The sequence below is a fragment of the Geomicrobium sp. JCM 19037 genome, from assembly GCF_000698105.1.
Classification (GTDB): Bacteria; Bacillota; Bacilli; order Bacillales; family Marinococcaceae; genus Geomicrobium_A.
This window is the reverse complement of record NZ_BAWZ01000036.1, coordinates 1-45,936: the sequence shown is the minus strand read 5'-3', so window position 1 is coordinate 45,936 and position 45,936 is coordinate 1. Positions and strand designations below refer to the sequence as shown.

Sequence of the window (45,936 nt, the reverse complement as noted above, 5' to 3'; positions counted from 1 at the left end):
CGGCCCCGCCGGCGGGGCCGACACAATTTAGGGGGTTCAGCATAGTCCAATCTGCGCGCAAATTTTTACAAAATGAGCGCTATAATCGTTAAATGAGCAAACTTGGTCGTAGAAAGTGACCACTAGCGCACAATACGAACCGTGCCTTGCCCCGCCCAGTATAAACACCAGTGGAGTGATTTCGCTTTTGTCATTACGATCTATTCGAATGAAATCACGATGGAATCTCTACATCCTAGCGTCCAATGAATTTCTTTCGTTCATCCTACATGGACTCTATGACCTACGAAGCTTCGTTCCCATGAATCGAATGACTTGCTCGTTAAAACGATATACAAAAATCTGTACTCCGATTTTGCTGTAAAAGCGTTTGAGACAGCCCCTGTCCTTTAAAGTTTATCGAATCATCGTGTTTTCGAGTGTTCCAATGGATGGCAGGTGAACACTTACGTGGTCGCCTTCTCCTAAAAATTTCGGGGGGTCATGCCCTTTCCAACGCCTGACGGTGTACCTGTAGCAATAATATCACCGGGCAGTAACGTCATTCCTTTAGTGATCACATGCAACAATTCAGGAATATCAAAAATCATATCCGTTAATGGGGCCTGTTGTCGAATTTCACCGTTTACCTTTGTCACGATGGTATCTTGTAGCAGCGCTTCCCGTTCACTGCTAAGTACACTGCTGCCCATTGGACAGAAACCGTCAAGACTTTTCCCTAAATAAAACTGTTTGTGTCGAGCTTGCAGATCACGAGCGGTGATGTCATTCAATAACGTAAATCCAAACACGTAGTCCCACGCTTCTTCCTTTTGAATAGCATGAGCTTTTTTGCCGATAATGACGGCAACTTCTCCTTCATAATCTACTTGATCGGTCACTTGCTCATGAAGGGGCACAGGTTGTTTGTGCGCGTTGATCGTATTTTCTGATTTTGTGAAGATCAATGGATGTTCAGGGATATCTTTAGCAGAACCCATTTCAATCGCATGAGCCGCATAATTCTTTCCTACACATAATATATTCTTGGGTGGTGATTGGATCGGCGCTAACCACTCAAATTCTTCGTTTATCCAAAAGTGACCGTCTAGTGTTTCATTTGCTTGTCGTAACACGTCAGCAGTACGATCAATAAGTGTCTCACTTTTATGAATGAACTGAATCAAATCATTTGGGCACTCTTCTTCAGGTGCAAATTGTTGGAACGCCGCTTTCAATCGCAACAAGCGATCTTCGTTCGCCACTTGAACGACAAGCTCACGCTCTCCTTTATACGAAACCATTGCATATTTCATTACACATCCCCCTTATCACGAAACTTCTCAACATATCGCCTGACGCTTTCGAGCATCTCCTCGTGTTCGTCTTGGTCGGCCTGGACAACATATCCTAAGTGTAAAGGCTCTACCATCTTAAATCCACAAAAATCAGCGATACTTGCTTTCACAATTCCTTCTACACATGCTTTTTCTTTTTTGGCCCATGATGATGTTGGTGAACCCGTCGTATAGATCATACCTAGTGGTTTTTCATTCATTTTTGGGATCGGCGTTTCTCCGTCAAGTTCATACGCAAATCCATAAGAGAGAACCCGGTCAAGATACCCTTTGCCGATTGCAGGAAAGCTGCCCCACCAGATTGGATAGATGAGTGTAACAGCGGTGGCGCTTCGCCACAGTGCGTGTTCTTCTTTCATCTCTGCCGGATAGGAAGAAGAAAGGGAGTTCGTGTACTCTTCAAGACCGAGAACGGGGTCGAACGATTGTGCATATAAATTACGTATGACGACGTCTTCACCCCGTTGTCTCCATTGTTCCTCGTACTTTTGTAGCACTTGCCCGTTAAAGCTGTCGGTTGTCGGGTGCATGTAGACAATGAGTTGCATCGCTCACTTCTCCTTTTCTTGATTTTTGTTTCAATTGCTTAAAAAGAGGTTATAGATATACTACCTAACTGCGGTATGTGGATAAGTAAACACAAAGAGGTGACTCCCATGCATAAGTTCTCAACTGCACTTGCGGTATGGGCCATTTTCATTTTCTTAACAGGACTGTTGTTCCCTTTAGAGATGACAAGTGGCGCGGGTCAAGTGACGCAAGTGTTACACAGCTATACAGTTTATGGGTTCTTTTCGATGATCCCAATTGTGTTTTACGGCGGTTTTTTGTCATTCATGGCCGACTGGATTGCCAAGCATTACAACCACTTCCAAGAAACCATTTCACTTAGCATTCATATGATGGGCGGTTTCTTTGTTTATGTATTTACCGTGAACATTGACATTACGATCCTCGCCGTAGTCGCGACAATTCTCTTTTTTATCGTTGACCGTGCTTTGCTTTTACTTGAGCACCGGAATGGGGGCGTACAACTCGCAAACGGATTATCCTTGTTTGTCGGTTGTAGTGGTGTAATGACGATGATAATTGCAAGCACTCTATAACGGCATATTTCCATAGTTCGTCGCTGGTCTTTTTTTATTGCGTAACACTCGAAGCGCCTGAGCGAGTGTGTCTGGTGTATCCATTGGATCAATAATGTCATCCACTTGACCTAAAAGGGCAGCATAGTAGGATCCATGTACTCCTCTTTGTACGCCTTTATCTTTTCTTCGCGTAATTGCTCTGGGTTTTCAGACTCACTCAACTCCCGGTGGTAAAGCACTTCTACGGCCCCTTCAGCACCCATTACAGCCACTTCTGCAATCGGCCAAGCGTATACAAGGTCCGCACCAATCGCTTTACTGTTCATGCTACATACGCACCTCCGTAAGCTTTTCTAATGATGACTGTCACTTTAGGCACACCACTCTCCGCATAAGCATACAGCAATTTCGCCCCGTGACGTATGATTCCAGATTCTTGTTGCTCAACACCTGGAATAAACCCTGTCACATCTTCAAACGTAACAATTGGGATTTGAAAACAATTGCAAAAGCGGATAAACCTTGCCGCTTTGTCCGACGCATTAATATCGATGGCCCCGGCTTTCACTTTTGGGTTGTTCGCAACAATACCAATGGTTTCCCCTTGCAATCTAGCAAAGCCAACGACCATGTTCATCGCGAACTCTCGTTGCACTTCCATAAATGAATTCGCATCAAACACCGCTTGGATGACAGATTTCATGTTATACACTTTTTTTTGATCCACAGGGACAATGTCACGCAACTGTTGCCGGACCCCCGTTTTTCTCTTAGCTGGAGCGCTCGGGCACGGTGAAGTGGCGTTTTGCGGTAAATATGCGAGTAACTTACGCACTTCTTGTAGACACTCTTCTTCATTATCAGCAATAAAGTGGACGTCGCCACTACGCTTCCCATGAAGCTCACTTCCACCAAGATCATGATGATTGACTTCTTTGCCTCCGACCGATTTCAGCACCTTCCCTCCAGTTAAAAACATATGGGAGGTTCGTTTCACCATAAAAACAAAATCTGTTAATGCTGGAGAATAAACAGCACCTCCGGCACAAGGGCCCATAATGACAGAGATTTGTGGGATTTTCCCAGAGTATTGAACATTTCTATAGAAGAGTTGCCCGTACCCTTCCAATGCACTAACGCCTTCTTGAATACGCGCTCCTGCAGAGTCACACAAGCCGATAATCGGACAGCTGACTTGCATCGCTAAATCCATGAGTTTCGTAATCTTTAAGCTATGCATCTTCCTAATGACCCACCGTTAACAGTAAAGTCTTGGGCAAACACGCACACATCTCTTCCGTGGATTTCTGCTGTACCCGTAACAACGCCTTCAACTCCGGAGTTTGATCAGAATGAAAACGATACAACTCATGAAACGTCCCCGTGTCAACCAGTTGATCGATGCGTTCTCGAGCCGTTTGCTTCCCGCGGTCTTTCTGGCTTTTGGCTCGGGACTCGCCACCCCCTGCTTCAATAAACTGTTTGCGATTATTTAATTTGTCTACCGCGTCATTCATCTCCATTGTACACATTCACCCCGTAATGTCGGATAGAAAAAAGAAGCGACAGTATGTCGCTCCTACGTATAGTGTACAAATTCTTCTATTTTTACCCATTTACGCTTTTACAAGAAATAGAGGTTGTCCGTAATCTACGAGTTCGCCGTTTTCAACGAGAACCTCAACGATTTCACCAGACACTTCTGCTTCCAATTCGTTCATGAGCTTCATCGCCTCAACGATACAAACAATCGATTCATTGTTTACTGAATCCCCAACTTTGACGTACGGTTCGGCATCAGGAGATGACGCTCGGTAAAACGTTCCAACCATTGGCGACGTAATTTGTTCGGTGTTTTCACTCACCGCTGGTTTCGTCGGCTCTTGTTTTTCCTGTTGGTCAGTACTCGGAGTCACAACTTGGTCACTGCCCCCGCCACTTTGCTGGACGCTCGGTACATGGGACACGACAGGTGCTTGTTCAACCACAGTCGTCTGTTTTCGCAGGGTAATAAACGTGTCATTATCAGACTTCAGCTCAAGCTCCGTTAAGCTCGACGTATCTACTGCCTCAATGAGTTCTTTAATTTCCTTGATCGTATACATGGTCGTGCTCCTTTTGTTAGACTGTATATTTTTCTAAGAAACTCGTATCAAATTCACCTGATTTAAATACTTCATGATCCATGAGATTCAAGTGGAATGGGATGGTTGTGTCGACTCCCTCAATAACAAATTCTGAAAGCGCACGCTTCATTCTCTGAATTGCTTCTTCCCTTGAATTGGCGCGTACAATCAGTTTGGCAATCATTGAATCATAGTGAGGAGTAATGGTGTAACCCGTGTACGCCGCACTATCTACTCGGACGCCAGGCCCTCCAGGTGGTACACACATGGAAATCTTTCCTGGTGAAGGTCTGAATCCTTTCTTCGCATTCTCTGCATTAATTCTACACTCAATTGAATGGCCTTGAACACGGATGTCAGCCTGCGATACCGAAATTGGCTGCTTATTCGCAACATGCAGCTGTTCTTTAATCAGGTCCACTCCGGTCACCTCTTCAGTGACTGGATGTTCCACTTGAATTCTCGTGTTCATTTCCATGAAGTAAAAGTTTTTATGTTTGTCCAACAAAAACTCAACCGTACCCGCACCACAATACGAGACCGCTTTAGCAGCAGACACGGCTGCTTGGCCCATTTTCTCCCGAATGTCTTCGTTTAATGCTGGGGAAGGAGCTTCTTCAATCAATTTCTGGTGCCTGCGCTGGATTGAGCAATCTCTTTCGCCGAAATGTACGGCATTGCCAAAACGGTCCCCTACAATTTGAATTTCAACGTGCCTTGGCTCTTCAATAAACTTCTCAATATAAATACCGCCGTTTCCGAAGTTCGCCAACGCTTCCCGTTTTGCCATCGCCAGTGAGCGCTCTAACTCTTCTTGATGATAGGCAACGCGCATCCCTTTGCCACCACCACCAGCGGTTGCTTTTATGATGACAGGATAGCCAATTTTCTCTGCAATCAAAACAGCTTCATCATCATCCTCAACAAGCCCATCACTACCTGGAACAATCGGGACACCTGCGTTTCTCATTGTATCCCTTGCCATTGCTTTGTCACCCATTTTATTGATGGCATTTGGAGACGGGCCAATGAACACGAGACCGTGATCTTCACAAATCTCGCAAACTCCGCATTCTCAGCGAGAAAGCCATAGCCAGGATGAATGGCATCACACCCTGTTTTCAGCGCCGTCGCAATAATATTCGTCTTTTTTAAATAACTTTCTGCTGCAGCATGTGGACCAATACAATACGCTTCATCCGCCATCACCGTATGTAACGATTCGCGATCGGCTTCCGAATACACCGCTACCGTTTCAATGTTCATTTCTCGGCAAGCACGAATAATTCGAACCGCAATCTCCCCGCGATTCGCTATTAAGACTTTATTCATCATACTCATGAAGCTCCCTTCTAGTATCGGACCGGGTTCAATTCGTCCGCTGCAAAAAGCTGAATAAAAGCTCTTTGCTTTTATGGCACCTGATCCTAATAACAACTGCCATTACTTAAAGTGTAAAAAAATCCGACACAAACGTCAATGTCATAATTTATTCCTTGATTTTCATTCATACATTGACTTTGTTCAGACGTTTACATAAAATAGATGAGTAATTGAAAATGATTATCAATTGATAAGGAGGCACTTATGCTTCGACGTTTTTTTACCTACTATCGGCCTTATAAGAAGTTATTCATGATTACCTTTATAAGCGCGATCTTCGTATCGTTGCTTGAGCTGGCATTTCCGATCATTGTCAATCAAGTCGTAGACCGACTTTTACCTCAAGGGAATATTACGGTCATTATTATTGCTTGCGCAGTTTTGTTCTTGATTTACATATTTAATTCGGGTGCTCATTACATCGTTACATACTGGGGACATATTCTCGGGATTAACATTGAAACAGACATGCGAAGAGATTTATTTCAACACGTTCAACAACTTTCATACAGTTATCATGATAACAATAAAACTGGACATTTATTGTCGAACCTTACGAATGATCTGTTTGAAATTGGTGAAGTTGCCCACCATGGCCCTGAAGATGTCTTCACCGCACTCATGACATTGTTTGGATCATTTGGGGTTATGCTCTACATCAATTGGCAATTGGCTGTCCTTACGTTTATTGTCGTACCGTTTCTCGCTTGGGTCGTCATTTTTTGTAATCGAAAGATGTCAGGAGCGATGCGCGTCATGTTCCACAGGATGGCTGCCTTTAACGCACGAGTTGAAGACACACTCGGCGGCATCCGACTCGTACAAGCTTTTGCGAATGAAAAACACGAACAAGATTTGTTTAAAGAAGATAATGAGAATTTCAAAGAAGCAAAGATTCGCTCCTACCGCATTATGGGTATTAATAATTCCTTAAGCTACATGATGATGAGAATTATGACCCTTTTTGTACTACTCGCAGGCGCTTACTTTATGCTACAAAACCAGCTATCTGTCGGTGATTTTATGGCATTTATTCTTCTTACGAACATCTTCTTTCGACCAATTGAGAAGATTAATGCATCATTGAAAGCTACCCGAAGGATACGCCGGATTTAAACGTTACATCGCCATTATGGACACAGAACCTGAGATTGACGATCACCCAGAAGCAAATGACCGGTTTGGGTTAAAAGGAAACATTGAATATAATGATGTGAGCTTCGGCTACACTAAAGAACAACCTGTTCTTGAAAATATAAACCTGACAATTTCTCAAGGAGAAACGATCGCCTTTGTTGGGCCATCCGGTGCAGGTAAAACAACGCTGTGCAGTCTGCTCCCTCGATTTTATGAAATTGATTCTGGTTCAATTTCGATTGACGGTCATGACTTGAGCGCCATTACGTTGGAATCACTTCGCCATCAAATTGGCGTGGTTCAACAAGATGTATTCATGTTTTCCGGCAGCCTTAGAGATAACATCCGATATGGAAACCTTGACGCATCTGATGAAGAAGTGATGGATGCTGCCCGTCTCGCAGAGCTTGAAGAGTTTGTCTACTCACAACCTGACGGATTAGATACGATCGTTGGTGAACGAGGGGTTAAATTATCTGGAGGACAAAAACAACGTCTTTCCATTGCTCGCATGTTTTTGAAAAACCCTCCTATTCTCATTCTTGATGAAGCAACTTCTGCCTTGATACAGAAACTGAAGCTGCCATTCAACGAGCACTACAACGACTTTCTACAGGTAGAACGACGCTAGTCATTGCGCATCGATTGGCAACCATTCGTCATGCTGATCGCATCGTTGTCGTCACAAAAGATGGGATTGCTGAAGAAGGCAGTCACGAACAGTTGTTGCAAAAAGGCGGTCACTACAGCCGCTTGTACCATGCACAACAAACCCTTATTTAAGAGGAGGTTTGTTCCCTCCAATGGATTGGGTATAGACAAGTAGTCAATCACTTGGAGGTGCTTTTTGTATGAGTACAGCAAAAGAACAAGTTGCCCAGTTAAATGGCTGGGAGTTACAAGAGGAGACGATCGAGAAAACGTACGGGTTTGACGCTTACTTGGTCGGCATCACGTTCGTATCGAACGTTGCCAGATATGCCGAAGCCGTTCAACATCACCCACATGTCACAATCGATCACACGAATGTAACCGTAAAATGGACAACCGTAGACCAGGGTCAACTTACTGAGAAAGACATCCATGCAGCCCAAGCGTCTGACAACTTGTACGCCAGTCAAAACGAGTAGGAGGACACTGAATGAAAAGGCTGCCAGATAAAGAACGTAATCAGCAAGAACAGGAAGAAAAAATCAAGAAACTTGAGCGATTAATTGATAAAATGGAAGAGATGACGACAAGCGCTCGCTTAAAAGATATCGCCTATCATTTAATGACAAAAAAGAAGTGATTAAGGTAAACATCATTGCAGGGGTAGCCAGAGGCGTCGGACTCACGCTTGGGACCGCCGCTGTCCTGGCCCTACTCGCCTACATAGCCACACAAGCAGCGAGTTGGCCTCTTGTCGGACAATTTATTGCTGATCTGATTAACGAAGTTCAGCGTCACATGCCAAGTACATGATGTGAGAAAGGAGAACAGAAATGGATTTACTAGGAATTGCAGCACTCGTTGCCGCTATCGCATTTGCCGTGTTGGTCATTTTTCTTGGAAAAGTATTATCCAACTTAAGTGTTGTGCTCCAAAAAACAGGAGAAACGGTCGGGAAGCTCCCAGACCAATTGGATGAAATTAGTAAAGAAACCGGCATTATTTTGCATAATACGAACGAAACCATTCTCGACCTAAACGAAAAGATTAAGACACTAAACCCAATCTTTGGTATGGTCCAAGATGCTGGTGAGGCGTCCCGCAAATTATCCTCCAGTCTTGTTGATATGACAGAGAGCATGAGATCACAAACGAACCAGGCAGCCAAAATGACAGACAACAAAGACTTACGAGGCATGTACGGCCTCGCGGCATTCGTCTACTACTTGAACCAGAAGCGTAAAGAACACAAAACGACCGACTTCAATTAAAAAATGAGAATGAGCGATGCCTATGGTTTCCATCCGTTGGAGACCGTAGGTTTTTTTGTGCTCCTCGTCCGTTCTCCTCTCCGCCCTTGTTCCTTTTCCCCATAAGACACGGACAACATTTCGCCTTCTCTCCACAAATGATGATGCACAGTTACATGTTTTGCATACACTGCTCTTAGAAAGCATAAATTGTAATCGCTTTCACTATTATCTTTTTGTTTATTTATCGTTTTTAATGGCGAGAATATATACGGCTTGTAAGTACGGAGGAGGGAGTTGTTCTTGTACTCATATATTGATATTGGTGAGCGTAACAACGATGTTCTTGTACTTGTTCACGGTCTTGGTAGCCGCAAGGAATCTTGGAAATACCAATTTGAACTATCGAAAAACTTTCGTGTAATCGCCCCTGACCTTCGCGGACATGGAGATTCATCATTTGATGATGACATTACGATAAAAACATTTGCACGAGACATCATTCATTTACTCGAACAACTGGACATATCCGCTGCACACTTTTGTGGATTATCACTCGGAGGCATTGTCATCCAAGAAATCGTCAAAACGAAGCCGGCGATCGTCCAGTCACTTATTCTTAGTAACACCTCTTCTTACATTCCGAGAATGACAGGCCTTTACGCGCTGTCAGAAGGAAAGAAAAACCTCGCCAAAATGAGCGATGATCTATATGAGCAGCATATGATTAAACAATGCATGTACGATGCCAAAAATGAGAAACTTTTCCACGATATTCACTCATTCTATTTTAAGCTTAACCGCAAAACGTATTTAAAAGCGGCGAAAAGCGGTGTAGGCATTAATTATCTCTCGACGTTAATGTTCTGTCCGAAGCCAATCATTATTATCGCATCGCTTAACGATCGCATTACCCCCTATTTAAATGCAACGACGATGAGTCTAGCCGCACCCTTTTCCAAAATGCATACGTTTGATCAATGTGGACATACGCCTAATGTAGAGTGTCCAGCTGAATACAACCGTGTTCTCCTTAACTTTCTCAACGAACATCGCAGCAATAAAGCGGCCTCTCAATAAGTGAAGACATCACCATTTTCACACGTTAACGCCGCGGCAGTTTGACTTGTGCAGAGAAATTATGAATTTTCTGTTGCAAATTGCAGCGTGCTCTATACTCGAGAATAAATTTAGTCTCTAACCTACACATCAATAAACCAGCCCCTTGTCTACCTAACAAGGGCTGGTTTATTCTTATTGTTTTAATTTGAGCGTTCTGCAAGCCAATCGCCTACAGTTGGATACGTCATATTTACCGCTTTAGGTCCAAAGATCACGCTCACATGCCCTGTTGGCATTTCTTCATAACGCTTATCTTTACTAGAGATCTTGTTCATTAACGCCTCTACTTGAGCAGGTTGGGCAATATGGTCTCTGCCCGCGGAAATGTTGAGCACATTTGCTTTAATGTTCGACAAGTCGACCGTACGGCCTCTTACTTTAAGTGTTCCTTGAATGAGCTTATTTTGTTGGTAAAATTCACGTATCCATTGCCGGTAAGCCTCTCCAGGGAAAGGAACCCCGTCAGCTACCCACTTTTGCATCAATTTCCAACTTTGGATGAACGTTTCATTGTCCGCACGATCAACGAGATTCACATACGGTCCGTAGAAGTTGGCGATTGGCTTCGTCATCTTATTGCCAAAGTCAATCATCTCGCCAGGCACTAAACCTAATGTTTCAACGACATGATCGACATCAAAATAGCGGTCATCTAAAAATGAACCGTACAACCCTGTATCAGAAAAATCAAATGGACTCGTCATAAAAATAAGGTTTCGAATCGGATAATCATCGTATAGAGAAGCAAAAATTGAGGTCATCGTTCCCCCCATACAATAACCGAGAATCGAGCACTCATCAGCCTGATTTTTGAAGCACTTTTCGGACAGCTCGCGGAATGTAGTCGACAATATAATCATCAAGCTTCATGTGTCGGTCTTCCATCCCTGGCGTTCCCCACTCCAGCAAATACACATCAAAACCTTTGTTTGTTAAATATTCAACGAGACTATTTCCTTCTGTAAGGTCTAAAATGTACGGTTTGTTAATCAACGCGTAAACGAGCAGCAACGGAACAGAATGCTCTCGCTCTACAGGGGGTACGTATCGATACAATGTCGCTTTGTTTTTTGTCCAAATGCTCTCCTTAGGAGTTGGACCGACTTGTGGATCCGCATCCGTTGTGAGGACTTCAAGGGCACGTTTAAATCGTGAAAATGATGCGGGCATTTGGTCCGTTAGCCATTGGTTATTCTCTATAGTCATTCGATCACCCTTTCCATAACAGCGTTTCTAGAACATTTACATGTACAAGCCACCATTAATGTTGAGTTGTTGACCTGTAATATACTCTCCGTCTTTGCAGAGGAATACTACACCTCTTGCGATCTCTTGCGCTTGGCCTAGTCGTTGTACTGGCACGCTAGAAACGATTTGATTGAGCACCTTTTCTGGCATTTCTTGCACCATTTCTGTCTCAATAAATCCTGGGCACACTGCATTTACTGTAATGTTTTTTCGGGCAAGTTCTAACGCAAGCGACTTCGTATAGCCAATCATACCTGCTTTTGCCGCTGCATAATTCGTCTGTCCAAACCCACCTTGTTGCCCGATAATCGAGGAGATGTTAATGATTCTTCCTGACTCAGATTCAAGTAAGTGAGGCAAGGATTTTGACACCGTATTGTACACACTGTTCAAGTTTACGTTAATAACTTCTGACCAATCTTCTTCAGAAAGTTTCTTAAACGTTGAATCACGGGTAATTCCGGCATTGTTAACAAGTATGTCTAGCTGACCGAACGTATTCACAGCCGCTTCGACAATTTTGCTGGCATCCTCTACGTTTGACACGTCGCCTTTGACGGCCAAAGCCTCTCCACCCGAATCATTAATTTCTTGCACAAGCTTCTCAGATGGGCCTTGGCTCGTATTGTAATTGATGACGACCCGAACACCGTTATCTGCTAATTCTCTCGTAATGGCTGCACCAATTCCTCTTGCACCGCCCGTTACAATGGCTACTTTATTTTTGAGGTCTGCCAAAGATCTTCATCTCCTTTAATTCAACTTGAACGTTGTTTAGGATTTGCCTGAAGTTGCTGCTGCTTCACTTGCACCGGACTGTACATGCTTTAAAATTGTGTCAATCTTTTCATCTAACCCTTTCATTTCTGTTTTAAGTTTCGTAATTTCCCTCTTTATGTCTGACTTTACTGCAGTCAGGTTCATATCTTGCAATTGATCATCCAGATGATCCACTTTTTCATCTACGTTAATAATCAGTTTAGAAACCTTGGATAAATCATCGACACTTGGGACATTCGCTTGTTCCAAGTAACGACTCATCGTTTCATCCATCATTTTCTTGTACAAAAGATTCATTTCAAGCGTTGTGCCCATCCATTCTGAAAATTGCTCTTCTCTCATCTTCTCATCCAGGATGCCACTCCAGTAGGATCATACTGTTGATACAGGTTCTTCCACATGTCAAAGGGATCAAATCCGTTTTTATCCGCCATTCTCCTGCCTCCTTAAATTCAATTCTTCGGTAAGGAAATCTCCCATCAATTTCTTTCTATTTATAATTGTAATTATTTTCGGATAATTTGTCGGATATTGTCACCTCCTGTAAACGGCGTCAGTATTTTCTATTCCTAAGGCATCCATACACCCTCTTGTACGTATAACTTTCGACACAAATCCTTCAATCCCTTTATAAAAAAATAAGAAATAAGCATTTTGCTTTTTCGAACGATTTCCTCAATTCTTCTTGACATACTTTTCATATAGGTGTAAATTACACTTAAGTGAAAAAGTTAATTGAGTAGGTGTTCACATGACGGAAAAAGACAAACGAGAAGACAAAGTAAAAACAAATGCACCTAAGAATTTAATGGTCCCCATGTTACTGCTAAGCCTTCGTGGCTGGGATTTACACGGCTACAAGCTTATTGAGCAACTCTCAGAGTTTGGTATGCGTTCTGTAGACCAAGGGAATGTGTATCGGACATTGCGACAACTAGAAAAAGACAACATGATCAAATCGGAATGGGACACGTCAGCGGGAGGCCCTGCCAAACGAATCTATTCTCTCACCGACGCGGGGGAAGAGTATTTATCATTATGGGCAGACTCATTGGAACAATATCAATCAATGCTCGATCGCTTCTTTTCAATGTATACAAATATGATTTTCCCCCCTAGACAAAAAAAACGACGACGATCAGTAGTGACCCTGCAGGATGACCTGCATCACAATACAGAGAAATTCTATAGGAGGAGTAAATAATGGCTACAACGGCTAAAAAGCAAACCGAGAAACCTGTTGCTACGTTCATTGATGCGACATGGGATGCATGGAAAAACAGCATGCACATGGTGTATTCAAGTCAAAAGGAAGCAGAGAACTTGACGCTTCGCGCAATGGAACAACAACAAGACTTGTGGAAGTCATTCCAAACGAACATGAATAAAGTGCATACAGAGCAAAAAGCGTGCTGACGAAGTGAACGACCAAGTAAAAGAAAACCTGGCTAATACGAGTGGCGATGAAGCAAAACGTGTGTACGAACAATGGAATGGACGTTTCGAAGAAGTTGCGAATCGTTTTGGGCAGTTAACGTATACGCCGTATCGTGAAATGTTCACATTGTTTACACGCTCACAAGAACAAATGCATGATGCAATGAAGAAAAGTGTGTCGCAACAACAGAAGAATCGTGAAGACCTTCAGCCTCTTTTTGATGATTTCACAGAGCAAATGAAAAAGACACAAAACGGCTTTTACGATGTATCAGAGAAGAATCACCAATTATTTGCCAACTATTACAAAGCATAAATAAATGAACGAGCATGAAGACCTCAGTTCTTCATGCTCGTTTTTCGTCACAAAAAACGGACAGCCATCCATTTATGTAAACGCTTACCATTTCATCGGACGATAGGAGGAGTACGATCCTTATGAAACTATTAAACAAAACAACGATTATTACGGGAGGCGCACGAGGTATTGGGAGAGCGACCGCTTTAAAGTTTGCCAATGAAGGGGCACGAGTAGTGATCGCCGACCTAAACGCCGCTGATGTGAAATCTGCTGTACTAGAACTTGAACAGACAGGCGCTGAAGTACTTGGTGTTCAAACCGATGTGTGCAAGTATGACAGTGTGAACAATCTTATGGAGCGTGTGCTCGAGCGGTTTGGCTCAGTTGACGTCGTTATTAATAATGCCGGTATTACTCAAGACGCCCTGCTCACTAAAATGACGGAAGACGAATGGGATCAGGTAATGAACGTGAACCTAAAAGGGGTGTTTATCGTTGCTCAAGCAGCGGCGAAGATCATGAAAGCTAAGCAGTCTGGCGTGATCTTAAATGCCTCTTCAGTCGTCGGTACATTTGGCAATTTCGGACAATCCAATTATGCTGCAAGTAAATGGGGTGTGAATGGGATGACGAAAACGTGGGCAAAGGAACTGGCGCGCTATAATGTTCGCGTAAACGCGATTGCTCCTGGGTTTATCTCAACACCTATGGTTGATAAGATGCCTGAAAAAGTGCTAACTAAAATGAAAGAAAACGCCTTGTTAAAACGACTAGGCAGTCCAGAAGACGTCGCAAACGGCTATGCTTTTCTTGCTTCTGATGACGCAAAGTTCATCACCGGCACAATTTTAAGTATTGATGGCGGCGTTACATTGTAAGATGTAACGACCGCCATGTGTCTTATTTCAATGTGAACCCTTGATCTTTTAGGAAGGTTGTCACTTGTTGACGTCGGGGCTTGTTTAGATAGTTCGCCATGTTCTCTCCCCAACCTTCGGTACGTTTGCCGTTGGTCCTATTTTTATAGTATTCGCTCGTCTCTTGCTCGTATTGGTCCAATCCTTCATGGATGCGGGATGCTTCATAACGATCTTCATGAAGTACGACTTCAACAGGAAACCTCGGTTTTTGCCCTGGATCCTGGTCTGGATAGCCGAGGCATAATCCCATGACTGGAAATGTGTACGATGGTAATTCCAGAATTCGCGCCACTTCATGAAGGTCATTTCTTATTCCGCCAATCATCACACCGCCGAGGCCATACGAACGTGCGGTGAGCAACACGTTTTGTGCAGCCAATGCGACGTCCACGGCTCCGACAATCACATTCTCGGTCTCTTCCATCTGCATCGGCGCTTCCCATTTTTCATTATTCATCTTATGTTTGTGCCAGTCTGCGGTAAAAACAAGAAATACCGGAGCCGCTTCCACCCACGGTTGTCCCCCTGCTACCTCTTTTAGTGCTTTTCTTTTCTCATGGTCCGTCACGCGAATGATTGTGTATGCCTGTACATGGTGAGAACTTGGTGCCCAGCGAGCGGACTCGATTAAGTCTTTAATGATGGCATCGTCTACACGTTTATCTTCATATTTACGGATCGATTGATGAGATTGGATCAGTGCTCTTGTATCTTTCATTTTGCATTCCTCCTCGGAGTTACGATCGTGCCGGCCGGTGTACTGTCTACAATTTCTCCATCTGCCATTACCGTTTTTCCGCCAATAATCGTGCGCACCGGCCAGCCCGTAATCTCACGGCCGTCGTAAGCAGATATCTTGCTTTTACTATGCAAGTGTTCCTTGCGGATAGTGTTCGTCTTCTTTAGATCAACAATGGTTACATCGGCATCCGTTCCTGGTTGAAGAGTGCCTTTTTGATGCGAAATGCCATACAGCCTTGCTGGATTTTCGCTCAAAAGCTGTACGATTTGGTTGATCGTCAACCGTCCAGTGTTTACTTCGTTTAGCATGAGTGGAGCTAACGTCTCCACTCCACACATCCCTGCAGGAATTTCACTCAGTTTCCCTGCGTACTTCTCTTCCGCTGTGTGCGGAGCATGGTCTGAACAGACGACTGTAATCGTTCCGTCCTGAATTCCTGCCCAAATGGCGTCTTGATCTTTCTTCTCTTTAACGAGTGGAAAGATTTTCATATCTCGTCCTACCGATTCATAATCTTCATTCGTTAAAAACAAATAATGAGGACATGTTTCTACAGTCACATGTTGCCCGTTTGCTTGTGCTCTTCGCACCGACTCGACACTTTCTTTCGCCGATACGTGCAAAACATGAAAATGAACCCGCTCTCCTTGGCAAGTGTAATGCCTGTATCAACAGTAAGCGTTTCTGCAACTGCTGGTCTGGACCGAAGCAATGCGTCGTATGATTCATCTTCAGGTCTTTCTCTTCGCTTAATTGCCGGATTAACTCATGGTTCTCTGCGTGTACAGCAAACACTTGTCCCGTTTTTGCGGTTTCTTTCATCATTTGATACACCTCGCCGTCATCAAACGGTGGATAATCGACTCATCCGCATCATCAACATTGTAGAGAAGCTGATACGTCTCCTGATGAATGCCGTAACCCCAAAAGTATTTAAATCCAATTACACCTTTTTCATGCATATCTGGAATTTGTTCGCGGTTTAGCGTCCGAGGCAAATCCCCCATAAACCAAAGTTAATAAGTGCTTTGCCCGTAAGATTCTCTACTTGCGCGTCAAATGTCGGAGCATCTTTTACCGGCGGTGTTGTATTCGGCATTTCAAACAGTGTTGTAATTCCACCTGCTGCAGCAGCTTGTGTAGAAGTGAAGAAGTCCTCTTTATGCGTCGGTCCTGGATCTCTGGAGTGAACGTGTGTATCAATGAGTCCTGGAAGTACGTGATGACCTGTGGCATCAATAACTTCTCCCGCTTCTCGCACATCATCTGGACTTGTGACTGCCGCAATCTTCTTATCACTTATGTAGATCGTTCCCGGAAAGGTTTCGTTTCCGGTGACGATCAGGCCGTTTTCAATGCGTACATCATACATATTCTCATCCCCATTCTGTCAGATTTAAGAAAAACCGCTTCATCAAGAAGCGGCCATCCTTTTTAGTTAATATCTTTGTAAACACGGCTACCGACGGCTTTTCTTTGTTTCTGATACTTTCCGTCATATGGAGACGCTGCATTCTGGTCCATGCGAGCAAATACGAGTTGTGCAATTCTTCGCCCTGAGATGAGGCGAATGGGCAAACGGTTTGCATTGAACAACTCTAGCGTGATCTCCCTTCAAAGCCCGGGTCCACCCATCCTGCATTTTGAATAAATAATCCCATTCTACCGATCGAACTTCTCCTTCAACAAACGCAGTTAAGTCGTTCGGGAGCTTTATGTACTCTCGAGTTGTTGCGAGTAAAAATGAGTTCGGGGGGATGATTACTTCGTCTGCTTCAAATTCAACATATTGCGCGGGAGTATCTAAAGAGATCGATTCAATGGCATTCTCATCAATCTTCAAATAGTGATTTCCAAGACGGATATCGACCGACGCAGGCTGAATTTGCGCATCGTCAATGGGCTCAATCATTAGTTCTTGTTGAGCCATCATATTCTTAATGGTTGTATCTGATAAAATCAACGGATTCTATACCTCCTGAGGACACTTCTTCTATTATTAGTATACTAGATATTGACGCGAAAAACAAAAAACCAGCAGCTGAAAAATCAGCCACTGATTGGAGGTTTCCCGTCTTCGAAATTACATTCTAATTCGTACCCATGCTCGGATATTGTGTTACCTGTCTGATATTTAACAATCCATTCATTATACTTTGTTGTGAGTGTCGTAAAAGCGTCTTCATCTTTTTGATCGAGAGCTTCATCAATGAGTCGTTCATAGCGAGCCTTTGTAAACTCATATACAGAATACTCCAACATCATACGTGCGTATAGCGACTGTAACACTTGTCTAGGTGCCCTGTACCCCTGACGGATCATTTTCAGTTTCTCAAAGAGTTCATTCTCGTAAGTTGAACCTGCCATTGCTGCTCCCTCCCATAACTCATCGTATTATTTACGTATTATGAAGCGTTCGTCCTTGAGAGTCAATACCCGAATTTTGACAATTCCAAACGTTTATTGAAAAACGTTTCTAGTATCTTATTAAATTCTTTAAGAGAACATTCCGATCAACCGAATGCTTTTTTTCTTCTTCCTGCATTTTCTTGTTGTAAACACGAACACACATTCGTATACTGAGCATATACTCGGTTTAGGAGGTGCGATGATGCCTGTCACTAAGGATGAGCTAACGCTGATTCATTATGCGGTTATTTTGCCGCTCGTACGCAAATCTTTTCAACGCTCTCGCATTCAGGCAGAGCAGTCTCTAAGCTTGCACGAGCCCTACTTGACGCTTATTGATGAAGCACTGGCACTTGTGCATGAAGATTTACGAACATTAAAGCAAGAACAACAAACCCGATCGATTCGCGTCTACAAAATTGACAGTGACTTGACATTTTCCGAATATGGTTACGTTTGCGGACGCTACGAAGGACAAAATCGCTATGTGAACACGAACCTAAAGCGACAGACGAGCGCCTGCATGGAACGCTATCTTCACGGCGAACGGGTCGAACCGGATTTCTTTAACAACTTGTAAACGCCATACATGATTAAGAAGACGACAAGTGACACCGCTTGAAGCACAAAAATGTAATATGGCCACGGCCCAAACCAATCAAAAGGTGACGGACTTGGAGGTTTTTCCATCAAGTACATGTAATTGGCGTACGGAACAAACCAGTTCACCATAAACACACCTGCTGCATACACGTTCAAATACACCCACACTCGAAATACAGATCGAAGAAAAACATGCTTTCTATGCACGAAAAGCATATACACGACAGCAACAATGACGAGCGCATGCGTGGAGAAGAAATGAAAAAATCGAAAGTGTGGAAATCCAAAGTTCCCAACATCAGGTGTAACTAAGGTTAAGAGAGCACTTCCGACTCCAGCAAAAAATGTAATTTCGAACCAGCGCTGCCCTGTTGTAAGAAGCATCACCACAGCTGTAATCCACGTAATACTACTCAAATGAAGAGGCAAAGCAAAGTGCGCACCCCATACGCCATTCACGACGTACCACATCTGATATACGGCTCAAGTAGAACAAACAGCGCAACGAGACCGTAGCGAAAACTTGCATCGACGGTCGGGCGACTACGAATGGCACGCCGAAAAACAGCGATTATTACACAAACGAGAATAAGCACGCCAAAAACGGCGATGTGTGCAGGGCCGAACAAAACAAAGTCCGGACTGGGTTGTGAATAGGAAAATAAGGACACCTTAGAACCTCCACATCTAGGGAACTAGACTTTAATCTGCAGGTCTTCTTCCTCCTCTACTTCAGCAAACAGATCCGTCATAATTTGCATTCCTTTCCCGATCTGTTCATCGGTTGCATGTGTATAATTAAGCCGAAGTGTATTGTATTGAGGCGTGCCCGCATAAAACGGCGCACCAGGCACGTAGGCAATACCGCGACGAACAGCCTCCTTTAATAAGGAATCGGTGTTAATACGCGGGTCTACTTCCAACCAAAGAAACATGCCACCTTCAGGATCAACAAATTCCGCTGTCTTCAATCCAGATGAACGAATGGCATCGACCATTACGTTTTTTCGATGTCCGTACAGATCACTAATCTTTTGGATATGAGCATCTAAATCAAAGTTCATACATAGCTCATACAAGGCTTGATGGGCTAACGAATTCGAATGCAAATCATTGGCTTGCTTTGCTTGCGCCATCATGCGAATGATTTGGTAGGGACCTACAATCCAACCTGTACGCAGCGCTGGAACAGCTGTCTTTGAGAAGGTGCTCGTGTACACAACGTGAGAGCCATCATCCAAAGCAGCCATCGGCGTGTAACCCGCATCATGATATTGAATATCTCCGTAAGGGTCGTCTTCAAACACGATAAAATTCTGCTTGTGAGCAAGTCGAACTAACGCTTCTCTGCGTTCCAAACTCCAAACTCTACCACTAGGGTTTGAAAACGTTGGAACGACGTAAACGACTTTCGGTCGGTATACTTTCGCTTTTTCTTGTAGATCGTCTAAGTCCATACCATTCGCATCGCAGCGATTGGTACGATCTTTGCTTCATATGATTGAAACACTTGTAGAGCGGCCAAATACGTCGGTTCTTCAGTGAAGATGACATCTCCTGGACCAATCATAATTCGTGAAAACAAATCGATGGCTTGTTGCGAGCCTGTTGTAAGCAATACATGTTCGGGCGTAAACCCTTGTATTCCCTTGTTTTTCATCCGTTCAATGATTACTTCCCGAAGGGGAAAATACCCTTCAGTCTCCCCATACTGCATCGCCTTCTTTCCTTTAGATAATGCTCTGGAAAAGGCATCCTCAATCGCTGCTACTGGAAAAAGATCATCATCAGGCAGCCCTCCCGCAAACGATATGACATTGCCTTGGTTGACAATTTTCAAAATGTCCCTCACTGCTGATGACTGTAGGTGTCTTACACGTTTAGCAAATGCGTATTTCATCTCCGTCGCTCCTTAGTTGTGTTCTCCCTATGTCTTTCACGAAATGTTTATAAAAGTCCTTCTATTTTAGCTCATTTCACAAAAAAGTCAATCGATTCACACCGTTATCAGCCACCAAAAAACGTGCAGGGAGTGTCCCTGCACGTGAATGATTGCTATAGAAATTGAAGTAATGTCGTTGCGATTGAGAAATAAATCGTAATGGACACAATATCATTAAATGTCGTAATAAACGGACCAGATGCAATGGCTGGATCGAGCTTAAATTTGTTAATGATAAGTGGAACAACCGACCCTACACCGCGGCCATTGCAAGAGAAATGAGTAAGGAAACACCAACAATTCCAGCTAGATAAAGGCTATCATCGAAAAAGAACGGGATAATAATTAAGAGCACAAGCGCACAAGTAATCCCAATTAACAAGCCTGTTCCAAATTCACGCCCGAGTCACGTACGAGACCTTTCTTCTCGAAGTTGCCGAGTGCCAAGCCACGAACAACGATCGCAAGAGACTGCGTACCGACGTTTCCTGCAGAGCCCATTAACATCGGAATAAAGGCTGAGAGTAACACAACTTGCTCCAACGTTTCTTCAAATGAACCGATAATACCTGCAGTTAGCATTCCAAATAACATGAGTAGAACGATCCAAGGTGTACGCTTTTTCGCCGCTTGAAATGCAGAAATGTTTACGTCTGTTGCCCCTCTCGTAGCAGAGAATTCGGCAAGGTCTTCCGTCGCTTCTTCTTCAAGAACATCCATCACATCATCGACGGTGACAATCCCAAGCAATACCTCAGTGTTAGAAATAACAGGCACAGCTAAGAAATCATATTTCTTAATGAGTTGTGCAACGTCCTCTTGGTCTTCATTAACATGAACAGAGACGACTCTCTTGCTCATCACTTCCCCGATCGTTGCATCGAGGGAAGCGACCATCAAGTCACGTAAGGAAACAACACCTGTCAGCTTTTCAGCTTCATCAACTACATATAAATAATAAATCATTTCAGCGTCAGGGGCTTCATTTCTTAAACGCTCAAGCACGGTGCTCACTTGCTCTGTTTCATGCAAGCTGACAATTTCTTTCGTCATGATGGCACCGGCGGTTTCTTCTTCATACGTTAATAATTCTTTTACATCTTCAGCATCTTCATCGTCCATGGATGTAAGGATGCCCTCACGCTGATCTTCGTGTAATTCACCTAAGAAATCGGCTACATCATCAGCATTCATATGGTTGAAGACATCACCCATCGCACTGTCTTCCCAATTGCTTGCGACCTCTTTTTGCTCTTCAAGCTCTAACTCCTCAAAAATATCCGCCAATTCCGAAGGCGTCATGAGCGTATAAAACTTCTCTTTCGCCGTTTCATCCAGCTGTTGAAAAACTTCCACTTGATCAACAGGGTGCAGGTCAAGAAACTTTAATCGAAAAACAGTTGTTTGATCTTGTTCTAATAACTCAAGTAAATAACGGCTGTAGGCTGCGCGTGTTTCATCGTTTAGTTTTACCATCGCTTACTCCTCCTGTTCAGCCGTCAATCCTCACCTTTTGATGAGGGACAGCTATCCAATTTACCGGCTTGCACCTATCATATTCGTCTGTACTCAAACTGGGATCCATGTCGTCCCTCACCTCCCGTGTTACCTCTTGTTATTGTGGCTTTGCATCACTACGCCCATACGAAAAAAGAGCCGTCTACGAGAAGACGGCTCACTAAAAACAAAGCTACCTGTATCACAGAAGCTTCTTTCGCTCATATCGTCTCCGTCGTAGAGCTTTAGCACTGTACGGCATAGGCATGAATGCCAGCTACATTAAAGAGTACCTTATCTCGATAATCTCTGTTCACCCATTGGCGTCTTTGGACATTTTTGGGCAGCAGCGTATCTCCGTACAGGAGCCTCACCTAACGAGGTATATTCGTTTTGATTTCGTCTACGACTATACAGCCGTCCATCTGTTCTGTCAACCATTATACTCGAACGCTTGCATCCATGCATGACGATTCAAGGCTTCGAACATAATAACCGTGACGTAAAGGAGTGAGCAAAACAGATGAAGCGTACGCTTTCAGATCGTTATGAAGAGAATACAGAACTGTTAACGAAAGAATTGAACGTTGATAAAAACTTCGACATCATTAAACACGAGTTTCAGTCTGGAGCGTCCGCCTTTGCCTTTTTCTCGTTGACGGCTTCGGGAATGATTTGTCCATCATTCATATGCTCGAAAACCTATCGAGACTGGAGAAAGATCAACTAAAAAAGATCCCCTCTCTATCCTGCAACAGCGTATGATTCCTAATGCAGAAATTGAACGCAGCCAAGAAGTAAAAGAAATCGCAACGATGGTATTAGCCGGTCAGTCTGCGCTCGTTGTTGAGGATTGCGATGAGTTATTGCTCATCGACGCGAGAGAGTATCCGATCCGCTCACCTGAAGAACCTGATTTGGAGCGAGTCGTACGCGGTCCACGGGACGGGTTCGTGGAAACACTTGTCTTTAATAGCGCACTCATTCGCCGTAGATTACGCGACCCTTCTTTAATGATGGAGTACTTACAAATCGGAAGAAGATCGAAAACCGATATCGTGATTGGCTATATTGGCTCGATTGCCGACCCTGAACTCATTCGTAGGCTTAAGAAAAAGCTAAATGGGATCGAGATCGACGGCTTAACGATGGGTGAAAAAACACTTGAAGAATTCCTATTTAAAAAGATGATGTCGCCATATCCACGAGTTCGCTACACCGAGCGTCCGGATACGGTAGCCTCCCACCTACTGGAGGGGCACGTTATTATTATTACTGACGGTTCGCCAAGTGTCATGATTTTCCCAACGACTTATTGGCATCATATGCAACATGCTGAGGAATATCGTCAAGAACCGATTGTCGGTGCTTTCCTAAGATGGGTAAGACTCGTTGCGGTTTTTGTATCCATCTTTTTATTGCCAGTTTGGTTTTTATTGGAGGAGAATGAAGCACTCGTTCCTGAGGCTCTTAGTTTTATTGGCATAAGTGAGTCGTTTAGTGTACCTGTATTCATGCAAATCCTCATTGCAGAATTCGGACTCGAAATTCTTCGCATGGCAGCGATACACACGCCAAACGCACTCGCAACGGCCTCGGTCTTGTCGCCGCCATTCTTATTAGTGAAATCGCTATTGAAGTTGGGGTGTTTACAAGTGAAATCGTACTTTACACAGCGGTTGTTGCTATGGCTGGATATGCGACACCTAGTTATGAGATGGGACTATGCAACCGTCTCATACGTCTCGGGTTAATTCTAAGCGTAGGGTTTTTTGGTCCGATCGTTTTTTCATTGCTCTAATGGCTTTCTTTTTAACACTCGTAAAAACAAAAACGTTAAATACTCCATACATGTGGCCGTTTCTCCCCTTTAACGGACGCGCAGCTGCAGATTTTCTCTTAAGAATCCCTCAACCGTACAAAAATAATCGCCCCTCGATCGTTCATCCAATTGACAAAAAAAAGACAGCCGTAATGTTACCGACGCTCGCTTGCATCGCTCAAATGATGCAAGCGAGACATTCTCATAAAGACATGAATAACCGTTCTTCGTGAAAGCTGACAGAAGCAGTGGTATTCTGCTATATTAAAGAAGGAATACGTAGAAATGAGGCTGTACATAATCTATGAAACAACAACAACAAAGAATTGAACGGATTCGAAAATGGCTCATTGTTTTCTTACTGTTAACGACGATTTCAGCATTCGGTGTCGCCATTGCCAGCATCTATGAATACATTACGCTGTTGGACATGCCTGCAACGGCGAGCACAGAGGAGATCCCTGCTGAAACAAGACAATTACTCGGGCAAATTAGCATTGGGGCGTTTATGCCGCGACTGTTGTTTTTTCTCATCACCGCTGTCGTTTTTTTTAATATGGACGTATCGACTTTTTGACGGTGCAAGTTCAGTACTTAAAGATGATTCGCTCAATAACCCTGGATGGGTTGTTAGTTTCTTTATTATCCCATTCATGAACTTCTTTTTGCCATTACTCTCGTTTCTTGACTTATCAAAGAAACAATCGGTGCAACGGTTCGGACACAAAGAAAGAAAGAAGTCAGCGCTCGTAATTAGTTGGTGGGTGTTCTTTTTATTCTCTTTGCTCGTGTCCATGACGACCGGTTTTTTTGTAACAGAAGACGCGACAGTGGGCATGTTACGCAATGATGCACTGTCTACGAGCATTTCAGAATTCACGCTAACAATTGCTGGTGTATTAGCGGTGCTCGTCGTCAATATGCTCACTCGGCAACAAGAAGCAATCATTGAGGAGGAAAGCACATGAAACATGTCATAATTACAGGCGCTTCCAAAGGCTTAGGCTCGCACTGACCCATGAATATCTAGCTGAAAACGCCTTCGTTCACGCGCTTTCAAGGTCATCCATGCAAGTGAAAGACGTACACCATTACGAGATTGACCTTACGAACGTAGACGCACTCAATGATACGTTCACTGCGATCTTTGAACAGATCGATGCCTCTTGTACAGAGCTCATTCTCATTAATAATGCAGGGATGGTGGAGCCTGTCGGCACGGTCATTGAGAACACCCCTGCCTCCTTGGAAAAAAGCGTAACCTTGAACTTAACGGCACCGATGGCAGCATCGAGCTTATTCTTACAGAAGAGTCAACACCTTAACGTAAAGAAAACCGTCTTGAACATTAGCTCTGGTGCCGGGAGAAGCCCGATGGAAGGGTGGAGTGCTTACTGTAGTGGCAAAGCCGGTCTGGATATGTTTACGAGAGCCGCAGCTGCAGAACAGAGCGAAGAAACCAACCTGTGCTCTTTCTGTCCCTCGCTCCAGGAATCATTGATACGGGTATGCAAGAAACGATACGCAGCTCAAGTGAAGATAGTTTCAAACATGTGGATACATTCAAATCGTATAAAGCAAATGGAGACCTTGCTAAGCCCGAGACAATAAGCGGAGCGATCGTTCACTCGTTACTCAAAGAAGACCTTGAAAACGGAGCCCTTCTAAGTATCCGTGATTACCTTTAAATAACAAAGAGCGAGAAGACCACTTAAGGCCTTCTCGCTTTTTGTTACTCTCCATCATTTCGGTTTTTACGATCATTACGTTTTAAGAAATAGACGGCAACACCAGCAAAGACTAGCGCGCCAATCATCGAGCTCGTAATCATAACGAGGTAAGGAATTTCGTTTTCATCCTCATCTTGAGGTTCAGCGACCAATTCCATAAAACTACCGTCTAACGAAAAAACGTTCATCACTAAAAATAACATTACCCACTTCAAACGATCGTTCCTCCAATCAATCTCTCCACCTTTATGTCAACCGGTGGGCGATGACAAAATGCAAAACCGTGCATGCATTTGTCGGGTTTATATATGTATGTGGCGAATTGCCCATGAAACGAATTGTATCATAACGAGCGAGTTCGTATTCATGGTCTTGTACACTAATCTTCAATGTTCCCTCCATTACGGTGACGTATTCAACAACGCCCGTGCGATGAGGTTCAGATTGATACTCCGCATTCGCTTGTAAATACGCTCGGTACATCTCAATGCCATTTGTTTGGAACAAAGGCTCGGCGCGAAAATGTTCATTCCCACTAGAAAGTACCATCCCTCACCCCTTCTAGCAATCTCCACATCTGAATCGACAGATAAGAGAGACGATATCGGAATGTCTAAAGCATCGGCAATTTTCCAAATGACAGCAAGGGTAGGATTCCCTTCTCCTTGCTCAATCTTCAGCAATGTCAACTTACTTACACCGAATTGTTTGGCCATCGCTTCAATGCTCATTTCCTTTGCCAAACGAATGCTTCGTAAATTTTCACCTAACCTTTGGACAGGAATCTGTTTTCGTTGATGATCCATAATTCCTCCTAAATTACTCATTATATCGGTTTTCGTTATTGTAGCATACCTTCACTTGCTGGTATAATTAAATAAATTTATAGTTTATTATAACATACCAAGAGGTGGTAGAATGATTGACAAACTGGCCATTAAACAAGGGTGTATCGATGCTTTTCCTTTAGCGATCGCCATTGGTGCATACGGCCTTTCATTCGGGGTGCTTGCCATTCAAGCAGATTTCACCGTTTTCCAAAGCGTAATGATGAGTGTGTTTGTATTTTCAGGAACGGTACAACTCGCATCGGTAGCGATGGTCGCCTCAGGCGCTTCGCTGTTAAGCATTCTTGCCGCCGCAACTTTACTGAATCTTAGAAACCTTCTTTACGGAGCAACCCTTTCAAAAGGATTTCGAAATGTGAAGAAGAAATGGCGCTTCTTACTCGCGTTTGGCGTCTCTGATGAATCGTTTGTCCTCGGTACACAGAAGTTTAAACGAGACGGACCTGCTCCTGTATATTTTGCGACTGTTGCCTTATTTTTTTACATGAGTTGGATCATCGCTACGCTAATTGGTGCACTCATAGGGGATCAAGTTGACCCGTTACAATTCGGGCTTGACCTCGCGTTCCCAGTAACGTTTGCGGCATTACTTGCACCATCGTTAAAAGAAAAAGCCTCGATTACGACGGCGATTTGTGCACTCATCATCGCCACGAGCATGGAAGTCATCTCACCTGGAAATGAGTTTACGATTGTCGTTACCGGTCTCGTTGCCCCATTCGCAGGCGTGATACTCAACAAAGGAGGACACTAATCAATGATCCAGCAATGGCTATTAATCATTGGGCTCGCCATATCCACATACATATCACGGCTCATTGGGCTGGAAGCGATGGCCCGGATAAAGGCATCTCCACTTGTCGAACTGTACTTTCGATATATTCCAGCAAGTATGATCACCGCCCTCATCGTTGTGCAAATGATGAGCCAGAAAATGGACACACGTATATTTCGATTCCCGTCCTTATTGCTAGTATCGTCGGGATACTCACGATGTTGAAGTCGAAATCGCTACTCTTGTCCCTCGTCACCGGCATTCTCTCAGGAATGGGCGTTCGGTATTTCTTATGAGAATCGTAGCGAGCGAAGCATGTCTTCGTCAGGAGCTTTTCAAAAACGATTAATAGAGACGTTCCATCAGACGGTCACAGAAGCTCCGTCTTTGTAAAAAAAACGAAACAGGCTGACGACACACCATTTTATTCCGGATTGCCCACCTACCCGGGACAATAATATTACGAAAGACACTACCTTTTGTTCCGGCTAGCCATCTTTAATGCACTCATTCTGTCTTTTATACACGACTAAATCCGCCCGTAAAATGGATTATGGGCGGATTTTTTGTTGTGATGACTAACCAAGTTATCATCGTTCAGGGTTTTTCTACGTGCTCGCTGGTGTATCTTTGTTAGTTGATCGTTTTCGTTTGACGAGCTTGATCAACAATGGATACGAGAATGATAGCAATGTGAGTAGAGCCAATACAATTGTGATTGGTGAAGCAAACAACATATCGACGGGTTGGTCATAAATGACTAATGACCTTCTTAAGTTCTGCTCCATTTCACCGCCGACGATTAGTGCGAGAATTAATGGCACAATCGGATAATCGAGCAGACGCATGAAGAGCCCTAGTACACCCGCAAAAATGAGGATATAGAAATCAATCGTACTATACCCGAGCGTGTACGCACCGATAAAGGACAAGATGAGTACGATCGGGTACAACACTCTCGGTGGAGTTTTCAAAATCTTGACGAGAACACCAACCATCGCAATGTTAATGATGACGAGAATGATATTACCGATAAACATACTATTAATAAGTGTCCAAACGAGATCTGGACTGTTCTCAAATAATAACGGTCCAGGCGTAATGCCGATCATGACAAGTGCCCCTAGCATAACGGCTGTAGTTGCTGAACCTGGTATTGCCATCGTAAGCATCGGAATGAGTGAGCCTACGGCAGCGGAACTGTTTGCCGACTCAGGAGCAACCAGACCTTCAACCGCTCCTTTTCCGAACTGTTTTTTATTTTTTGATATTTGCTTTTCGGTACTGTACGCCAATAATGACGAGATCGTTCCTCCAGAACCTGGTAGCACTCCGAGAAAGAAGCCAATCGGACCACTACGAACGATCGGTGCAATGGAACGTTTCCATTGATCTTTAGTAAACCATTTACTCCCGATACTTTTGCCATCAACATCTTTCGGTTGTTTGTTAGCAAACATATTGTACAGCACTTCGCCAATAGCATAAATCCCGATAATGATGACGACAAAACTAATGCCCTCGGTAAAATGGGGAATATCAAACGTGTGGCGGTGCACACCGGTTTGTAAATCAATACCAATGGTACTAATGCCAAGCCCTAAAAACATCGTAATAAATCCTTTGACCATATTGCCGATGGAAAGGGCGACGACGGCAGAGAGGGCAAAGAAAAACAGAAATAAGTACTCAGCAGGCCCGAAATTCAACGCAAAGTTCGCCAGGGGAATGGCTAAAAAGATAAAGCCAAAAATCGCCATTACACCACCGATCAATGACGCGATGGCGGCAATGCTCATCGCTTGGCCTGCTTGACCATTCTTTGTCATCGGATACCCATCGAATGTTGCTGCAATCGACGAACCGTCCCCAGGGGTATTAATGAGAATCGAACTTCTAGAGCCCCCAAACAAAGCACCGTAATAAATCGCTGCCATGAGAATGAGTGCACTCACAGGTTCCATCCCAAACGTTAACGGAATCAGCACCGCAACACCTGTTGCCGGTCCTAACCCAGGAAGAATCCCTACAATTGTACCGAGAAATGCTCCAAGAATGAGCCATAGGAGGTTAATCGGTTGAAGCGCTGTCCATAAACCATCTAACACAAAGCTTAAATCCATACCGACTTCCTCCTTACGGTAAACTAATTTCTAGCAAATAGCTGAACACGTACCAACTGCTTCCTGCCACAACGACCGTTACAATGAGATTGAGCAACCACCGTTTCTTTCCGTTAAGGAAAAACATGAGCGCTGCTAAAAAGACCAATGTGGAAAGGAAGAATCCTAGACGTTCAAAGATCAATGTATATAGCAAACAGAGTGCCAATATAATTCCTAGCGTGTATATGGTTTCTTTTTTTAGTAATGCTTTTAAGTCGTCATTCTCTGTATCAAAATGTTGTCGTACCTTGACAAGGTCGATGACAGAAAAAACGAACAACCCTGCGCTCACGACGAGCGGGAAATACATCGGCCCATACGGATTGCCGAGCTGTGCATGAGGCAATTGCAACGTGAGAATAGCAAGTGCTATGCTAATGACGATAAAAAATACAGGTAAAGAAATTCGAACGGCATTCATGGCGGCTCCTTTCTACGGCGCTAAACCTGCCTGTGTAATTATTTCAGCGAAAAACTCTTGCTGCTCTTCAAAAAATGCACCTGTTTCATCGCTACTCATATAAAAATCTTCGAGATCATAATTATCGAGTACGGTTTGCCACTCTTCTGTTTCCACCATCGCGCTCAGCCACTCGTCCCATTTTTCAACTTCATGCTCTGGCATATCCTGAGGGCCATAATGCCACGCCAATGGGGAAATACCATATCGATGCCTTGTTCCTGCCAAGTTGGTATATCTGGAAAACTATCTAACCGATCCGGCGATGTGACCGCTAAGATGTCGACTTCACCAACTTCATACTGGTCTGAAAGGTCAGACATCGAGTTGCTCGTTACATCGATATGTCCACCGAGTAGTGCATTCATAATGTCTCCCCCGCTGCTATACACAAGAAATTGCAGTTCTGTCGGATCTACGCCTGATTCAACAGCGGCTTGTACAAATGAAAGGTGATTTCCACTTCCAAGCGACGGACTTACACCGATGGTTAAAGATTTCGGATCTTCTCTTAATTGTGCCATCAGTTCATTTCCATCAGTAAACCCAGCATCCGCTCGTGTTGCGACCGCTAACCACTCTGTTGATAACATCGCCAATGGGGTGAAATCTTCATGTGTGAGTTCACTTTGCTCTAACAAATTACCTGTAACGAGTAAACTTGAGTTCACCGCTGCAAAATGACCATCTTGTTGATTTAAGTATTGCCAGCCAACTTCCCCGCCCCCGCCTGGCTTATTCACGACGGTAATATCTTCTTCCACTGAACCTTCAGCATCCATCGCTCGCTGAATCGACCGTGCTGTCATATCCCAACCCCCGCCTGGTGTTGCCGGCGCAATAATTTCAATCGGCTGATCTGGAAATGTATCTGCCGATGAAGAAGAATCCGAACACGATGCTAACAGAAATGCAACACCGATCATCGATAACTTCTTCCACATATGTAACCCTCCTTCACATAAGTAACCGTTTTCAATGTTTATGAATATATCATTCATCATTTCCAGAAACAATATTTAGAATTTTTATTTCTTTTTATCCTTTTTGACCATACTTTTTTTGTCGATAAAAAGAGGAACCCAAAAACGGGTCCCTCCTCAGTTACACATGTACATATTTTCTTTCAGGCCGACCGATGACACCGTAATTCAACTGTGTTCGTGCATGACCTGAAGCGACCAAATGCTCTAAGTATCGACGGGCTGTCGTTCGAGAAATGCCGACCGCTTGGCACGTATCTTCAATCGTTACACCGTCAGCTACATGTTCTAATGATAGCTGAACTTTGTAGAGTGTGATGGAATCAATTCCTGATGGGAGTGACGGCTCTTCGTAGCCTCCACTACCGGAACTCGTCAAAAATCGGCTAACATCCGCTTCTGTAAATGCAGACGAGTGAAGAAACCAATCTCGGTGCTGTTTATATTGGCGAAGCGTTGACTCAAATCGTTCTTTCGACACCGGTTTTACGAGAAAGTCATACACACCAAAACGCTTCGCTATCAAAAGATCTTGTCGTTCATCAGAAGCAGAAATCACGATGATGTCCGTGTCAGGATATTCACTACGAATGTGCATCAAGAGATCTGTTCCCCGCTCATCAGGAAAATAAATATCTAACAAAATTAAATCGACATCGGCTGCTTTTAGACTTGAGCGTAGTTCTTTACCGTTAAGCGCTCGGCTAATTACCTGAAACCCTTCAACAGATGTCACGTAGGCTTCGTGAATCCCTGATACCCGAAAATCATCTTCGGCAATAATAACGTTCATGAGCCGGTTCCCCTTTCATTTTTGGTAGGATAATGGATACACAAGCACCTCCAAGTTCTGAATTAGCAATTTCTAATGAACCGTTATATTCACGCAACGTTTTTTCAACATTGTATAAGCCATACCCTCTTTTGGATCCTTTTCGAGAATAACCTTGCTCTACAACGAGATGTTGCTCATCACGTTCAATACCTACACCACTATCCTCAATTTCAATGATGATGTCATCCCCAACATCCGTCATAAAGATGCCAATATTCTTTTGTTTTTCATCTTGCACAGCCTCGATTGCATTGTCAATCACATTGCCTAGCATAATCGTCATTGCAGAAATAGGGATATGCGTCGGTGATAGAGATGAGCGATCTTCTATAACCATGTGAATGTTCTTCTCAGCCGCCTTTCCCATACTAGCAAGAAGAATGGCTTGAATACCTGCATCTTCAATACGGTTTAACTTAGGTAAAAATTGATCGGTAACAATCGCTTCCTCTTGAACAAAACGAATCGCCTCATCATATTGTTCTAGTTGCAATAAACTCATAATGACATACAATTTATTTTTGAATTCATGAGTTTGAGCGCGCAGCCCGTCCGCATAACTTTTCATTTGATCCATCATCAGTTGAAGTTGTCTCATGTCTGTTTTATATCTGAAGCTACAGATTGCTCCAACTAACCGTTTATTCGTATACATCGGACGGAGGTTCGCAATTAATGGGTAGCCGTTAAACGTCCGCTCTTCATCATATACGAAGTTCTCCTTTTGAATCACATCATGGAGACCGAGTGCTTCTGTAAGAAGGATTTCGTCTTCTTCGTGATGAAGAAGCAACCGCGCCGAAGGATTAATGAGCGTAATCTTTTTATCGATATTAATCGCAAGTATGCCCTCCTTCACGGATTCCAACATCGCTTCTCGTTCAGTAAACTTACTCGCAATCTCCACCGGCTCCATCCCTAACGTATCTTCTCGAATATTCCGAGCAAATAAAACGACACCCGTACCGAGTACCGCCAAACTAATCAACGCGACAATTCCTAATCGAAAAAACTTATCCGCAATCGAACTCATCAGCGTTTCCCGAGGATACTCAACGCTCACAGCTCCGACCAACCGCTCTCCATTGTCAGCCATTTGTTGATAGACCGGGGCAATAATTTGGATGCTCATTTCATCCAATTCAGAATTATTCTGATAAGAACCGAACATAATGGTCCGGTCGTATACTTCATCTGGCAGCGAGGGCTGCGCATTCAGATCAAGTGAATGATACACATCATTCTTTTCGTCGTCCACAACAGAAACGATGGGCTGTTGAACTTGTAGTCGAATCCGGTCAATATGTCCTTCAAGCTCTTTTTGGTCTTGAATGGCTACCGCATCAGCGATTGCCGGCATATACCTATCGTATTTGCGGTTTGTCTGGCTAATTGTTCATACTCACTTCTCGTATTATCAACCTCTATAGAAGCGAAAGCGATAATAAAAATAATAAATAAAAATGAAGACAGCAGTGTAAAAAAAACAAGCATACGTGTCCGGATTTTCATTTTTTTCATTCACATGTTGCCCCTCTCATCCATCATTCGGATTGAACATGACGATTGGCTGATGTTTTGCGTAAATGCCAGCCAAGAATTGTATTGTAAAGGGCATGGGCAATAACTGGGGCGAGCAAAGACCCTGTAAAATAAAACAAAAACGCTAACCAAAACCCCATGACAAGGATTGTCAGATGCATGAACGGCTCTCCTCGATATTGAGGGATATGTAACGCCATAAACAATAGGCATTTAAGAGGAGGACAAGCCAGGCAGGAAACGTATCAAGAAACAAACCGACGAGTGCTCCCCGAAACAAAAACTCTTCAGCAAAGCCCGCACCCAAGCCGACTGTAACGAGCCCTCCGGGCATTCGAATAATTCTTTCCAATATTCTCGTCATCTCATTGTCAGGTAATTCTGTACCCGTTAACACGAGCACTCCGGTGACGACTAGCGCCATGACTAGTCCACTTACTACGCCAATTCCGATCACAAACAATAACGATTGGTTGTCGATGGTAAACAACTGAATGAGAAACGGCAACGTCTCCCCCCATCGAAACATGATCATGAGCACAAGGGCGGCCACAATCATTAGACCAAAACCTTGCCATATAGCAAAGAGCAGTTGCACATCAGATCTTTTCACATCGTCACCTCCAACACATGCGTATTTGCGAGTCCAGTTCCAGGCGTTTTCTATACCGCGCTCAGTTCTTCGTTTAGACCCGAGCCATAAAAGAAAGGCTGCACCTATTAGGAAGCAGCCGGATCAATCATTTCCATGAAATTTTCAACATGCTCTTGCTCATGCCGCCTTCACGTTTTAGTACAACTTCCCCGTGTTCATCAATTAGGTATGTTGCTGGAAGTACGCCGACACCATATGCGCCTAGCACGTCACGATGACTGTCCATAAGTATTGGGAAGTTCAATTCATGACGATTCGCGAAACGGTCAATTTGTAGCTGACTCTCTCCTACATTCACCGCAAGAATTTCTACATCTTTATCTTTATAGTTTTGCCATTCTTCTTCCATATACGGCATCTCATCTTCACATGGTGGACAGAATGTGCCCCAGAAGTTCAAGAATACGCCTTGCCCTTCATAGTCAGCCAACTCAACCCGCTCTCCATCCATGTTGACGAGCGAGAAATTTGGCGCTTGATCCCCTTCACTCACTACACTAGCCTCTGCCATAAAAAAGTTGGTCACGAATACATACCCAATGGCAGCGACAATGGATAAGAGGATTGCGGTACGCATGAACATTCTACGTCGTTTACGTTTAACTCGATCTTGTTTGTCCATGGATTCACCTCTATCTTAAGTAAATATCACGATACAGATAGCATCTCATATTCTCAGAATAATAATCAAGTCACAGCGATCTTTGTAACGAATTGTTTACATTTTACTAGGATCACAAACGAATTTCCACTGAAACATCCCCATGCAGGTCATGTGATGGCCCCGTTCGTAACCTCTAATAATCTATAGAAAAGAAACCTACACTTGATCACCTCCACTCTCTTTGATTAATCCCAGCAATCACTTGCCAACCTAAACGAGACTATTTCACGCTTAAAAGCAGGTATGAGCAGGTGATGGCTGCTTTTACAGTACATCTAAAAAACTCAAATCCCCTTTTATTGTTGTAGTAACTAAGATAACAATTTTAATCCGACAGCTGAGGCTAGAATTAATGAAATGGCAAAGATGCGCTTCATGTCTTTACTTTCATTAAACAATATCATCCCGAGAACGGCTGAACCTGCTGTCCCAATGCCCGTCCAAACACCGTATGCGGTTCCCATTGAAATATCATTCATTGCATACGTTAACAGTGCAAAACTAATCCCGAAAAATAAAACTACATAACCAATCGCATGCCATTGTTTCATGGCCACCTTTTTTAAATTGATTACCCCAACGACTTCAAATAATCCAGCAATGACGAGGGCTGTCCAATACATTTTACGTGGCCTCCTTTATCACTTCTGATTTCTTTTCTTGGTCATCACTTAACAACTTCAATGAAATAACACCGGTTAATAGCGTACCGATTAAAAGAATTTTCAACGCACTGAAGGGTTCTCCGAAAAAGAGAATTTCAACGATAACCGTTCCTGCAGTTCCAATACCCGCAAATACGGCATAGACCGTCCCAATTGGCAGTTCCCTCGTCGCTAAAATAACGAATGTAAAACTAATGCCTATTGCAACGATAGTTAAGATCCATTGCCATAAGGCTGTAGAATAATTTAGTCCCGCAACCCAAAAAATCTCCAAAAAACCTGCGAGTAATACGAGCAGCCAATTACGATTCATTGTTAATCACTCCAAACATGCAATTACTAACTAACGTTAGTTAGTAAAAGTAAAACACGCTTTGAAAATGCCGTCAATGGAAAACATCGGGAATTGCCTTTTAACTCGTGCCATTTACACCACCGTTTCGATGCGCGGTATCGCCCATTCATATATAATGAAAGAAAAGACGATGGAACAAAAGAAAGGAAGGTAATCATCATGACTACAGCGCTACTTGTCATTGACTACACGAATGATTTTGTAGCTGACGATGGAAAGTTAACGTGCGGAGAACCAGGACAAAGGATTGAACATCGGATTATGGAATTGGTACAACAGTTTCATGATACGCGCACTTCAATTGTATTTGCTGTCGATGTGCATGCAGAAAACGATCCGTATCACCCAGAAACAAAACTCTTTCCAGCTCATAATATTGCAGGCACTAATGGACGCGAGCAGTTCAATAGCATTCAACACTTTTTAGATAGATTTAAAGAAAAATTACCGGAACACATTCGCATGATGAACAAAACGCGCTATAGTGCGTTTGCTGGAACCGACCTCGCCATTCGCTTGCGAGAACGTAACATCTCTACAGTTCACCTGACCGGTGTATGCACTGACATTTGCATCTTGCACACAGCTGTTGATGCTTTCAATTTAGGGTTTTCCATTGTCGTTCATGCTGATGCTGTTCAAAGCTTTAATCAACAAGGGCATCATTCGCACTCCAACATTTTAAAAACTGCCTCGGTGCTGAAGTTGTTGAATCGTCAGACGTGCACAAAATTGACCAACATTAGACAACTTTGTTTTCCACAATAAAAGGGGAATGTGGCATAGTGCACATTCCCCTTTTTTATGAACGGCTCATTCGTCCTCTAGTTCTTCTCCTTCTCGAAGCACAACCATCTCGTTATAAAGCAAACGCTCTCGCAATTCATGCGCTTCTCGGATCGCTAAGTGACCCGCTTGGATTTGCTCATCTATAAACACCCTTCCTTGCTGGATGCCTGCTAAATGAATGCGTTTGATTTCTTTTGCATCTTCTTCTCCTTGTTCCGGCGGTGCATACAGTACGTGCAGATGTTGGTGCTGTTCTTCTTTTACATACATCACTTCTCGTCGGTTGTGTGACGTCTCTTCGTTTGTCAGCCTGTTCATTACGTTCGGATGAATCACATCTTCGATTTTCTTCAATTGCCTAATCTCATGAGTAGCTTCTACGTGACCACGGGTAAACTGCCGTGATTTAAGCAGACTTAATTTCAGGTTGAACCAATATCGTTTTAGTACCGACATGCGGATGTAAGAATCGACCTTACTTCGATACGCCGAATAAATTTGCGCTGTTCGTTTCTCCACCGTCCGTTCGTCAATGAGTACTTTTAATGTGGTTCTTTCAATGTCTTTGACGAGGTCTCGCAACCTGTTGATTTCCTGCCGAGAATGACCAAGCTCGACCCCTCGTTCCACATAAATTAATTGCTTTTTAAATCGAGCAATGACCGTATGATAAAACAACATGTTCGTCGTCGTTACCTTTTTCTCTAGTGATGTCACGATCGCTTCGATCATGTGTGCATGAGCTTCATTCACAGACCATGAGCGCTGCTTATTCGCCTTCTCTTTTTTGCCCATCATCGGTAAAAAGATCGTCGCTACAATCATAGAAATCAACACGACGCCCGCTGCAATAAACAATACGGTATCCCGCAATGGAAAAGCAGTTCCATCATTTAACTGATCCGGGATTAACAGCGCTGTCGCCAAGGTGATTGTACCGTGTATGCCACAGACTGCTGCAAACAGTGCATAATAACTTCTGGAGAACTCAGAGCTGTCGTTGCCTTTTGATTGCTGACGTTCTTCAATAAATAACAGAGACTGTGTAGGTGAACCTGAGAATAATGGATGCCATACGTACACCCATACGTACCGAATGATAAATAAAGCGATGGCAATACACACGGTTAATAACGTAATCCAGCCGAGTGGATATTCCTCACTTGCTGTTAGCCCTTGCCATACTTCTGGTAGCAAAAATCCGAGCAGTACGAAAACGAAACCATTTAATAAATAACCGACAATCGACCACGTATTGTTGGCAACCACTTGCATTTGCATCGATGTTTGTTGGAGTTTATCCCGTTCAATGCCATACACCACGCTGGCAGTGACGACTGCAAGAATTCCCGACACGTGAACAGACTCTGCTAGAAAATAGATGACAAACGGTGTGAACAATTGAATGGAAACTAACGAATACACATCTTCAAACCCAAATGTGCGTAACATGATGCGAATCTGTACGATAATTAGCGCCCCTAAAAAACCGACGAGCGCTCCTCCTAACGCAACAAAAACGAAGTTTGAAGAGCCTTCCCAAATTGAGAACACCCCTGTAATCGTTGCCGCTAAAGCGATTTTAAATGATACAATCCCCGCAGCGTCGTTTATGAGCGACTCCCCTTCTAGAATGGTCATTAACCCTTTTGGCAGTTTCATTCCTTTTGTAATCGACCGCACTGCGACCGCATCTGTCGGTGATAAAACTGCGGCGAGGGCAAACGCGACACCTAAAGGCATTTCTGGGATCAACATATGAATGATGAACCCAAGACCTGCAACGGTTATAAATACAAGACCAAAAGCCATGAGTAAAATGGGCCAACGATACGTCCAAAAAGCCGTTCTTGAAGCGTGATACCCATCAAAGAACAGTATCGGTCCAATGACCGCCATCAAAAATAATTCCGGTTCAAATTCAAATGTTAAACCAGGAAGTAGCACCCCTAAAACAGTCCCTAAAAAAACTTGAAATAATGCCGCGGGAATTTTTGAAAACTGCCGGTGCAAGATTGTGCCAACGACAACAAGAATTAATAACATGAGAATTGATATGAATACGTGCATAACGTTCCCTCCACTACCTAACCATTGTTGCCAGTTCCAACCTTTTCCATGCAAACCAATCTGTCACCATGAGAAAAATAACAACAAAGACCATTGTCAGAATGATTTTCTAGGTAAAAGAACGTCTGCCATGCCCCGCCCATACACTAGGTTTATGCCTGCGTATGAGCTCATCCGAATTTGTATTTTTGGATTGACATTTATACATGTGAAGTGTAGGATTACGTTATAATTTGCACTGAGGCAACTTTCATAGCTTAAGTAAATTTGTTTGTCCTAATCAAATATTTATATAGAACTTGAGGAGTGAGAGAAATGAAAAAGAAAATGATGATGTTTGGAACAGGAATTGCATTGGTTGCCCTTACAGCCTGTGGTACAGAAGAAACGGAGGGAGATGCTTCCTCTTCAGGTGATGACCCGATCCAGGTCGTTTCGACGATCGGGCAGCTTGATGACGCGGTTACGAATATCGGAGGTGACCTCGTCGATAACCATGCACTAATGGGCCCTGGAATTGACCCACACATGTACAACGCGTCTCAAGGCGACGTTCAGCTTCTCGACGATGCGGATATTGTTTTTTATAATGGACTAAATTTAGAAGCGAATATGGAAGATATTTTGGAACAAATGGGTCAAGGTAAGCCCGTTTACGCTGTCGGTAACAATGTTCCAGAGGACATGATCAAAGCAGATGAAGAAGAGCAAAACATGCCTGACCCACACATTTGGTTTGATATTGACTTGTGGTCTTACGCTGTAGAAGAAGTTCGCGATGGCTTAATCGAGCTAGACCCTGATAACGAAGAAGTCTATACTGAAAATGCAGAAACCTACTTGAGTGAGTTAACCGAAGTTCAAGAATGGGCATATAGTGAAATTGAACAAATCGAGCAAGACCAACGCGTACTCGTGACCGCCCACGACGCATTTCAATATTTTGGTGATGCCTTTGACTTTGATGTATTAGGTCTTCAAGGGATTTCAACTGAAGCTGAATACGGACTAAGCGACGTTCAGCGCATCATTGATGAAATGATCGAGCGTGACATTACGGCGGTATTTGGTGAAACAAGTGTATCTGACAGTGCCATTGAAGCTGTGATTCAAGGAGCTGGGCAACAAGGACATGATGTTGAGCACGGCGGTGAACTTTATTCCGATGCTATGGGTGAAGAAGGAACAGAGGAAGGAACGTACATTGGTATGTACCGTGCGACGTTTCACAAGTGGTAGACGCCTTGAAATAATAAGGACAGATAGGAGTATTTTTATGTACCCGGTATCCGCAAGCAACATCACCGTGGCTTATCACCGAAAGCCTGTGCTTCAAAACGTCAGTTTTGAAGCACCAGAGGGAAACTTGATAGGAATTGTTGGTCCAAACGGTGCCGGAAAATCGACACTGATTAAAAGCATTTTAGGTCTCGTGCCAAAAGCTTCCGGAAACGTGACGATTTTTAATCAACCGTACAAAAAACAGCGGCAATTAATTGGCTATGTCCCACAACGCGGTTCTGTCGACTGGGATTTCCCGACAAATGCTTTGGACGTTGTTCTGATGGGGCGATATGGAAAGATCGGAATGTTTAAGCGACCGAAAAAAACCGATATTAACAAAGCGATGCATTGCCTAGAACAAGTCGGGATGGAGCGATATGCCGACCGCCAAATTAGTCAATTGTCAGGTGGGCAACAACAGCGGGTATTTCTCGCAAGGGCACTCGCTCAAGACGCTTCTGTCTACTTCATGGATGAACCGTTCGTCGGTGTTGATGCAGCGACAGAGCGAGCGATTATTACATTATTAACCTCATTAAAAGCACAAGGTAAAACAGTTCTCGTCGTTCATCATGACTTGCAAACGGTCGAAGACTATTTTGATTGGGTGATGTTACTCAACATCCGCAAAATTGCATTCGGACCGACGGGTGACGTCTTTACGAAAGATAATTTACAAAAAACGTACGGTGGGCGCCTCTCCTTTTTAGACCAAGATCAAAAGGGAGTGAGCCCCTTGCTTGATGTGTTATTACAGCCCAATACCCAGTGGGTACTTCTCGGTACGATGCTGCTCGGTATGACGAGCGGCGTGCTCGGAAGCTTTGCCTTACTTCGCAGGCAAAGCCTGATTGGAGACGCCATGAGCCATGCCGCGCTACCCGGCATTTGTATCGCGTTTATCATTGTGGGCTCTAAAGAGATGATTTTCTTAGTACTCGGAGCCGGAATCACCGCCTATTTTGGCACTTTTTTTGATTCAGACGTTCGTGAAACATTCACGCATAAAGACAGACACAGCAATTGGTCTCGTCTTGTCGGTATTTTTTGGAATCGGCATCGTGCTTTTAACGATTATAAATCGAAGCGCCGGTGGCAACCAGGCCGGTTTAAATGAATTCATTTTCGGTCAAGCAGCCGCATGGTACGCAGTGATGTGTATATATTTACAGGCGCTGCCATCCTATTACTTGCCACTACTTTTCTTTTGTTTAAAGAACTGAAGTTAATTACCTTTGACCGGGAATTTGCTGAAGGTCTCGGTCTTCCTGCAACGCTAATTAACGGAATTCTCATGACGATGATCACCGCTTCGGTCGTTATTGGTCTTCAAGCTGTAGGTGTTGTGCTCATGGCAGCCATGCTCATTGCACCGGCGATAACTGCTCGCTACTGGACGAACCGCTTAAGCGTGATGATTATCCTCTCCGGCATTTTAGGAGGATTCTCAGGAATTATTGGCACACTTGTTAGCACGCAGATTTCTGGAATGCCAACAGGACCGCTCATTATCGTCTCGGCTTGTTTACTGTTCTTCCTCTCACTATTTATCGCGCCTAAAAAGGGCTCATCACAAAAGCGATTCACTTATACCACTTGAAGAAACAAACATCTGAAGCGCAAGTGATGCAAAGTTTATATGAACTTTACGAGGAGGAACCGCGCGCCTTTACGTCGGAAGAAATTCAACACGCCAGGCCGTTAACCCCAATCATGTTTCGACGCACAATTAACACATTAATACGAAGACAATGGATTACGACTAAACACGATAACAGCTACCAATTGACGAGCAGTGGACAAAAGAATGGATATCGAATCACATTGAACAATCGCTACTTGCAACTGTACTCCATGTATGAGCTGCAGTTTGCTCACTTACCGATGGAGAAAATGAATTGGAACTTCTTATCCCTACCCAAAGAAGACCTTCAACCTTTCGATGAACTGCTCAAAGAACACGACATGGAACCCTTGTTAGAGAAGGGAGGCGGTCATCGATGAGTTATGCCGCTTGGATTATTATGACTGCTTCTCTTGTCGGGATTACGTGTAGCATAATTGGCGTGCTTTTGGTCCTTCGCAGAATGGCAATGATCTCTGACGCCATTAGCCATACCGTACTTCTTGGCCTCGTCTCCGCGTATTTGGTCACAAACTCGTTAGACGGCCTTGCCATGTTCATTGGCGCTGCGATTACTGGGGTGCTAACTGCCGTCTTCATTCAATTGTTGAATTCAGCAGGCGTGCAAGCAGACGCGTCGATTGGCATTGTGTTTACCTTTTTATTCGCCATTGGTGTCATTCTTGTTTCCATGTTTGCTCGAGATGTTCACATTGATACAGAGCATGCAATTATGGGAGAGCTTGCCTTTATTCCGTGGACGACAGTGGAATGGTTTGGGCTGCCGCCCATCCCGCAAGCCGTTTGGGTCATTGGCATCGTTCTTGTCATTAACATCGTGATCTTGGTGTTATTGTACAAAGAATTTAAATTAAGTTCCTTTGACCCAGAGCTTGCTGCTGCGCTTGGATTGCCCGTCGTCTTCCTTCATTATGTCCTCATGGGAATGACTTCAATTACCGCTGTCGCAGCTTTTGATGCTGTTGGAGCCATACTTGTCGTCGCCATGATTATCGCCCCTCCTGCAACGGCTTATCTTTTGACTGAGCGGTTATGGATGATGTTTGTATTGAGTGCGGTATTCGGTGTTATTTCTGCTGTGGCAGGATACTATACCGCCGCTTGGCTCGATGCTTCCATCTCTGGCATGATGGCTACAATGACTGGCATTTTGTTCATACTCGCCTTTTTGTTCTCTCCAACACACGGCATTATCGCAAAAAGAATCAACAACCGACGTATTCGCCTGAGTCATAAGCTCAGCGTTTTACTGTCATTTTGTTTTGAAGGATCCCGTGATATGATTATTTATAAACCTACATACTAGATGAGGGGCAAAGAAATGATAAAACATGCATTCATTTTCGTTTTGTGCTCGTTCATGCTCTTTGGATGTGCCCAAACCTCATCCATACATATTGATCGTGCGTCATTGCAGGAAAAGCCAATCGCTATGCCTGAGAAGTCGTTTACGAATCATCAAGCCTTTGTAGAAGAACGTTCCCCAACGGAATGGGGAGAACAAGTGACCGGTGTGATGACACGTTTAGACACGAACGACCCAGTAGTTGCCCTCACGTTTGATTTGTGTGGCGGCCCACACGGGAACGAGTTGGATGAAGAACTGTTAGACTATCTCATCAGAGAAAACATCCATGCAACTCTTTTTGTGAACTATCGATGGATTCAAGACAATAAAGAACAATTTCTAGCGCTCAATGATAATCCTCTATTTCAAATTGAGAATCACGGTACTGAACATCGCCCCCTTTCCGTAAGTGGACAAGCCGCTTGGGGAATAGAAGGTACGAATAATGCTGATGAGGTTGTTGCAGAAGTCATGACGAATCAAGAAGAAATCGAACGTCTCACAAGCGAGACCCCTACGATGTTTCGCTCTGGAACTGCGTACTATGATGACGTCAGCGTGGAAATCGTCGAAAGTTTAGGTCTCCAAGTGGTGAATTTCGATATTGCTGGAGATGCAGGAGCCACATTTTCTGCCGACCAAATTGAACATGCACTCCTACAATCACAACCGGGAAGCATTGTGCTACTGCATTTAAATCAACCTGACAGTGACGTAGCAGAAGGTGTGATGCGCTCACTTCCACAGCTTGAAGGTCGCGGACTCACTTTTGTCCACCTTGATGACTACACATTAACTTCATAAGAAAGGAACATCGGTATGAACATAAGAAAAGCTTTGGCAACACTCGCTGCAGGTGCAAGCGTGGCTATTGTGGGTTATAAAGCCATTCAAAATTGGAAAGCTGCCACGCTTTTTTCTGAGCACTCACGAATTGAACGATTTCAACATATGAACGAAGTGATGCCATCTAACCTTGTAAAGACATCAGAAACACCGAGTCAAGCTTTTGAGAACGCTACCACTCAAGTTAATAAAAGCTATCTGTATAAAGGCAAAGAACAAACCCTCGATCATTTCTTGAACAAAACGACAACGACCGGCTTTATCGTCATAAAAGATAATCAAATCTTGCTCGAAGAATATTTGCACGGCAGCGACGAGCATACCCGCTTTACGTCGTGGAGCGTTGCAAAATCAATGGTTTCAGCACTGATCGGCATTGCCGTTGACGAGGGGAAAATTCAGAGCATTCAAGATCCAGTCGATCAGTATGTGCCTGAACTTGCAAACAGCGCTTATCGAAACGTTCCGATTGAACATGTGCTTTTAATGGCTTCGGGAGTGCGATTTAATGAAGACTACAGCCATCCGTTGTCAGATATCCGCAAGCTCTTTTATTCGACGCTCGTATTCAACCAGTCCATTGACAATTATGTTCAGAGTCTTAGTAGCAACCGGCTATCTGGCACGATGTATCGTTATGCTAGTGTCGATACCCAAGTACTCGGCATGGTGCTCCGAGAAGCAACGGGTGTACAGCCTTCAGAATATTTCTCTCAGAAGATATGGAAGAAAATAGACGCTGAGCGAGATGGGTATTGGAATACCGATCGCAAAGGCAATGATCTCTCTTTTTGTGGCTTCAGTGCGACACTTAGAGACTATGCCGTTTCGGGCAGTTGTATTTGCAACAAGGAAAGTGGAATGAAGAACAAATTATTCCTGCCGATTGGGTTTCTGCTTCTACACAAATCGGTGACACTTCTCTTCGCAAACAACCGTCGCTCGGATACCAATATCAATGGTGGATTCCTCATCAAGAGAACAAAGATTATCTTGCGATGGGTGTATGGGGGCAATTTATATACGTTCACCCAGAAAAACAGACGGTAATTGTGAAGACGAGTGTGGATCCTGATTTTGAGAAACACGAAAAAGAAACGATCGAAGTGTTTCGGCATCTCGCTGAAAATATTTAACCAAAACAAAAACGAGCACAAGGTCATTAAAACCTTGCGCTCGTTTTATTATAAGATTTTACTTAAAAACGATTGTGTACGTTCATGTGACGTATGATCAAACACTTCACTTGGCGTACCTTCTTCAAGAATTAAACCTTCATCCATGAAAAACACACGATCCCCTACTTCTTTTGCAAAGCCCATTTCGTGGGTAACAACGACCATCGTCATCCCTTCGTTTGCAAGGTCTTTCATCACTTGCAACACATCACCGACAAGCTCAGGATCAAGTGCTGACGTTGGTTCATCGAAGAGCATAATTTTAGGATTCATTGCAAGTGCTCTGGCAATCGCAACCCGTTGCTTTTGCCCACCTGAAAGACTGGATGGATACGCCGATGCTTTATCCTCTAGGCCGACCTTTTTCAAAAGCTCCATCCCTCTTTGATTTTGGTTTTCGCCTTTTGCCTTTTTTAACTTGGTTGGGGCTAACATAATGTTTTCCATGACCGATTTGTGAGGAAACAAATTAAAATGTTGAAACACCATCCCGACGTCTTGACGAACGATGTTAATATTCACTTCCCGATTGGCAATGTTTGTGCCATCAATGATGACTTCTCCAGCTGTAATATCTTCCAAACGATTCAAGCAACGAAGAAATGTACTTTTCCCCGAACCCGACGGCCCAATGACACAAACGACTTCTTGTGCATCAATCTCGGTCGTTATGCCCTTTAAGACTTCATTGTCTCCAAAGGATTTATGTAAGTCGTTCACTTTGATCATGATTTATCGAGCCTCCGTTCAGTGTAACGCAATAAAATAGATGCAGGTATAGTTATCATGAGATAGAAAATACACACCATGAAATAGGTTTCAAACATGTTAAACGATATACTCGCAAATTGCCGGCCTTGATACATAAGTTCTGCAACCGCAATCGTTGATAGTAACGACGTATCTTTAAGACTAATCACAAATTGATTTCCAAATGGTGGAATCATGACTCTTACAGCTTGTGGCCAAATAATGTAGCGCATCGTTTGTCTACCATTAAGCCCGAGGGATCTCCCGGCTTCCATTTGCCCTTTATCGATGGACTGCACACCACCACGAACAATTTCAGCGATATACGCCCCTGAATTAATCGCGATGACGGCAACCCCAGTAAATAACGGGTCAAAATTGTAATTAAACAATGCAGGAATACCGAAGTGAACGAATAAGATCTGTGCGAGGATAGCGTTCCACGGATAAGTTCTATGTACGTAATGGCCATCCATCGAACCACTTTGAATCTCGCAATACTCATGAGGCCAAACATTGACATATAATACAACCAATTGCCACACCGACAAATG

The 45,936-nt window shown here is 43.7% G+C and carries 56 protein-coding genes, 10 pseudogenes and 1 riboswitch; of the genes and pseudogenes, 30 read left to right on the top strand and 36 right to left on the bottom strand.

What is annotated here, in order from left to right; genetic code table 11:
• Positions 1 to 464 precede the first annotated feature (464 nt).
• Both JCM19037_RS17475 and JCM19037_RS23325 read right to left on the bottom strand, forming a co-directional pair.
• On the bottom strand, positions 465 to 1,295 hold the full coding sequence (locus JCM19037_RS17475; protein ID WP_052364008.1) for a fumarylacetoacetate hydrolase family protein: 831 nt from the start codon (positions 1,293 to 1,295) through the stop codon (positions 465 to 467).
• A complete protein-coding gene (locus JCM19037_RS23325) occupies positions 1,295 to 1,885 on the bottom strand; it encodes an NAD(P)H-dependent oxidoreductase (RefSeq protein ID WP_052364007.1) in 591 nt (196 codons plus the stop codon). Before JCM19037_RS23325 ends, JCM19037_RS17475 begins: the two co-directional genes overlap by 1 nt.
• A 108-nt stretch (positions 1,886 to 1,993) precedes the next feature.
• Between JCM19037_RS23325 and JCM19037_RS17465 the strand changes: the two genes are divergently transcribed.
• Positions 1,994 to 2,443, top strand: a complete 450-nt coding sequence (locus JCM19037_RS17465; RefSeq protein ID WP_042403343.1) for a hypothetical protein — start codon at positions 1,994 to 1,996, stop codon at positions 2,441 to 2,443.
• Here the strand turns inward: JCM19037_RS17465 and JCM19037_RS17460 are convergent.
• The 3 genes and pseudogenes from JCM19037_RS17460 to accC form a co-directional block, all read right to left on the bottom strand.
• Positions 2,438 to 3,948, bottom strand: a pseudogene (locus JCM19037_RS17460) (acyl-CoA carboxylase subunit beta). The gene JCM19037_RS17465 and the pseudogene JCM19037_RS17460 overlap by 6 nt on opposite strands.
• Before the next feature lie 93 nt (positions 3,949 to 4,041).
• On the bottom strand, positions 4,042 to 4,530 hold the full coding sequence (gene accB / locus JCM19037_RS17455) for an acetyl-CoA carboxylase biotin carboxyl carrier protein (protein ID WP_042403342.1): 489 nt from the start codon (positions 4,528 to 4,530) through the stop codon (positions 4,042 to 4,044).
• Between the two features lie 16 nt (positions 4,531 to 4,546).
• A pseudogene (gene accC, locus JCM19037_RS17450) lies at positions 4,547 to 5,886 on the bottom strand (acetyl-CoA carboxylase biotin carboxylase subunit).
• A 252-nt stretch (positions 5,887 to 6,138) separates the two neighbouring features.
• Between accC and JCM19037_RS17445 the strand changes: the two are divergent.
• The 6 genes and pseudogenes from JCM19037_RS17445 (at position 6,139) to JCM19037_RS23320 (ending at position 10,052) form a co-directional block, all read left to right on the top strand.
• A pseudogene (locus tag JCM19037_RS17445) lies at positions 6,139 to 7,854 on the top strand (ABC transporter ATP-binding protein).
• Between the two features lie 68 nt (positions 7,855 to 7,922).
• On the top strand, positions 7,923 to 8,201 hold the full coding sequence (locus JCM19037_RS17440; RefSeq protein ID WP_042403341.1) for a 4a-hydroxytetrahydrobiopterin dehydratase: 279 nt from the start codon (positions 7,923 to 7,925) through the stop codon (positions 8,199 to 8,201).
• An 11-nt stretch (positions 8,202 to 8,212) separates the two neighbouring features.
• Positions 8,213 to 8,362 carry a hypothetical protein gene (locus JCM19037_RS27645; protein WP_238544788.1) on the top strand — a complete coding sequence of 50 codons (150 nt, stop codon included), beginning with the start codon at positions 8,213 to 8,215 and terminating at the stop codon, positions 8,360 to 8,362.
• On the top strand, positions 8,359 to 8,535 hold the full coding sequence (locus JCM19037_RS27640) for a DUF5665 domain-containing protein (protein WP_238544787.1): 177 nt from the start codon (positions 8,359 to 8,361) through the stop codon (positions 8,533 to 8,535). Before JCM19037_RS27645 ends, JCM19037_RS27640 begins: the two co-directional genes overlap by 4 nt.
• A 20-nt stretch (positions 8,536 to 8,555) precedes the next feature.
• Positions 8,556 to 8,993, top strand: a complete 438-nt coding sequence (locus JCM19037_RS17430) for a DUF948 domain-containing protein (RefSeq protein ID WP_042403340.1) — start codon at positions 8,556 to 8,558, stop codon at positions 8,991 to 8,993.
• A gap of 282 nt (positions 8,994 to 9,275) precedes the next feature.
• The gene (locus JCM19037_RS23320) at positions 9,276 to 10,052 is read left to right on the top strand and encodes an alpha/beta fold hydrolase (RefSeq protein WP_052364006.1); all 777 of its coding nucleotides are present in this window, start codon (positions 9,276 to 9,278) and stop codon (positions 10,050 to 10,052) included.
• A gap of 182 nt (positions 10,053 to 10,234) precedes the next feature.
• Here the strand turns inward: JCM19037_RS23320 and phaC are convergent.
• The 3 genes and pseudogenes from phaC to JCM19037_RS17410 all read right to left on the bottom strand — a co-directional run bounded on the left by phaC (position 10,235) and on the right by JCM19037_RS17410 (position 12,464).
• Positions 10,235 to 11,300: pseudogene (gene phaC, locus JCM19037_RS17420) on the bottom strand (class III poly(R)-hydroxyalkanoic acid synthase subunit PhaC).
• A gap of 36 nt (positions 11,301 to 11,336) precedes the next feature.
• Positions 11,337 to 12,080 (bottom strand): acetoacetyl-CoA reductase, encoded by a 744-nt coding sequence (gene phbB / locus JCM19037_RS17415; RefSeq protein ID WP_042403339.1) that lies wholly within the window; start codon positions 12,078 to 12,080, stop codon positions 11,337 to 11,339.
• A gap of 36 nt (positions 12,081 to 12,116) precedes the next feature.
• Positions 12,117 to 12,464, bottom strand: a complete 348-nt coding sequence (locus tag JCM19037_RS17410) for a hypothetical protein (RefSeq protein ID WP_052364005.1) — start codon at positions 12,462 to 12,464, stop codon at positions 12,117 to 12,119.
• 409 nt (positions 12,465 to 12,873) lie between these two features.
• Between JCM19037_RS17410 and phaQ the strand changes: the two are divergent.
• The 4 genes and pseudogenes from phaQ to fabG form a co-directional block, all read left to right on the top strand.
• Positions 12,874 to 13,230: pseudogene (gene phaQ, locus JCM19037_RS17405) on the top strand (poly-beta-hydroxybutyrate-responsive repressor); the annotation flags it as partial.
• Positions 13,231 to 13,325: 95 nt separating this feature from the next.
• Positions 13,326 to 13,538 (top strand): hypothetical protein, encoded by a 213-nt coding sequence (locus JCM19037_RS28750; protein ID WP_042403335.1) that lies wholly within the window; start codon positions 13,326 to 13,328, stop codon positions 13,536 to 13,538.
• 4 nt (positions 13,539 to 13,542) lie between these two features.
• A complete protein-coding gene (locus JCM19037_RS17395; protein ID WP_042403333.1) occupies positions 13,543 to 13,875 on the top strand; it encodes a hypothetical protein in 333 nt (110 codons plus the stop codon).
• A 122-nt stretch (positions 13,876 to 13,997) separates the two neighbouring features.
• Complete coding sequence (gene fabG / locus JCM19037_RS17390) at positions 13,998 to 14,738, top strand: 3-oxoacyl-[acyl-carrier-protein] reductase (RefSeq protein WP_042403331.1); 741 nt, start codon at positions 13,998 to 14,000, stop codon at positions 14,736 to 14,738.
• Positions 14,739 to 14,760: 22 nt separating this feature from the next.
• Here fabG and nfsA read toward each other — a convergent pair whose 3' ends face one another.
• Both nfsA and JCM19037_RS27635 read right to left on the bottom strand, forming a co-directional pair.
• Entirely contained in the window at positions 14,761 to 15,498 is a 738-nt protein-coding gene (nfsA, locus tag JCM19037_RS17385) for an oxygen-insensitive NADPH nitroreductase (protein ID WP_042403329.1), read from the bottom strand.
• Entirely contained in the window at positions 15,495 to 16,112 is a 618-nt protein-coding gene (locus JCM19037_RS27635; RefSeq protein ID WP_238544786.1) for a dihydroorotase family protein, read from the bottom strand. The genes nfsA and JCM19037_RS27635 overlap by 4 nt, the downstream gene beginning before the upstream one ends.
• Positions 16,113 to 16,148: 36 nt before the next feature.
• Between JCM19037_RS27635 and JCM19037_RS27630 the strand changes: the two genes are divergently transcribed.
• Positions 16,149 to 16,508 (top strand): hypothetical protein, encoded by a 360-nt coding sequence (locus JCM19037_RS27630; protein ID WP_238544785.1) that lies wholly within the window; start codon positions 16,149 to 16,151, stop codon positions 16,506 to 16,508.
• Here JCM19037_RS27630 and JCM19037_RS27625 read toward each other — a convergent pair.
• The 3 genes and pseudogenes from JCM19037_RS27625 to JCM19037_RS17370 all read right to left on the bottom strand — a co-directional run bounded on the left by JCM19037_RS27625 (position 16,505) and on the right by JCM19037_RS17370 (position 17,889).
• Entirely contained in the window at positions 16,505 to 16,894 is a 390-nt protein-coding gene (locus tag JCM19037_RS27625) for a dihydroorotase family protein (RefSeq protein WP_238544784.1), read from the bottom strand. The two genes, JCM19037_RS27630 and JCM19037_RS27625, sit on opposite strands and share 4 nt — an antisense overlap.
• A gap of 62 nt (positions 16,895 to 16,956) precedes the next feature.
• Positions 16,957 to 17,485 (bottom strand): annotated as a pseudogene (dcd, locus tag JCM19037_RS17375) (dCTP deaminase).
• 86 nt (positions 17,486 to 17,571) lie between these two features.
• Complete coding sequence (locus tag JCM19037_RS17370; protein WP_042403328.1) at positions 17,572 to 17,889, bottom strand: IDEAL domain-containing protein; 318 nt, start codon at positions 17,887 to 17,889, stop codon at positions 17,572 to 17,574.
• A 244-nt stretch (positions 17,890 to 18,133) separates the two neighbouring features.
• Between JCM19037_RS17370 and JCM19037_RS17365 the strand changes: the two genes are divergently transcribed.
• A complete protein-coding gene (locus JCM19037_RS17365; RefSeq protein WP_042403326.1) occupies positions 18,134 to 18,511 on the top strand; it encodes a hypothetical protein in 378 nt (125 codons plus the stop codon).
• Here the strand turns inward: JCM19037_RS17365 and JCM19037_RS17360 are convergent.
• The 6 genes from JCM19037_RS17360 to mgtE all read right to left on the bottom strand — a co-directional run bounded on the left by JCM19037_RS17360 (position 18,469) and on the right by mgtE (position 21,952).
• Positions 18,469 to 18,993, bottom strand: a complete 525-nt coding sequence (locus JCM19037_RS17360; RefSeq protein WP_042403324.1) for a TIGR02206 family membrane protein — start codon at positions 18,991 to 18,993, stop codon at positions 18,469 to 18,471. The genes JCM19037_RS17365 and JCM19037_RS17360 overlap by 43 nt on opposite strands.
• Positions 18,990 to 19,205 carry a hypothetical protein gene (locus JCM19037_RS17355; protein WP_042403323.1) on the bottom strand — a complete coding sequence of 72 codons (216 nt, stop codon included), beginning with the start codon at positions 19,203 to 19,205 and terminating at the stop codon, positions 18,990 to 18,992. Before JCM19037_RS17355 ends, JCM19037_RS17360 begins: the two co-directional genes overlap by 4 nt.
• A gap of 24 nt (positions 19,206 to 19,229) precedes the next feature.
• On the bottom strand, positions 19,230 to 19,991 hold the full coding sequence (locus JCM19037_RS29590) for a PLP-dependent aminotransferase family protein (protein ID WP_307189866.1): 762 nt from the start codon (positions 19,989 to 19,991) through the stop codon (positions 19,230 to 19,232).
• Positions 19,982 to 20,434 (bottom strand): aminotransferase class I/II-fold pyridoxal phosphate-dependent enzyme, encoded by a 453-nt coding sequence (locus JCM19037_RS29585; protein ID WP_307189865.1) that lies wholly within the window; start codon positions 20,432 to 20,434, stop codon positions 19,982 to 19,984. Before JCM19037_RS29585 ends, JCM19037_RS29590 begins: the two co-directional genes overlap by 10 nt.
• 155 nt (positions 20,435 to 20,589) lie before the next feature.
• Positions 20,590 to 20,682, bottom strand: a complete 93-nt coding sequence (locus tag JCM19037_RS29580) for a hypothetical protein (RefSeq protein WP_307189868.1) — start codon at positions 20,680 to 20,682, stop codon at positions 20,590 to 20,592.
• Between the two features lie 169 nt (positions 20,683 to 20,851).
• Positions 20,852 to 21,952 carry a magnesium transporter gene (gene mgtE, locus JCM19037_RS17345; protein ID WP_307189864.1) on the bottom strand — a complete coding sequence of 367 codons (1,101 nt, stop codon included), beginning with the start codon at positions 21,950 to 21,952 and terminating at the stop codon, positions 20,852 to 20,854.
• 244 nt (positions 21,953 to 22,196) lie between these two features.
• Positions 22,197 to 22,362, bottom strand: a riboswitch (M-box (ykoK) riboswitch).
• A gap of 134 nt (positions 22,363 to 22,496) precedes the next feature.
• Here mgtE and JCM19037_RS27620 point away from each other — a divergent pair.
• From JCM19037_RS27620 to JCM19037_RS17325, 6 genes and pseudogenes are all read left to right on the top strand, one after another.
• Entirely contained in the window at positions 22,497 to 22,703 is a 207-nt protein-coding gene (locus tag JCM19037_RS27620) for a hypothetical protein (protein WP_238544783.1), read from the top strand.
• 31 nt (positions 22,704 to 22,734) lie between these two features.
• Positions 22,735 to 23,774, top strand: a pseudogene (locus tag JCM19037_RS27615) (spore germination protein).
• Positions 23,699 to 24,028, top strand: a complete 330-nt coding sequence (locus tag JCM19037_RS28740) for a spore germination protein (RefSeq protein ID WP_373901160.1) — start codon at positions 23,699 to 23,701, stop codon at positions 24,026 to 24,028. The pseudogene JCM19037_RS27615 and the gene JCM19037_RS28740 overlap by 76 nt, the downstream one beginning before the upstream one ends.
• A 71-nt stretch (positions 24,029 to 24,099) precedes the next feature.
• Entirely contained in the window at positions 24,100 to 24,372 is a 273-nt protein-coding gene (locus JCM19037_RS25980; protein WP_042403322.1) for a hypothetical protein, read from the top strand.
• The gene (locus JCM19037_RS24585) at positions 24,293 to 24,763 is read left to right on the top strand and encodes a DUF4328 domain-containing protein (RefSeq protein ID WP_193744796.1); all 471 of its coding nucleotides are present in this window, start codon (positions 24,293 to 24,295) and stop codon (positions 24,761 to 24,763) included. Before JCM19037_RS25980 ends, JCM19037_RS24585 begins: the two co-directional genes overlap by 80 nt.
• Positions 24,744 to 25,406, top strand: coding sequence for an SDR family NAD(P)-dependent oxidoreductase (locus JCM19037_RS17325; protein WP_052364004.1), 663 nt, complete (start codon positions 24,744 to 24,746; stop codon positions 25,404 to 25,406). Before JCM19037_RS24585 ends, JCM19037_RS17325 begins: the two co-directional genes overlap by 20 nt.
• Positions 25,407 to 25,527: 121 nt before the next feature.
• Here JCM19037_RS17325 and JCM19037_RS17320 read toward each other — a convergent pair whose 3' ends face one another.
• The 3 genes from JCM19037_RS17320 to JCM19037_RS17315 are packed head-to-tail and all read right to left on the bottom strand — an operon-like array spanning position 25,528 to position 26,331.
• Positions 25,528 to 25,740, bottom strand: coding sequence for a hypothetical protein (locus tag JCM19037_RS17320; protein ID WP_042403320.1), 213 nt, complete (start codon positions 25,738 to 25,740; stop codon positions 25,528 to 25,530).
• Between the two features lie 31 nt (positions 25,741 to 25,771).
• Positions 25,772 to 25,927: a hypothetical protein gene (locus JCM19037_RS27605; protein WP_373901157.1), complete on the bottom strand. Its 156-nt coding sequence runs from the start codon at positions 25,925 to 25,927 to the stop codon at positions 25,772 to 25,774.
• Complete coding sequence (locus tag JCM19037_RS17315) at positions 25,927 to 26,331, bottom strand: helix-turn-helix domain-containing protein (RefSeq protein ID WP_238544780.1); 405 nt, start codon at positions 26,329 to 26,331, stop codon at positions 25,927 to 25,929. Before JCM19037_RS17315 ends, JCM19037_RS27605 begins: the two co-directional genes overlap by 1 nt.
• 112 nt (positions 26,332 to 26,443) lie before the next feature.
• Here JCM19037_RS17315 and JCM19037_RS17310 point away from each other — a divergent pair, with 112 nt between their 5' ends.
• Together JCM19037_RS17310 and JCM19037_RS17305 are read left to right on the top strand one after the other, a co-directional pair.
• Positions 26,444 to 27,127 carry an AzlC family ABC transporter permease gene (locus JCM19037_RS17310; protein WP_042403319.1) on the top strand — a complete coding sequence of 228 codons (684 nt, stop codon included), beginning with the start codon at positions 26,444 to 26,446 and terminating at the stop codon, positions 27,125 to 27,127.
• 3 nt (positions 27,128 to 27,130) lie between these two features.
• Entirely contained in the window at positions 27,131 to 27,373 is a 243-nt protein-coding gene (locus tag JCM19037_RS17305) for an AzlD domain-containing protein (RefSeq protein ID WP_052364003.1), read from the top strand.
• A 383-nt stretch (positions 27,374 to 27,756) separates the two neighbouring features.
• On the opposite strand, the gene JCM19037_RS17300 is transcribed toward JCM19037_RS17305, so the two are convergent.
• From JCM19037_RS17300 to JCM19037_RS17260, 11 genes are all read right to left on the bottom strand, one after another.
• Positions 27,757 to 29,271 carry a tripartite tricarboxylate transporter permease gene (locus tag JCM19037_RS17300; RefSeq protein ID WP_042403318.1) on the bottom strand — a complete coding sequence of 505 codons (1,515 nt, stop codon included), beginning with the start codon at positions 29,269 to 29,271 and terminating at the stop codon, positions 27,757 to 27,759.
• Between the two features lie 13 nt (positions 29,272 to 29,284).
• Entirely contained in the window at positions 29,285 to 29,734 is a 450-nt protein-coding gene (locus JCM19037_RS17295; RefSeq protein ID WP_042403317.1) for a tripartite tricarboxylate transporter TctB family protein, read from the bottom strand.
• 12 nt (positions 29,735 to 29,746) lie between these two features.
• Entirely contained in the window at positions 29,747 to 29,893 is a 147-nt protein-coding gene (locus tag JCM19037_RS29575; protein WP_307189863.1) for a hypothetical protein, read from the bottom strand.
• Positions 29,894 to 29,898: 5 nt separating this feature from the next.
• Complete coding sequence (locus tag JCM19037_RS17290; protein ID WP_307189862.1) at positions 29,899 to 30,717, bottom strand: tripartite tricarboxylate transporter substrate binding protein; 819 nt, start codon at positions 30,715 to 30,717, stop codon at positions 29,899 to 29,901.
• Positions 30,718 to 30,877: 160 nt separating this feature from the next.
• Positions 30,878 to 31,549 (bottom strand): response regulator, encoded by a 672-nt coding sequence (locus JCM19037_RS17285; protein ID WP_042403316.1) that lies wholly within the window; start codon positions 31,547 to 31,549, stop codon positions 30,878 to 30,880.
• Positions 31,524 to 32,951, bottom strand: a complete 1,428-nt coding sequence (locus JCM19037_RS17280) for a sensor histidine kinase (protein WP_052364002.1) — start codon at positions 32,949 to 32,951, stop codon at positions 31,524 to 31,526. Before JCM19037_RS17280 ends, JCM19037_RS17285 begins: the two co-directional genes overlap by 26 nt.
• A gap of 184 nt (positions 32,952 to 33,135) precedes the next feature.
• On the bottom strand, positions 33,136 to 33,294 hold the full coding sequence (locus tag JCM19037_RS24580) for a CPBP family intramembrane glutamic endopeptidase (RefSeq protein WP_238544779.1): 159 nt from the start codon (positions 33,292 to 33,294) through the stop codon (positions 33,136 to 33,138).
• Positions 33,285 to 33,746 carry a hypothetical protein gene (locus tag JCM19037_RS17275; RefSeq protein WP_042403314.1) on the bottom strand — a complete coding sequence of 154 codons (462 nt, stop codon included), beginning with the start codon at positions 33,744 to 33,746 and terminating at the stop codon, positions 33,285 to 33,287. The genes JCM19037_RS24580 and JCM19037_RS17275 overlap by 10 nt, the downstream gene beginning before the upstream one ends.
• A gap of 127 nt (positions 33,747 to 33,873) precedes the next feature.
• Entirely contained in the window at positions 33,874 to 34,410 is a 537-nt protein-coding gene (resA, locus tag JCM19037_RS17270) for a thiol-disulfide oxidoreductase ResA (RefSeq protein ID WP_042403313.1), read from the bottom strand.
• Between the two features lie 353 nt (positions 34,411 to 34,763).
• On the bottom strand, positions 34,764 to 35,075 hold the full coding sequence (locus JCM19037_RS17265; RefSeq protein ID WP_042403311.1) for a multidrug efflux SMR transporter: 312 nt from the start codon (positions 35,073 to 35,075) through the stop codon (positions 34,764 to 34,766).
• A gap of 1 nt (position 35,076) precedes the next feature.
• Positions 35,077 to 35,430, bottom strand: a complete 354-nt coding sequence (locus JCM19037_RS17260; protein ID WP_042403310.1) for a multidrug efflux SMR transporter — start codon at positions 35,428 to 35,430, stop codon at positions 35,077 to 35,079.
• Between the two features lie 201 nt (positions 35,431 to 35,631).
• Between JCM19037_RS17260 and JCM19037_RS17255 the strand changes: the two are divergent.
• Positions 35,632 to 36,218: pseudogene (locus tag JCM19037_RS17255) on the top strand (cysteine hydrolase family protein).
• Between the two features lie 67 nt (positions 36,219 to 36,285).
• On the opposite strand, the gene JCM19037_RS17250 reads toward JCM19037_RS17255, so the two are convergent.
• Positions 36,286 to 38,331, bottom strand: a complete 2,046-nt coding sequence (locus JCM19037_RS17250; RefSeq protein ID WP_152549125.1) for a sodium:proton antiporter — start codon at positions 38,329 to 38,331, stop codon at positions 36,286 to 36,288.
• A 315-nt stretch (positions 38,332 to 38,646) separates the two neighbouring features.
• On the opposite strand from JCM19037_RS17250, the gene JCM19037_RS17245 reads away from it, so the two are divergent.
• The 8 genes and pseudogenes from JCM19037_RS17245 to JCM19037_RS17220 all read left to right on the top strand — a co-directional run bounded on the left by JCM19037_RS17245 (position 38,647) and on the right by JCM19037_RS17220 (position 44,504).
• On the top strand, positions 38,647 to 39,570 hold the full coding sequence (locus tag JCM19037_RS17245; RefSeq protein WP_081829401.1) for a metal ABC transporter solute-binding protein, Zn/Mn family: 924 nt from the start codon (positions 38,647 to 38,649) through the stop codon (positions 39,568 to 39,570).
• A gap of 37 nt (positions 39,571 to 39,607) precedes the next feature.
• Positions 39,608 to 40,324: pseudogene (locus JCM19037_RS25975) on the top strand (metal ABC transporter ATP-binding protein); the annotation flags it as partial.
• Between the two features lie 78 nt (positions 40,325 to 40,402).
• On the top strand, positions 40,403 to 40,732 hold the full coding sequence (locus JCM19037_RS27600; RefSeq protein ID WP_307189867.1) for a metal ABC transporter permease: 330 nt from the start codon (positions 40,403 to 40,405) through the stop codon (positions 40,730 to 40,732).
• Positions 40,620 to 41,215: pseudogene (locus JCM19037_RS25970) on the top strand (metal ABC transporter permease). The gene JCM19037_RS27600 and the pseudogene JCM19037_RS25970 overlap by 113 nt, the downstream one beginning before the upstream one ends.
• Positions 41,212 to 41,619, top strand: a complete 408-nt coding sequence (locus tag JCM19037_RS25965; RefSeq protein ID WP_052364000.1) for a hypothetical protein — start codon at positions 41,212 to 41,214, stop codon at positions 41,617 to 41,619. Before JCM19037_RS25970 ends, JCM19037_RS25965 begins: the two are co-directional and overlap by 4 nt.
• Positions 41,616 to 42,566: a metal ABC transporter permease gene (locus JCM19037_RS17230; RefSeq protein WP_081829400.1), complete on the top strand. Its 951-nt coding sequence runs from the start codon at positions 41,616 to 41,618 to the stop codon at positions 42,564 to 42,566. Before JCM19037_RS25965 ends, JCM19037_RS17230 begins: the two co-directional genes overlap by 4 nt.
• Positions 42,567 to 42,581: 15 nt before the next feature.
• Entirely contained in the window at positions 42,582 to 43,412 is an 831-nt protein-coding gene (locus JCM19037_RS17225; RefSeq protein WP_052363999.1) for a polysaccharide deacetylase family protein, read from the top strand.
• Positions 43,413 to 43,427: 15 nt separating this feature from the next.
• On the top strand, positions 43,428 to 44,504 hold the full coding sequence (locus tag JCM19037_RS17220; protein ID WP_052363998.1) for a serine hydrolase: 1,077 nt from the start codon (positions 43,428 to 43,430) through the stop codon (positions 44,502 to 44,504).
• Between the two features lie 134 nt (positions 44,505 to 44,638).
• Here the strand turns inward: JCM19037_RS17220 and JCM19037_RS17215 are convergent, their stop codons facing one another.
• Together JCM19037_RS17215 and JCM19037_RS17210 are read right to left on the bottom strand one after the other, a co-directional pair.
• Entirely contained in the window at positions 44,639 to 45,361 is a 723-nt protein-coding gene (locus JCM19037_RS17215; protein WP_042403305.1) for an amino acid ABC transporter ATP-binding protein, read from the bottom strand.
• The coding region (locus JCM19037_RS17210) for an amino acid ABC transporter permease (protein WP_052363997.1) at positions 45,358 to 45,936 on the bottom strand (579 nt) is incomplete at its 5' end. The genes JCM19037_RS17215 and JCM19037_RS17210, both read right to left, overlap by 4 nt.

Bases quoted from the DNA above. Each gene is read 5' to 3' on its own strand.
- JCM19037_RS17475 (WP_052364008.1), bottom strand. From the start codon at position 1,295: ATGAAATATGCAATGGTTTCGTATAAAGGAGAGCGTGAGCTTGTCGTT.
- JCM19037_RS23325 (WP_052364007.1), bottom strand. From the start codon at position 1,885: ATGCAACTCATTGTCTACATGCACCCGACAACCGACAGCTTTAACGGG.
- JCM19037_RS17465 (WP_042403343.1), top strand. From the start codon at position 1,994: ATGCATAAGTTCTCAACTGCACTTGCGGTATGGGCCATTTTCATTTTC.
- accB (WP_042403342.1), bottom strand. From the start codon at position 4,530: ATGTATACGATCAAGGAAATTAAAGAACTCATTGAGGCAGTAGATACG.
- JCM19037_RS17440 (WP_042403341.1), top strand. From the start codon at position 7,923: ATGAGTACAGCAAAAGAACAAGTTGCCCAGTTAAATGGCTGGGAGTTA.
- JCM19037_RS27645 (WP_238544788.1), top strand. From the start codon at position 8,213: ATGAAAAGGCTGCCAGATAAAGAACGTAATCAGCAAGAACAGGAAGAA.
- JCM19037_RS17430 (WP_042403340.1), top strand. From the start codon at position 8,556: ATGGATTTACTAGGAATTGCAGCACTCGTTGCCGCTATCGCATTTGCC.
- JCM19037_RS17410 (WP_052364005.1), bottom strand. From the start codon at position 12,464: ATGAGAGAAGAGCAATTTTCAGAATGGATGGGCACAACGCTTGAAATG.
- JCM19037_RS28750 (WP_042403335.1), top strand. From the start codon at position 13,326: ATGGCTACAACGGCTAAAAAGCAAACCGAGAAACCTGTTGCTACGTTC.
- fabG (WP_042403331.1), top strand. From the start codon at position 13,998: ATGAAACTATTAAACAAAACAACGATTATTACGGGAGGCGCACGAGGT.
- nfsA (WP_042403329.1), bottom strand. From the start codon at position 15,498: ATGAAAGATACAAGAGCACTGATCCAATCTCATCAATCGATCCGTAAA.
- JCM19037_RS27630 (WP_238544785.1), top strand. From the start codon at position 16,149: ATGAAAATGAACCCGCTCTCCTTGGCAAGTGTAATGCCTGTATCAACA.
- JCM19037_RS27625 (WP_238544784.1), bottom strand. From the start codon at position 16,894: ATGTATGATGTACGCATTGAAAACGGCCTGATCGTCACCGGAAACGAA.
- JCM19037_RS17370 (WP_042403328.1), bottom strand. From the start codon at position 17,889: ATGGCAGGTTCAACTTACGAGAATGAACTCTTTGAGAAACTGAAAATG.
- JCM19037_RS17365 (WP_042403326.1), top strand. From the start codon at position 18,134: ATGCCTGTCACTAAGGATGAGCTAACGCTGATTCATTATGCGGTTATT.
- JCM19037_RS29590 (WP_307189866.1), bottom strand. From the start codon at position 19,991: ATGGACTTAGACGATCTACAAGAAAAAGCGAAAGTATACCGACCGAAA.
- JCM19037_RS29585 (WP_307189865.1), bottom strand. From the start codon at position 20,434: ATGAAATACGCATTTGCTAAACGTGTAAGACACCTACAGTCATCAGCA.
- mgtE (WP_307189864.1), bottom strand. From the start codon at position 21,952: ATGGTAAAACTAAACGATGAAACACGCGCAGCCTACAGCCGTTATTTA.
- JCM19037_RS27620 (WP_238544783.1), top strand. From the start codon at position 22,497: ATGAAGCGTACGCTTTCAGATCGTTATGAAGAGAATACAGAACTGTTA.
- JCM19037_RS28740 (WP_373901160.1), top strand. From the start codon at position 23,699: ATGCAACCGTCTCATACGTCTCGGGTTAATTCTAAGCGTAGGGTTTTT.
- JCM19037_RS25980 (WP_042403322.1), top strand. From the start codon at position 24,100: ATGAAACAACAACAACAAAGAATTGAACGGATTCGAAAATGGCTCATT.
- JCM19037_RS27605 (WP_373901157.1), bottom strand. From the start codon at position 25,927: ATGGAGGGAACATTGAAGATTAGTGTACAAGACCATGAATACGAACTC.
- JCM19037_RS17315 (WP_238544780.1), bottom strand. From the start codon at position 26,331: ATGGATCATCAACGAAAACAGATTCCTGTCCAAAGGTTAGGTGAAAAT.
- JCM19037_RS17310 (WP_042403319.1), top strand. From the start codon at position 26,444: ATGATTGACAAACTGGCCATTAAACAAGGGTGTATCGATGCTTTTCCT.
- JCM19037_RS17305 (WP_052364003.1), top strand. From the start codon at position 27,131: ATGATCCAGCAATGGCTATTAATCATTGGGCTCGCCATATCCACATAC.
- JCM19037_RS17300 (WP_042403318.1), bottom strand. From the start codon at position 29,271: ATGGATTTAAGCTTTGTGTTAGATGGTTTATGGACAGCGCTTCAACCG.
- JCM19037_RS17295 (WP_042403317.1), bottom strand. From the start codon at position 29,734: ATGAATGCCGTTCGAATTTCTTTACCTGTATTTTTTATCGTCATTAGC.
- JCM19037_RS29575 (WP_307189863.1), bottom strand. From the start codon at position 29,893: ATGGTGGAAACAGAAGAGTGGCAAACCGTACTCGATAATTATGATCTC.
- JCM19037_RS17290 (WP_307189862.1), bottom strand. From the start codon at position 30,717: ATGTGGAAGAAGTTATCGATGATCGGTGTTGCATTTCTGTTAGCATCG.
- JCM19037_RS17285 (WP_042403316.1), bottom strand. From the start codon at position 31,549: ATGAACGTTATTATTGCCGAAGATGATTTTCGGGTATCAGGGATTCAC.
- JCM19037_RS17280 (WP_052364002.1), bottom strand. From the start codon at position 32,951: ATGCCGGCAATCGCTGATGCGGTAGCCATTCAAGACCAAAAAGAGCTT.
- JCM19037_RS24580 (WP_238544779.1), bottom strand. From the start codon at position 33,294: ATGCATCTGACAATCCTTGTCATGGGGTTTTGGTTAGCGTTTTTGTTT.
- resA (WP_042403313.1), bottom strand. From the start codon at position 34,410: ATGGACAAACAAGATCGAGTTAAACGTAAACGACGTAGAATGTTCATG.
- JCM19037_RS17265 (WP_042403311.1), bottom strand. From the start codon at position 35,075: ATGTATTGGACAGCCCTCGTCATTGCTGGATTATTTGAAGTCGTTGGG.
- JCM19037_RS17260 (WP_042403310.1), bottom strand. From the start codon at position 35,430: ATGAATCGTAATTGGCTGCTCGTATTACTCGCAGGTTTTTTGGAGATT.
- JCM19037_RS17250 (WP_152549125.1), bottom strand. From the start codon at position 38,331: ATGCACGTATTCATATCAATTCTCATGTTATTAATTCTTGTTGTCGTT.
- JCM19037_RS17245 (WP_081829401.1), top strand. From the start codon at position 38,647: ATGAAAAAGAAAATGATGATGTTTGGAACAGGAATTGCATTGGTTGCC.
- JCM19037_RS27600 (WP_307189867.1), top strand. From the start codon at position 40,403: ATGCTGCTCGGTATGACGAGCGGCGTGCTCGGAAGCTTTGCCTTACTT.
- JCM19037_RS17230 (WP_081829400.1), top strand. From the start codon at position 41,616: ATGAGTTATGCCGCTTGGATTATTATGACTGCTTCTCTTGTCGGGATT.
- JCM19037_RS17225 (WP_052363999.1), top strand. From the start codon at position 42,582: ATGATAAAACATGCATTCATTTTCGTTTTGTGCTCGTTCATGCTCTTT.
- JCM19037_RS17220 (WP_052363998.1), top strand. From the start codon at position 43,428: ATGAACATAAGAAAAGCTTTGGCAACACTCGCTGCAGGTGCAAGCGTG.
- JCM19037_RS17215 (WP_042403305.1), bottom strand. From the start codon at position 45,361: ATGATCAAAGTGAACGACTTACATAAATCCTTTGGAGACAATGAAGTC.